Genomic DNA, 57,671 nt, shown 5'->3' on the forward strand with positions numbered 1-57,671 from the left:
GGCCGCGTACGACACCGTCCAGCGGGAACTGGTGAAGAACCCCGGCTACACCTTCCTCACCCATATCGACCACCTCTATGTGGTGAACGACCGCTGGGACGGGCTCTCCACGCAGACCGAACCGCACGACCACGGTCTGGCGTCCGGCCCCTGGTGGAACATCGAGGACTGGACACCCAAGAAGTGAGCCGCCGCCTCCCCTGGGGGGCGATGGGCCGGATGGCGGGGCGGCGGCTGCTGTTCGCCGCCCCGGTCCTCCTCGTGGTGACCTTCGGTGTGTTCGCCGTCGCCGCCGCCTCCCCCTTCGACCCCGTGAAGGCGTACGCGGGCACCGCGGGCCTCACCGCCTCGCAGGAGAACCTCGACCAGCTCCGGGTCAACCTCGGAGTGGATCAGCCACTGGTCCACCGCTGGTGGAACTGGCTGACCCACGCGCTCGGCGGCGACCTCGGGGACTCCTCCGTCCTGCGCGCGCCCGTCTCCGCCGTGATCGGCGAGCGGATCGGCTGGTCCGCGCTGCTCGCCGTCACGGCCTTCGCCGTCGCCATCCTGCTCGGCACCTCCCTCGGCGTGCTCGCCGCGCGCAGGCCCGGCGGTCCGCTCGACCGCTGCGCCGGCTCGGCCGCGTACGTCCTGGAAGCCGCTCCCGCCTTCTGGCTCGGGCTTCTCGCGATCTGGTTCTTCGCGGTCACGCTCGGCGTGCTCCCGGCGGGCGGGCTCACCGACGCGGCGAGCGACACCGTCACCTTCGGGCAGGTCGCCTCGCATCTGGTGCTGCCCGCCGCCGTGCTGGGCATCTCCCAACTGCCGTGGTTCTTCCTCTATGTACGCCAGGGGGTCACCGACGCGCTGGCCGAGGATCCCGTACGCGGCGCCCGCGCCCGCGGCCTGAGCGAACGCACCGTACTGCTCGGTCACGCCCTGCGCTCCGGCATGCTGCCGATGCTCACGCTCATCGGCTCGCGGGTGCCCGAACTCATCACCGGCGCACTGCTCGTCGAGACGGTCTTCAGCTGGCCCGGAATCGCCGCCGCCACCGTGCAGGCGGCCACCTCCGTGGACTTCGCGCTGCTCGCCGCCCTCACAGTGCTCGCCACCGCCGCCGTGCTGATCGGGAACCTGCTCTCCGATCTGCTCTACGGACTCGCCGACCCGAGAGTGGGCTTCGATGGCTGACACGACCACCGGACCGGCCCCCACCACCGCGCCGGTCGCGACAGAACCGGCCACCACCGAGCCGGTCTGGCGCTCGCACGGGCGCACGCGCCGCTCGACCCGTACGGTCCGGGTCCGTACCTCCGCCGCCATCGTGGCGGTCGTGGCCCTCGCCGTACTCGTCGTACCGCTGCTCGTCCCCCTCGACCAGCAGGCCGTCGATCTGGCCAGGAAACTCCAGCCGCCCTCCCTGTCGCATCCGTTCGGCACGGACGACGTCGGCCGCGATCTGCTGCTGCGCTGCGTCTACGGACTGCGCGTCTCGCTGCTTGTCGGACTCGTCGCGGCGCTCGTCGCCACCGTGATCGGTACGGCGGTCGGCGCGGCGGCCGCGGCCTTCGGCGGCTGGACGGACCGGCTCGTCATGCGGCTCGTGGACACGTTCTCGTCCGTACCGCATCTGCTGCTGGGCATCTTCATCGTCGCCATGTTCCGGCCCGGCGTCTGGCCGGTGATCGTGTCCGTGGCGCTCACCCACTGGCTCTCCACCGCCCGGATCGTCCGCTCGGAGGTGCTCTCGCTGCGCGCGCGTCCGTATATCGACGCGGCCATCTCGGGCGGCGCGTCACGCCGCCGTGTCATCGGCCGCCATCTGCTGCCGGGCGTCATGCCGCAGGCCGGACTCGCCGCCGTCCTCATGGTGCCGCACGCGATGTGGCACGAGTCCGCCCTCTCGTTCCTCGGACTCGGCCTGCCCAGCCACCAGGCGAGCCTCGGCAATCTCGTGCAGACGGCGCGTGGTTCGCTGCTGGCCGGGGACTGGTGGCCGACGCTCTTCCCGGGGCTGTTCCTGATCGTTCCGACCCTCGCCCTCGCGGGACTCGCGGGCGCCTGGCGGGAACGGATCAATCCGCGCCGTCGATCGGAGCTGATGCTGTGACCACGCCCGCCCCGGCGGTCCCGCCGACCGGTTCCGTCGATCCTGTTCCTGCCGGTCCTGTTCCCGCCGGTCCTGTTCCTGTCGTCTCCGCGGGTCCCGCCGAGTCCGCTGCTTCCGCCGAGTCCGCGGGGCCCGCCGAGTCCGCGCCGCCCGTGCTCTCCGTACGGGGGCTCGGCGTCCGCTTCCGGATGCGCGGCGGGCGGCACATCGCCGCCGTCACGGACGCCGGCTTCGATCTCGCGGCGGGGGAGTGCCTCGCCCTCGTCGGGGAGAGCGGCTGCGGAAAATCCGTCCTCGCCTCCGCCCTGCTCGGACTCCTCCCCGGCAACGCGCGGACCACCGGCTCCGCCGTCCTCGACGGTATCGATCTGCTCGCCGCCGACGAGCGCACGCTCGCGCGGACGGTACGGGGACGGCGCGTCGGCCTCGTACCGCAGAGCCCGGCCGCCCATCTCACTCCGGTACGTACGGTACGGGCGCAACTGGAGGAAACCGTAAGGGAACTGACCGGCACCCGCGGCCGGGAACTCCACCGGGCCGCCGAGGCCGCCGCCGACCGCGCGGCCTTCCCCGCCGGCCATCTCGACCGCTATCCGCACGAACTCTCCGGCGGTCTCGCCCAGCGCGCCGCGACCGCGCTCGCCCTGATCGGTGACGCCCGGCTGCTGCTGGCCGACGAGCCGACCACCGGACTCGACCGGGATCTCGTGGACCGTACGGCCGACGAACTGCGACGCCACACCGACGAGGGCCGCGCCCTGCTGCTGATCACCCATGATCTGGCCGCGGCCGAGCGGATCGCCGACCGCGTCGCCGTGATGTACGCGGGACGGATCGTCGAACTCACCGACGCGCGAGGGTTCTTCGGGGAGCCGGGGCCGCGCCACCCTTATGCGCGCGGACTGCTCAACGCCCTGCCGGAGCGCGCGTTCACCCCCATCCCCGGGTTGCCCCCGGAACTCGGCGAGCTGCCCGAAGGCTGTGCCTTCGCGCCCCGCTGCGACCGGGCCACCGAACTCTGCGCCACCACACCGCCCTTCACGGACAACCTCGCCTGCCACCACCCCCGGAAGAGCACCGCCGAGAGCGCCGAGGAGACCGTCCGTGCTTGAACTCCGTTCCATCACCGCCGGATACGAGCGGCGCGCCCCCGTCGTACGGGACGCGTCCCTCACCCTCGCGCCCGGTGCCTCGCTCGGGCTGCTCGGCCCCAGCGGCTGCGGCAAGTCCACGCTCGCCAGGGTCGCGGCGCTGCTGCACCGCCCCGACGCGGGGACCGTCACGGTCGACGGCCGCCGGGTGACCGGCTGGCGCCACCGGGCCCCGCGGGCACAGCGGACCGCGATCGGCGTGGTCTTCCAGCAGCCACGGCTGTCGGCGGATCCCCGGCTGCGGATCGGCGAGTTGATCGCCGAACCGCTGCGCGCGACCGGCCGCCGGGCGGACCTCACGGCGCGTGTCGGTGAACTGGCCCGCACGGTCGGACTCACCGGCGAACTGCTGGGCCGCCGCCCGCACGAGGTCAGTGACGGGCAGCTGCAACGCGCCTGTCTGGCCCGCGCGTTGGTACTGCGCCCGCGCTGGCTGGTCTGCGACGAGATGACCGCGATGCTGGACGCCTCCACCACGGCCGCGCTGGTCGCCGTCGTCGAGGAGTACCGCCGTGAGCACGGCGCGGGCCTGCTGGCCGTCGGCCATGACCGTGTCCTGCTGGAGCGCTGGTGCGACCGTACAGTCCGCTGGACGGAGATCACCGGGACCGGCTGAAGCGCGGATGGCGGGTGGGCGAACTCTGTGCCGGACGATATCGGCCGGGCCATGACAGGGCGGATACTCACCAGGGCCGAGGGCCTGTCCGGCGGATCTTCGCGGGCCCGCGACGCCTGGCACCGCACCTCGCCGCGTTGTCGGAGTCGCCCAAGTACGTCCAGTACATGGGCGATCCTCCGCCTTGCGATGCACGGCACCAGACGCCGCGGCCTGATCCACGAAGATCCGCCGGACAGGCCCTAGCCCACCCACGTCCCCTGGAGGCACCATGGCCCTCACCACCCGCCGCCGAGCTGTCGGTACGCTCGCCGCCGCGCTCGCGGGAGCGATCGCGGCACCCGCGTACGCACAGGCGGCCTCGCGGACAGAGCGCGGCGACGACGGCCCCCGGCCGCTGCGCCAGGCACACGCCCACAACGACTATCTCCACGCCCGCCCCCTGCACGACGCCCTGTCGCACGGCTTCACCAGCGTGGAGGCCGATGTCTTCCTGGTCGACGGCGAGCTGCTGGTCGCCCATGAGGCCACCGAACTCGACCCGGCCAGAACCCTCCGCGGGCTCTACCTCGATCCGCTGCTGGCGCGGGTACGGGCCAACCACGGTTCCGTATACCGGGGTTACCACCGGCCGGTGCAGCTGCTCATCGACATCAAGGCGGACGGCGCCGCCGCCTACGCCGAGCTGCACCGCCAACTGACCGGCTACCGCTCGATGCTGAGCCGTTACGCCGACGGCTCGGTGCGCGCGGGAGCGGTCACCCCCGTCATCTCCGGCGACCGCGCGGCCCGTGTCCCGATGGAGGCGCAGCGCGTGCGGTACGCCTTCTACGACGGGCGGCTCGATGACCTGGGGACGCCGGCCCCCGCCTCCTTCGTCCCGCTCATCAGCGGGAATTGGACCCAGAGCTTCGGCTGGCAGGGCGTGGGCGCGTTCCCCGCCGCCGAACGCGCCGAGCTGCTGCGCATCGTCGACGCCGCCCACTCCCACGGTCAGCGCGTGCGCTTCTGGAGCACGCCCGATCTGCCGGGGCCCGCGCGGGACGCGGTCTGGACCGAGTTGCTGGCCGCCGGCGTGGACCATCTCAATACGGATGACCTTGCGGGCCTCGAACGTTTCCTCCGGCAGCACCGTCCGTAGCCCGTAACGGGGAACCCGGGGTCAACCACCCGTACGGCGGACACGCCAGTCGGCCGACCCGGCCTCCTCCTCCGCCACACTGGCGGCCGAATGCCGCGATCCGGTGCGGCGGAGGAGGTTCTCGATGGCTGTTTCGATCTCTGTACTTCTGCTTCTGATGATTCTCGCGGTGGTCTTCCTGCGCAATGGAGGACTGAAGTTCTGGCATGCGACAGTCTGCGTCCTGCTGGGCTTCTTCCTCGCGGGCACGAGCATGGCGCCGACCATCGCGAACGGGATCTCCACCACGGCGGGCGTGGTCAGCGGCCTGCATCCCTGACCGGCCCGCCCGGGTCCCCGGGGCTATGTCCCCACCAGCCGCGACCTGATGAGGAAACGCACCCCCTCGGGGGCCTCCAGGGAGAAGCCGCTGCCGCGTCCCTTCACCACATCGACGATGAGCCGGGTGTGCCGCCACGCCTCGTACTGGCTCACCGACATCCAGAAGGGCACCGGCTCGGCGACCCCCTCGACCGCCAGGGACTGGAGCAGTACGTCGGAGGCGCCCGTACGGAACTCACCGTCCGGATAGCACATGGGCGCGCTGCCGTCGCAGCAGCCGCCCGACTGATGGAACATCAGCGGCCCGTGCTCCGCCCGCAGCCGCCGGATCAGTTCGGCGGCGGCGGGGGTCACCTCGACACGCGGCTCCCGTGGCTCCGATGGGGTCAGTTGTTCCCGTGGGGAAGTCTGCTCGTCCATGATCCCTCCGCCGCCGTCGGTCATCGGTCCGCACCGTGAGGGACCCAGTCAACACCCCATGACGTTGCGAGACGGTTGCACGCGCACCGGACCCCGCTCCCGCCGCCACATCAGCGCCCGTTGTGCCGAGGTGGTGGTGAACATACGGATACGGGACAATCGGGGTGATCGACAGGGGGGTGGGCACGGTGCCACGGGGAGAAATGCCGCTCGCGGCGGGGGACGGGCCGCTTCTGCGGTTCGCCGCGGATCTTCGCCGGTTGCGTGACGAGGCCGGGAAGCCGGCGTACCGGATCCTGTCGGCCCGCGCGCACTACTCCATCGCCACCCTCTCCGGCGCCGCGGCGGGCCGGCGGCTGCCGACTCTCGCGGTGACCCTCGCCTACGCGCGTGCCTGCGGTGGGGACGAGAAGCAGTGGGCGCGGCGCTGGCACGACGTCGCCGCCGAACTCGCCGCCGAGAGCGCGGCGGACGAGGACGAAGCCGGGACGGGTGAGCGCGCGGAGGCGCCCTACGTGGGCCTTGCCGCCTTCAGGCCCGACGATTCCCAGTGGTTCTTCGGCCGTGAGGCCCTGGTCGGTGAGGTGATGACGCGGCTGGCCGCCCAGCGGTTCCTGGCCGTCTTCGGCGCCTCGGGATCGGGGAAGTCCTCCCTGCTGGGCGCGGGCCTGCTGGCGCGATTACGGGCCGAGGACGACCGCTGCCAGGTGATCACGCTGACTCCGGGGCCGCATCCCCTGGAGGAGACGGCCATCCGGCTCGCCTTTCCCGCGCGGTCCACGGCAGCCCGGCTCTACGCGGAATTCACCGCGGACCCGGGGAATCTGCATCGGACGGTGCGTCAGATCGCCCTTCAGCGCGGCGACGACGGTGAAGTCGTGCTGGTGGTGGACCAGTTCGAAGAGGTCTTCACCGTCTGCCGCGGCCAGGAGGAGCGGAGCGGCTTCATCGCGGCGCTCATCGCGGCGGCACGGGCACCCAGCAGCCGCTGCCGGGTGGTGATCGCGGTACGTACCGACTTCTACCCGCACTGCGCGGAGTACGCGGAACTGGCGGCGGCGCTGCGCGACGCGCAGATCACCGTCGGGCCCATGAGCGCCGACGAGTTGCACCGTGCCATCGTGCGGCCCGCCGGTCAGGCGGGATGCCGGGTGGAGGGAACGCTGCTCACCGCCCTGACGGCGCAGGCCCAGGGCCAGGTGGCCGTCCTGCCCCTGCTGTCACACGCCCTGCTGGAGACCTGGCGCCGCAGGCGGGGCAATGTGCTGACCCTGACCGGGTTCCAGGCGGCCGGTGGTATCGAAGGATCGCTCGCGCAGACGGCGGAGGCGTTCTACGCGGCCCTCGATCCCGGCCGGCAGGCCATCGCCCGCCACCTCTTCCTGCGCCTGACCGCCCTCGGTGAGGGCACCGAGGACACCAAGCGCCGGATCACGCGCGCCGAGCTGGACCCCGACGAGGACACCGCGGCCGTGCTGGAACGGGCCGTGGCCATACGGCTGATCACCCTCGACAGCGGGCGTCTGGAAGTCACGCACGAGGCGCTGATCCGCGGCTGGCCCCGGCTGCGCCGCTGGCTGGCGCGGGACCGGGAACGCCTGCGCGCGCACCGCCAGCTCACCGAGGCCGCCGGGGCGTGGGAATCGCTCAACCGCGATCCCGGCGCGCTCTATCGCGGCACGCGTCTCGCCATGGCACGGCAGGTGGCCCGCGGCGATGACAGCGGACTCACCGTACGGGAGCGCGCGTTCGTGAACGCCAGCCTGGCCGCAGAGGACGCCGAGACCACCACCGCCCTGCGCCGGGCCCGGCGGATGCGGCTGCTGGTCACCCTGCTCGCGGTGCTGCTGACCCTGACGACCGCGATCACCGTCTACGCGGTCCGCGCGAACGAGGAGGTCATCCGGCAGCGCAACAGCGCCGTCGCCTCGAACGCGGCGGAGGGAGCCACCGACATCCTGTACAAGGAACCGGCCCTGGCCGTGCAGATCGGCCTGGCCGCGCACCGGCTGGCCCCCACCGGGCACACGCGCGACAGTCTGGTCAGCACGCTCATGCCGTCATGGGTGGGCCACCACGGCGAGCTGGTCTCGCTGGCGATCGGCCCGGACGCGGCCTTTCTGGCCACGGCCGGTGGTGACCGTACGGTACGGCTCTGGGACATCGGCGATCCCCGGCGGCCCGTCCGGCTGTCCACCCTCGGCGGCCACGGCACCTTCGTCCGCCATGTCGCGCTGCGACAGGACGGCAGGATCCTGGCCACCGCCGGGGACGACCGGAAGGTACGGCTGTGGAACGTGGCCGACCGGAGGCACCCGGCGCTGCTCGCCACCCTCGACGGCCACACCGGTGCGGTACTCTCCCTCGCCTTCAGCCCCGACGGCCGCACCCTCGCGAGCTCGGGCGGCGACCGGACGGTACGGCTGTGGAACACCGGCGATCCGGAACGCCCCACGAGCCGGGCGACGTTGGGCGGACACACGGACACGATCCGCTCCGTCGCCTTCAGCCCCGACGGCCGCACGCTCGCCACGGCCGACGAGGACGAGACCGTCCAGCTGTGGGACACGAGCGACCTCGCGCGGCCCAGGGCGCTGTCACGATGGCGCGCGCACCGCATCGCCGCCATCGGGGTGGCGTTCAGCCCGCGCGGCGGCGTCCTGGCCACCGCCGGAGGCGGGGAGTCCGCGGTACGGCTGTGGGACATCACGGACCGCGGGCGTCCCCGGGAGCTGTCCGCGCTCACCGGCCACAGCGATGTCGTGGGCGAGGTCGCGTTCAGCCCGGACGGCCGCGCGCTCGCCACCGGGAGCGACGACCGGACCGTCCGGCTCTGGGACGTCGGCGATCCGCGGCGGCCCGCCGCCCGCGCCACCCTCACCGGATACACCACCGCCGTCGGCTCGCTGCGGTTCGATCCGTACGGCCGGACCGTGGTGTCCGGAGCGTACGACGGGGTGATCCGCGTCCTGCCCGTCGACTTCGGCCCGCTCATCGCGCGTGCCTGCGCCGCCGCGCACCCCACCATCACCCGGGCCGCCTGGGACCGGTACCTGCCGGGCGTCTCCTACCGGCCACCGTGCCCCTGAGCGGGGGTCCGTCAGGCGTCACACGTGCTTGCGCAGATGCGCGGTGACCTCCGCGCCGGTCTCCGGGGAGAGCCGCCCCTCCGGCACGTCGAAGCCCAACTCCCGTGCGAGCGTGGCGGCACGGAGGTCATAGGCGGCCTCGGTGAGATGGGCCAGGGTGTCCACGGCGCCGCGCGTCCGCCGCAGGCCGAGGGCGAAGACACCCGCGGCGAGGAGCAGCGACGGCCACCACCAGAGCGCCGGCAGTACGGTCAGCACGCCCCAGCCCGCCAGCGTCACGGCGGCGTCGAGCTCGGCGCGCGCGACGCGCAGCGCGTTCTGCTCGGCCTCGTTCAGGACCAGCCACAGCCGTGGCCAGGAGAACACGACATCGAGGCGGTACCAGCTCCAGACGCGGGTGTGGACCGCGTCCAGCCGGTCGCCGGTCCAGGTGGGATGGGCCGGAGGGCCCAGGGCGACGGCGTTGCGACGGGCCGCGAGCAGGTCGATCCGGGCGCCGGTGGCGGCCGGCGGCCGTGCGCCCGCGCCCGCCAGCTCGGCGCGGTACGCCCTGTCCGCCGCCTCCCATCGCTGGGCGCGTACCGCGGTCCGCCGTCGGGCGAGGCGCCGCAGTCCATACGGCCAGGGCTCGAACCACAGCCGGCCGAGGGCCGCGGCGGCGCCCCGTGCGGCCAGTCCTGCGGCTGCCGAGAGCACCGGCAGCACGGCGATCACGAAGACCCAGACGGACGACGGGCGGCGGCCGTCGAGGGGGCCGCCGGGCTCCAGCAGGCCGGTCAGACGGCCGAGGTCCGCCCAGTGCGTGTGCCCCAGCCGGTACGCGACCGCCGCGCCCGCCACATAGAGCAGCCCCGGGAGGACGAGCAGGGCCACCCAGCGCTCCATGTATCTGCGGCCCAGCTCGGCCAGCACCGCGTTCATCCCGTCCCCGCCCCTCCCGCTCCCGGTCGTACGAGGTCAGCGGAACCGGAGCGGCCGGCCGTGCAGGGCGCAGACCGGGAGATCGTCGCCGGGCCTCGGCTGCTCAGCACGGCGGCAGACGCCGGCCGGACACCGGTAGCCGCCGAGCGCCACACGCCCGCCGCGGTCGCCGCCGGGCAGGGCGACCAGACCGGACGGTTCGCCTTCCGGCGGGACACCGCGCGTCGTCCCCCAGGACTCCAGGAGCCTCAACAGTCCCAGCGCCCGCAGCCGTTCGGTGACGGGCTCCCCGCGCCGCGCCGCCGCCAGGGCCTCCTCCAGCCGGTTTCCGTCGCCGGTCTCCTCGGCGACGGCCCGCAGTTCGGGAAGTTCCCGGCACAGCACGCTCAGCAGCTCCGCCGACTCCACGATTCTGCCCCCTCAAGGAGAGTTGATGGACCATCATGTCATGTCCACGGATGATATGGGCTGTTGGTGCGGCCCGGGACAGACGGGAACAGGCAGGGACAGGCGGGGACGGACGCGAACGGACGGGGGCGGACGCATGCGGGACGACATCGGCTGGGCGGAGGTGGAGCGGCTGGCCGGCCGGCTCGTCGACCGGCTGGACTCCTTCTGGAACGGCGGAAGCCAGGGCGCGGTGATGGACCCCGCCGCCCTGACCGAGGCGGACAGGCTGCGCGCGACCGTACTCCGGGTCCACGGGGGGACGGCCGGCCAGGAGGGGACAGCCGGCCCGGAGAGGAGCGCAGGCCCGGAGAGGAGCGCCGGCCCGGGGCAGCCGCTGTACATCCTCGACCTGTCCATCCTGCAGGGGATCGCCCTCCTGCACTACGCACGCTGTCTGGTCCTGGGGCCGGAGAGCGAGGAGGCCGTGCCCGACGCGCGCATGGCGCTCGGACTGTTCGCCCTGGTCGGCCGGTTCGCGCCGGAAGAGGTACCCGAGCAACTGCGGGAGACCGTGGCCGCCCTGGACATACCCGTCGCGCACGACCTGCAGACCGTGGCCCAGAACGCGCTGGATCTGTACGGGCGTTGGCAGATCACGGGAGACGCCGGCTCCCTGGAGGCCGCGATCTCGCTGTGGCGGGACGCCCGGAGCGTCCTGCCCGCGTCCCACCCCGGACATCCGATGCTGCTGTCGAATCTGTGCGGCGCGCTGCGGGCCCGCTACACCGTGCACGGCGTCGAACCGGACCTGGAGGAGGCGGTCGACGCGGGCCGGCACGCGGTCCGCAGGGCGCACGCCGAGGATCCGGACCGGGGGATGTATCTGGCCAACCTCTCGGGAGCACTGAGCCTGCGGTTCGCGGTCCACCACACGCGCGCGGACCTGGACGACGCCGTCGACACCGGTGTGGAATCCGTACGCGTCGCGCGGGAACCCCACGCGCTCTTCCACTCCAACGCGGGTCTGGCACTGCTGGCCCGGTACGAACGGGACGCCGCGCCCGGGGACCTGGAGGCCGCGGCCGACGCCCTGCGGCTCGCCGTACGCCGCGCGACCCCGGACGATCCGCAGCGGGCCATGTATCTGTCGAACCTGGGGCTCGCGCTGGACCAGCGGTTCATCCGGCTCGGCGACCCGGCGGACCTCGACGACGCGGTGGACGGGGCGACGAGAGCGGTGGCGGAGTGTCCGCCCGGCACCCCGGGACGCCATGGCTTCCTGGCCAACCTCAGCGGCGTGCTCCGGTCGCGGGCCAGGCGGTCGGGGACGGCGGCCGATCTGAACGCGGCGGTGGACGCAGCCCGGCAGGCCCTGGCGACCGCCCCCGCGATGGGCCCGTCCCGTACCGCGCTCCTCGGAGTCCTGGGCCTCGCTCTGCGGCTCAGATTCCGGAGCCTGGACGATCCCCGGGACATCGATGAGTCCGTCGACCTCCTGCGGCGGGCCGCACGGGACGGCGGCGACGGCGCCGGCTCCCCGAGGGGCAAGCATCTCCATGACCTCGGCCGGGCTCTGCTGACCCGGTTCAAGCACACCTCGGACCCCGCCGACGCCGACGGAGCGATCGAGGCCGCCAGACGCAGCGCCGAAGCCGCGGACCGCGGCTCCGACCAGGGGCTACCGCTCAGTCTGCTGGGCGAGGCGCTGGGCGCACGGTCCCAGCGGACGGGCTCCGCAGCCGACACCGAGGAGGCGGTCGCGGCTCTGAAGAAGGCCCGCACACTGCTCGCGGACTTCCATCCGGGCGCCCTCGGCAAGTGCCTGTCAGAACTGGGGCTCGCCCTCGCCCGGCGCTTCGACCGCACCTCCGCGCTCGCCGACCTGGACGAGGCGATCGACGCCTTCCGGGAGGCGATCGAGGTGGACCCCGACGACCGGGACCGGACCGTCGACGAGTCGCACATCGGTGCCGTACTGATGCAGCGGTTCTCCCTCACCGCCGACCCGGACGATCTCGCCGAAGCGATCCGCTGGAACCGCCGCGCGGCCGAGCGGAGCTCCGCCGACGGCAGGCACACCTCACAGGTGCTGTTCAACCTGGGCCGTACGCTCCAGGCGGCCTACGAACGGTCCGGAGACCTCACGCTGCTGGACGAGGCCGTACGGCATTTCGAGGACGCCGAGCGGGCCGCCCGCGCCTCCGACCCGCAGCGCGCGAAGCACCTGTCCAACCTCGGAGCCGTGCTGCGCGTGCGCGCCGAGCGGCTCGGTTCCGGCGCCGATCTGGACAGGTCGGTCGAGCTGAGCCGGCAGGCGGTGGCGGTTCTGCCCGAGGACCACCCGGAGCGCGCGATCTACCTCTCCAATCTCAGCGTCATCCTCGGCACCCGCTACGTCCGGTCGGGGACACAGCGGGATCTGGAGGACTCGGTGCGGGCGGCCCGGGAATCGGTCGACGCCACCTCCCCGGCGGACGCGTCCGCCCATGTGGTCCATCTGATCAATCTGGGCGTCGCCCTGCGCCGGCGGTACGAATGGTCGGGCGCGCTCGCCGACCTGGACGAGGCGATCGAGACGTCCCGTGCCGCGGTCCGCGCGCTGCCCACCGGGCATGTGGACGGCGCCCTGCACCGGAACAACCTCTCCGTGGCCCTCACTTCACGGCATGAGCGGACGGGCGTTCTCGCCGACCTGGACGAGGCGATCGAGGCGTCCCGCGCGGCGGTCCTGGCCCTGCCCGACGACCATCCGCAGAGCGCCATGCAGCTGTCCAACCTGGCACTCGCGCTGCGCCGAAGGTACGAGAGCACCGACCGGCGGTCCGACGGCGACGAGGCGGTCAGCTGCCTGCGCCAGGCCGCACGCCGCTGCCCGGAGGATCATCCCCAGCGCCCCCTCTATCTGGCCAATCTCGCCATGTCACTCCTCATCCGCTACGCGAAGGAGGACTCGCCCGACGAGGCCGCCGATGTGGACGAGGCGGCCCAAGCCGCCCGTACGGCGGTCGGGTTGCTGCCCGACGACCATCCGCAGCGCGCCATGTGCCTGTCCAATCTGGGCTCGGCGCTCATCTTCCGCTGCTCGCTGAGCGGGAACCCGCGCGATCTCGCCGCCGGATTCGACGCCCTGCGCCGGGCCACCGGCATCGACACCGCTCCGGCGGCCGTGCGGTTCCGCGCGGCGCGCGGCTGGGCCACCGCGTCCGCCGACGTCGGTGACTGGGCGGAGGCGCTGGACGCCCACCGGGCCGCCCTCTCCCAACTGCCGCTGCTGGCCTGGCACGGCCTGGACCGTACCGACCGGCTCGACGCGCTCGGCCGCGCGGCGGGCCTGGCCGGCGACGCAGCCGCCGTCGCCCTGAACGCGGGCCGCCCGCGTGACGCGCTGCGACTGCTGGAACAGGGCCGCGGCGTGCTCCTGGCACAAGCCCTCGACGCCCGCGACGACATGACCGTGTTACGGGAGCAGGCACCCGAACTCGCCCACCGGATACGGGAAGTACGGGCCTTTCTGGACACCGCCGACTCCGGCGACTCCGCTCCGGACTCCGCGGCGAGCGCGGCCGACCCCGCGCGACTCGTACATGACCAGCGGATGATGGCGGAGCGGCGCCGTGAACTGGCCCGCGAGATGGACGATCTGGTGCGCCGCGCGCGCGAACTGCCGGGCCTGGCGGACTTCCTGCGGCTGCCCTCGCTCGAACGGCTGCGAGCCGCCGCCGGGAACGGGCCGGTGGTGGTCGTCAACACCAGCGCACTGCGCTGTGACGCGCTCGTCGTCACCCGCGACGCGCTGCGCACCGTCACACTGCCCGATCTCGCGCTGGAGGGGCCGGACGGTCTGGCCGAACGGGCCGGGACCCTGCTCGACGCGCTGGCCTCGGTGGGCCGTTCACCGGCCGACGCCTGGCGGGCCCAGCGGATCCTGCTCCGTACCCTGGGCTGGCTGTGGGACGTCGTGGCCGGGCCCGTACTGGCCGCGCTGGGAGCGGCGGACAGCGCCCCGGGCCCGGAGCGGCGGCCGGACCGGCTCTGGTGGTGCCCCACCGGCCTGCTCTCCCTGCTGCCCCTGCACGCCGCCGGGCACTACGGGCCCGAGGCCGCCGGCGCGGACGGTGCCCCGCGCTCGCTGCCGGACCGGTACGTGTGCTCGTACACCACGACGCTGCGTGCCCTCGCCGCGCAGACCGTCCCGCGTGACCGGACGGACGCGCGGGACGGCGGCGGCGACGACACGGGCCCGGACGGCGGGAACGGCCGGATGCTCGCCGTCGACCAGTCCGACACTCCCGGTCTGCCCCCACTGCCGCAGGCGCGCGCCGAAGTGCGGCTGCTGGCGGACCGGGTGCCGCGGACCACGGTCCTGTCGGGACCACAGGCGTCGCGCGCGGCGGTCCTGGAGACACTGCGGTCCCACTCCTTCCTGCACTTCTCCGGCCACGGCAGCCAGGACCCCACCGACTCGGCCGGCGGCGCGCTGTACTGCCACGACCACACGCGGGCCGGTCCCGTGACGGTCGCGGACATCTCGCGACTGCGCCTGGACCGCGCGCGGTTGGCGTTCCTGTCGGCGTGCGAGACCGCGCGGGGCGCCGCCGGACTGCCCGACGAGGCGGTCCATCTGGCCGGAGCCCTGCAACTGGCCGGATTCACCCATGTGGTGGCCGCGCAGTGGGTGGTGGACGACGCGTGCGCGCTGCGTGCGGCGGACTTCTTCTACACCGGCCTGATGCGGCCCGCGCATCCGAACGCCCCCGCCGCCCTCGATCCACACCGCGCCGCGACCGCCCTGCACGCCGCCGTACAGCGACTGCGCGAGCAGGACGACGACCCGCTGTCCTGGGCCGCCTATATCCACGCGGGGCCCTGAACCGGCGGGACGGAGGCGCGGGCGGGGGCGGGACCCGCGGCCGATAGCCTGACGAGGTGAATCGGATACAGCGGTCCGGCGGGCGCGTGCTACGGCCGCCCCAACTGACCGACCTCGCCCACCGGCTCGCGGCCTGACTCCTGTTCGTTTCCTCAACCCGGCCTCTGCCGGGGCGGATCGGTCTGGTGCGATCATGGGACCGGATGCCGGACCGACACGTACCCATGAGGAACCATTCACCATGCCTGTGCCCGCCGACGCGACAGTCGTCCATCCGATGCCCGATCAGCCGCGGGTGGTGCTGCTCAGACCGCTGGTGAAGTCGCCGCTGATCGAGGTCGGGGAGTACTCCTACTACGACGACCCGGACGACCCGACGGCGTTCGAGACACGCAATGTGCTCTACCACTACGGCCCGGAGAAGCTGGTCATCGGCAAATTCTGCGCGCTGGGCACGGGCGTCCGGTTCATCATGAACGGTGCCAACCACCGCATGGACGGCCCGTCGACGTTCCCCTTCCCCACCATGGGCGGCTCCTGGGCCGGGCATTTCGACCTGCTCACGGGCCTGCCGGGGCGCGGTGACACCGTCGTCGGCAACGATGTCTGGTTCGGCTACCACACGATGGTGATGCCCGGCGTACGGATCGGCCACGGCGCGATCATCGGCTCCGGCGCCGTGGTCACCACGGACGTGCCCGACTACGGAATCGTCGGCGGGAACCCGGCCCGGCTCATCCGTACCCGCTACAGCGACGAGGACGTGGCCCGGCTGCTGGCGGTGGCCTGGTGGGACTGGCCTGCGGAGCACATCACCGAGCACGTACGCACGATCATGTCGGGCAGCGTCGCCGACCTCGAAGCCGCCGCCCCCCGGACACCCCTCGCTGGAGGTAGCCATGAGTGAACGCCATGTCCACACGGTCGAAGTGCCCCTGGGCGACGGCAGTGACGAGACGATTCGCGTGCAGATCCGTGAAGTGGACGAAAGCCTCATCAGAGTGGGCCGCGGCAGCCGCTCCGTCGCGCGGGCCGAGCGGTCGCTCGCTCAGATGCTGGACACCGTACGGCCCGTGGCGGAGAACTTTGTGGGCCGCTTGCGGGGGATGGCGAATTCACCGGACGAGATCACGCTGGAGTTCGGGGTGTCGCTCTCGGCCGAGGCCGATGTCGTCATCGCCAGTACCGCGACAGCCGCGAACTTCTCCGTGAGTCTGACGTGGAACCGCACCGACGCGACGGCATCAACGCCGAATGACCCGCAGGGGAGTTGAGCGGCGGCGCCGCACCGGCCACGCCCACGGCCGCCCGCGGCGGCCGTGACCGTACACCCGCCGGTCGGCCGCATGGTGTCGGCCGGCGGCCGAGGTCTCATCCGCGCTCGCGGAGATACGCCTCCAACTCGGCGGCCCCGGCCAGCATCGCGCGCCCACGGGCGGAGAGCCGGCCGCGCCAGTCGCGCAGGGCGGCCTCCAGCGGCTCCAGCCCGCCGGCCGCCCGCACCTGGGCGATCAGCGGGGCGATCTGATCCAACAGGTAGCCGCCACGCCTGAGTTGGTGGGCCAGCCGGGCATCCCGTACGTCGGCCTCGTCGTAGACGCGGTACCCGGTCCGTGGATCGCGGCGCGGGCGCACCAGCCCGGCGCGCTCCCATGCGCGCAGCGTGGCGGACCGGATTCCGAGCTTCCCCGCCAGCGGCCCGATGAACGTGCCACCGGGCCCGGACACCGCCGCGTCGGGTTCGGACGCCTGAGCAGGCTCCAGGTCGCGGAGGGCGCTCTCCACGGCGTGCAGGGTCCGCCGGTCCTCAAGGAGCTGGGCGTGGCTCTCATCGATGAGACGGAGCGCCTCATCGACCACGCCCTCGTTCACCGCCCGCATGATCGACGCCGCCGTCCGGTGGCCGTGGCCGGGCACCAGGGCGAGGAACGCGCCCAGAGCCCGTGCGTGCAGCGGGGTATAGGTGCGGTAGCCGTGGGGTGTGCGTCCGGCGGCCGGCAGGATGCCGGCCTCCTCGTAGTTCCTGATGGCCTGCGTGGACAGACCGTGCCCGCGCGCCAGATCAATCGGTCTGAGCCGCTCGCTGTTTTGAAGGTTTTGCCCCATGAGCCTGCCGATATCGCGAGAAAGTTTCAACCGAAGGTTCAACGATACCGTTGAAGGCATGGCTACTGACATCAAGGACACCACCCATGCCGTCGAGGCCGGCGCCGTCATGAGGCTGCTTCCGGCCCGGCCGCGGCTGCTCGCCCTGGGCGAGCCCACCCACGGCGAGGACACTCTGCTCGATCTGCGCGACGAGCTCTTCCGGCAACTCGTCGAGCAGGAGGGGTACCGGACGATCGCGATCGAGAGCGACTGCGTGAGGGGCCTGCTGGTGGACGAGTACGTCACCACGGGCACGGGCACCCTCGACGAGGTCATGGAGGGCGGATTCAGCCACGGGTGGGGCGCGTCCGCGGCCAACCGTGAACTCGTGCGCTGGATACGGGCGTACAACGAGGGCCGGCCCGTGTCCGAGCGGCTCCGCTTCGCCGGTTTCGACGGCCCGCTGGAGATCACCGGCGCCGCGAGCCCCCGGCAGGCCCTCACCGCACTCCACGGCTTCCTCGCGGCCCGGGTGGACGCGAACCTGCTGCCCTGCACCGAGGAAACGCTCGACCGCCTGCTCGGCGCCGACGACCGGTGGACCGATCCCGCCGCGATGATGGACCCGGCCCAGTCCGTGGGACAGTCGGCCGAGGCCGGCCGGCTGCGGCTGCACGCCGACGACCTGGTGGCGCTGCTCCACACGCAGACGCCCCACCTGATCGCGGTGACCTCGCGGGACGCCTGGGACCGGGCGCGCTTGTACGGGCGTACCGCCACCGGCCTGCTGCGCTACCACTTCTGGATGGCCGACACATCACCCGGCCGCATGACGCGGCTGGTGGGCCTGCGGGACCAGATGATGGCCGGCAATCTCCTCGCGCTCGCCGAACGGGGCCCGGCACTGGTCCACGCCCACAACGCCCATCTCCAGCGGGACAAGAGCACGATGCGCCTGTGGGACCAGCCGCCGGTGGAGTGGTGGAGCGCCGGTGCGATCGTGAGCGCCCACCTCGGTGAGGAGTACGCCTTCCTGGCCACGGCCCTCGGCACGATCCGGCACCAGGGCGTGGACACCCCGCCTCCGGACACCGTCGAGGGACTCCTGTACGCGCTCCCGGAAGACCGCTACGTCGTCGATACCTCCCGGCTGATCACCGCCCTCGGCGCCCGGCGCCCGGGGCCGCGCGAATCCCCCTGGTTCGGCTACGCCTCGCTCGACCCGGCCCACCTGGCCGGCATCGACGGGATCGTGTTCGTCAAGGACGTCCCGGAGAGCCGGACGAGGAGGTGAGCCGGGCCGGGCCGGGTGCGTGATTCAGTGTGACGGGTGGGCGGCGCGGGCCTCGGCGGTGGCCTTCAGGTCGCCCAGCCATCCTTTGAGGCCCTCGTGGAGGATCCTGGTCGCGGTGGGAACGTCCGCTTCGACCTGGTCTCCGGTGTGGGTCTCTTCGGTGCGTACGAGGACGCCGCCCTTCACCTTGGTGAAGTTCCACACGTGGACGCCGTCGATACGCAGTCCCTCACCGATCGCGGGGCCGGTCCAGCGGATGCAGGAGCCGCGCTTGAGCTGCTCGACGGTCGAGGTGATGTCCAGGCTGGTGGCGGGAGTCGCGGGATTGGGGGATACCGGGGTCGTCCACCGGAACGCCGACCCCTGCCGGAAGGGGCCGTGGTCGAGGCGTTCCATGGTCTGGACCGGCGCCTGCCAGGACGGCCAGCGCTCCACGTCGGTCTGCAGCTTCCAGATGGTGCTCAGCGGCGCGTGGATCACGGTCTCGATCCTGGCGCGTACCTGGGCCTTGGGGTCGACACCCGCCCCGCGGCAGGTGAGGGACTTGTCGGGGTGAGGGGTGGCTCCGGCGGGCGCGACGGCGGTGCCGAGGACTCCGGCGACGGCGAGCGGGACGGTGAACAGGGCGGCGCGGACGCTGGTGCCGCGGATTCCGGACATGGCGTTCTTCCTTGTCGGTTTCTGTTGTCGATGCTGGGCTAGAAGCCCCTGCGTTCGTTAGAAGCTATAACGCAGCGAACTGATAGGTCAACAGGTTCGCGATAGCCTCTAACGAAATCTTGGGGCTGTAGCCAGGAGAGGGGGAGGTGGCAGACCGGTCGACGGTGTTCAAGGGGGCGCATGATGGATGCGGCGGCGCGCATCCGGAGCAGGCCCCGGTCGGGTCGGGCAGATGAGTTTGGCCCGGCGGTCGGCGGGGTCTGGGCGGGGCTCGGACGCAAGCAGGACGCAAGGAGCGGAAAGATGAACGAGCTCAGCAAGTTCCTGGATCCGATCACCCGGGAGAACGCGACCGTGGTGCTGGTCGACCACCAGGTCGGCCTCCTGTCGGGAGTGCGCGACATTCCCGTCGGCGAGCTGAAGCACAACGTGGCGGCCCTCGCACGGGCGGCGACCGCGCTGGACATCCCGCTGGTCGTCACCACCACGGCGGCCGACAGCATGTGGGGGCCGACCGCACCCGAACTGGTCGAGGCGCTGCCCGCCGGACAGAAGATCATCGACAGGAGCACGGTCAACGCCTGGCACGACGACCGGGTCCGTGAAGCCATCGTGACGACCGGCCGTCAGAAGCTGATCTTCGCGGGAGTGTCGCTGGAGGTCTGCGCGGCCCTGCCCGCCATCGCGGCCACGGCCGCCGGGTACGACGCGTATGTGGCCGTGGACGCGTCGGGCACCTTCAGCCAGGCCAAGCGGGAGGCGGGCCTGCTGCGCATGCAGCAGTCGGGAGTCATCGCCGGCGACTACGCCACGCTCATGGTGGAAGCCCTCGCCGACAACGCGGACCCCGCGGCCGGTGCGGTCTACGCCGCCCTGGACATGCCGTTCGCCGTTCTGGTCGGCCAGATCTCGGCCGCCCACCAGCAGCGCGCCTAGTTCCGTGGCCCGGACCATGGCGCCCCGCGGGGACCCCGCCGGAGTAGCCGGGTGAGCGCCTGATCCCGCCCGCGCTTACAAAGGGACAGGGAATGTTCGGGAAGGAAGGGTGCCGCTGTGACTACCGCGTCGATGACAGGGAAAGTCGCGCTGGTGACCGGGGCGACCAGCGGCATCGGGGAGGCCGCCGCGGAAACGCTCGCCGAGTGCGGCGCGCGCGTACTGGTGGCGGGCCGGGACGAAGGGCGCGGCCGGGCCGTCGTCGAGGCCATCCGGCGAAGCGGCGGTACGGCGGACTTCCTGGCCGCCGATCTGCTGGACGCCGACTCGGTGCGGCAGTTGGCCCGGCAAGCCGTCGAACTGGGCGGCGGCCGGGTTGACATCCTGGTCAACAGCGCGGGTGTCTACCCCTTCGGGCCCACCGAGCAGACGCCGCCGAGCGAGTTTGACGCCGTCTACGCGCTGAATGTGAAGGCCCCCTTCTTCCTGGTGGCGGAACTCGCGCCGGCGATGGCCGAGCGGGGCGGCGGGGCGATCGTCAACGTCAGCACCATGGTGGCCGCGTTCGGTGTCCCGGGAATGGCGCTGTACGGCTCAAGCAAGGCGGCCGTGAACCTGCTGACCAAAGCCTGGGCCGCCGAGTACGGCCCGCGCGGGGTACGGGTCAACGCCGTGCAGCCCGGTCCGACGCGGACCGAGGGCACGGCAGGCATGGGCGAGGACCTCGACACCCTCGCATCCCAGGCGCCCGCCGGACGGCCGGCCACTCCGAGGGAGATCGCCGAGGCGATCGCGTACCTGGCCGGTGACACCGCGAGTTTCGTGCACGGTGTGGTGCTGCCCGTCGACGGCGGACGCACAGCCGTCTGACCCGTACGGGCGTTCACCACCGCGCTCGCCGAGATCATGAGCAGGGCCCGGACGGCGGGTCGCGGGTCCGGGCCCTGTCCTGGACGGGAGTGTGTGTCGGTCAGTCGCCGGTGTTGGTGGCCCAGACGGGCCGGTTGGCGTTGTTGTAGACGACGACGTTGCCGTCGTCCTGGACGGCGAGGTAGTGGCCCTTGCGCCACGTTCCGGCGGCCCAGATGGCCTGGCCGGCCCTGTTGTAGATGACGAGGTTGCCGTCTTCCTGCATCACGAGGCGGTCCGCGTTGGGGTAGACGTTCGGGGCCTGCCAGGCGGCGCGGTTGTCCTTGTAGAGAACGACGTTGCCGTCGCTCTGGACGCGCAGGATCGCACGGCCGTTGCCGGAGGTCCATGCCTGGTTCTTGCGGAGGGTGGCGGGCGGGTAGAAACGGGAATCGGCCCGCAGGGCCTCGTGGGCCTGCGTGCTCTGGACGGTGCGGCCGCTGTTCGCGGCGTCGGCGGCGGGAACGGCGGCCAGGATGGGCAGGGCCGCGAGGGCGAGCGCGGGAAGGCCGCGCCGCAGGAGGTTCTTGATCACAACCCCGGATTTAGGCAGCCCGCACCCGTCTGCGACAGCCCCACGGCCCGGAACTCACCCGTACGGTCCAGCGATTTCATCGCCGAAACGACACTGCGCACGCGGCCCGCGCGATGCCGCCCAGTGGGTCAGTGCCCGCGCGGGGCGTACATGATGACCGCCATCCCGGCGAGACAGACCAGGGCGCCGACGACGTCGAAGCGGTCGGGGCGGTAGCCGTCGGCGACCACGCCCCAGGCGATCGACCCGGCGACGAAGATCCCACCGTAGGCAGCGAGGATCCGTCCGAAGTTGTCGTCGCTCTGGAAGGTCGCCACCACCCCGTACAGGCCCAGGGCGATCACGCCGGCACCGACCCAGATCCAGCCCTTGTGCTCGCGGATGCCCTGCCAGACCAGCCAGGCGCCTCCGATCTCGAACAGGGCGGCGACGGCGAACAGGGCGATGGAACGGGCGATGAGCACGGGAAAGGTCTCTCTGGATGGGGACGGTCGGGGAAAGGGCGGGTCAGGCGGTCGGGCCGAAGAGGTCCGCGAGCAGCGCCGCGGCGTCGGCGGGTGCTCGTACCTCCAGGTGCAGGAACGAGCCGTCCAGGTGGAGGCGGAAGTCGAAGAACGGGCAGCACTGCTGCTCGGCGGCGGCCAGTTCGGCCACCTGCGCGGTCCGTGCGACGGGCAGGGTCAGCCGAAGGCCCTCGGGCACCGGGGCTCGCGTCGCGCCGTCGAGCGCCTCGCGCCACTGGACGGTTCGTTCGTGCGGGCCCACACCGGTCAGCGAGCAGGCCACCGATGCCGTGCGCCACCGTTCCGCACCTTCTTCGGCCGGCCGGCGGCCGGGCGCGAGCACCACGTCCACCGGCTGCCCGCCGTCGGCGGCCGGCGCCGGGGAGAGGAAGCCGCACTCGGGATCGCAGCGGCTGGTGCGGTCGGGCAGTGCGTCCAGGTGTGCCAGAGCGCCATGGAGCGAGGCGGTGAACGCGGCCAGCTCGGCGGCGCGGGCCTCGGCCTCGGCCAGGCGGGCGGCGATCCGGGGGCGCAGGTCCGCCTTCACCTCCTTACAGGCCCCGGCCTGCCACACCTGAAGAAGCCCGCCGATCTCCTCCAGCGGCAGCCCCAGATGCTTGGCCGCGCCGATGAACGCCAGCCGGTCGACCGCGTCCTCGCCGTACAGCCGGTAGCCGGCGGGGGTCCGGCCGGCGGGCAGCAGCCCCGCACTCTCGTAGAAGCGCAGGGTGGTGGCCGGTACTCCGCTGCGCTCGGCGAGCTGAGAGATCCGCATCGAGGTCATGCGATCGACGGTAAACCCTCCAGCTGACTCGAAGGTCAAGCCCACCGTTCACCAGGGCCGCCGCTTCGCGCTTCCACCGGGTCCCGACGCCCGCGCGGCGATGCGCCCTCGAACCGGCGCGGACGGCGCACGGCGGGGTGAACACGCCATTGCCACGACCCGTTCGGACTCCGCGCGCCCTACCGGTGGCCACGGGCCGCGGCAATGATGAGCGTACGGCAAGTGATCCAGACGCCTCCGCACACCGGCCCCGTGGCAGGTGGACATGCGGTGGAAGGAGCCCACGTTGTTGCTTCTCATCTCCCCGGACAGTGTCGACGAGGCCCTCGATTGCGTGAAGGCGGCGGAGTACTTCGACATCGTCGATGTCAAGAAGCCCGACGAGGGCTCGCTCGGCGCGAACTACCCGTGGGTCATCAGAGAGATCCGCGAAGCCGTCCCGGCGGACAAGCCGGTGTCCGCCACCGTGGGCGACGTACCGTACAAGCCCGGCACGGTGGCCCAGGCGGCGCTGGGTGCGGCCGTCTCGGGAGCCACGTACATCAAGGTCGGGCTCTATGGATGCACGACGCCCGAACAGGCCATCGACGTGATGCGAGGGGTCGTCCGGGCGGTGAAGGACTATCGGCCGGACGCTTTCGTCGTCGCCTCGGGCTACGCGGACGCCCACCGGATCGGCAGCGTCAACCCGCTCGCACTGCCCGACATCGCCTTCCGCTCCGGCTCCGACGCGGCCATGCTCGACACGGCGGTCAAGGACGGGACACGGCTGTTCGACCATGTGCCGCCCGACGCCTGCGGGGAGTTCGTCCGGCTGTCCCACGAGGCCGGTCTGCTCGCCGCCCTCGCGGGCAGCGTCAAGGGGGGAGACCTCGGCGAGCTGACCCGCATCGGCACGGACATCGTGGGGGTGCGCGGGGCGGTCTGCGAGGGGGGCGACCGCAAAGCAGGAAGGGTTCAGCCGCGGCGGGTGGCCGCCTTCCGGGCAGAGATGGACCGGCATGCCCGGGAGTACGCGGCTGCCGTCGCCGCGAGCTGACCGCCGCCATGCCGACACGTCAGCCCCGTCGCGCGCCCGGGATCGGCGGCAGGTGCTTCACCGTCCTCGATCCGGCGACGGGCGAGGCCGTCGACGAGGCTCCCGACCAGCGGCCGGACGAGCTGGACGCCGTCGTCGACCGGGCCCACGAGGCCTGGCGCGGCTGGCGGGCCGACCGCGTCGCCCGCGCCACCGCGTTGCGCGCGGCGGCCGACGCCGTGGAGGCGGCCGGGGCCGAGCTCGCGCCGCTGCTCACCCGTGAACAGGGCAAACCCCTGGCCGAGTCGTACGCGGAGATCGCCCGCACGGCGGCCCGCCTGCGCTACTTCGCGGAGCCGGCCGCCGCGCCCCGGCCGATCACGGACGGACGGCCGGTACGAAGCGAGATCCGCTGGCGATCGCTCGGGCCCGTCGCCGCGATCGTCCCGTGGAACTTTCCCCTCCAGCTCGCGTCGGCGAAGTTCGCGCCCGCGCTCGCCGCGGGCAACACGATGGTGCTCAAGCCGTCCCCGTTCACCCCCCTCGCCACACGATTGCTGGGGTCTGTCCTCTCCACCGCCCTTCCCGAGGGCGTACTGACGATCGTCACCGGTCGCGAACCTCTCGGCGCCCGCCTCGCGTCCCATCCGGGGATACGTCATGTGACCTTCACGGGTTCGATTCCCACCGGACGGGCCGTCGCGGCGGGTGCGGCGGCCTCGCTCTCCCGGGTCACCCTGGAGCTGGGCGGCAACGACGCCGCCGTCCTGCTGGAGGACGTCGACGTGGAGCGGATCGCGGACCGGCTGTTCTGGGCGGCCTTCCGCAACTGCGGGCAGGTCTGCATGGCGGTCAAGCGCGTCTACGCCCCGGTCCGGCTCTACTCCCAGGTGGTCGAGGCCCTCGCGGAGCGTGCGAAGCGCGCCGTCGTCGGAGCCGGGCTCGACCCCGGCACCCAACTGGGGCCGGTCAACAACGCCCCCCAACTCGCCCGGGTCGAGCGTTATACGGCGCAGGCCCTGGCGGATGGCGCCCGAGCGGTGACCGGTGGCCACCGGCTGGACCGGCCGGGCCACTTCTTCGCCCCGACGATCCTGGCCGATGTCCCACCCCACAGCCCCGTGGTGACGGAGGAGCAATTCGGTCCGGTCCTGCCCGTACTGCCGTACGGGAGCCTCGACGAGGCGATCGAAGCGGCCAACGACACCGGCTTCGGGCTGGGCGGCTCCGTATGGGGGACCGACCTCGACCGTGCCGAGGCGGTGGCCGACCGGCTGGAGTGCGGGACGGCATGGATCAACCACCACGCCGAACTGTCCCTTGCCCAGCCCTTCGCGGGCACCAAGGAGAGCGGTGTCGGCGTCGCGGGCGGACCGTGGGGGCTCTACGGGAACCTCAGGCCGTTCGTCGTGCACCGTCCGGAGGAGACGCGGCCATGAGGTTCGGTGCGGCGGTGCTGCGCTCGTACGAGACCCCGTTCGCCGTCGAGGAGGTGATCCTGGCCGAGGGGCCGGCCGACGGCGAGATCCTGGTCAGGATCGCGGGCTGCGGGATGTGCCGGACCGATCTCGCGGTCCGGTGTTCGGCGGGCCGCTCACCGCTGCCGGCGGTGCTCGGCCACGAGGGGGCCGGGGTCGTGGTGGAGACCGGCGGTCCGGACACCGGCCTGAGCGCCGGTGACCATGTCGTGCTGAGCTTCGACTCCTGCGGACACTGCCGGAACTGCATGGGCGCGGCTCCCGCCTACTGTGACTCCTTCGCCTCGCTCAACCTCTTCGGAGGGCGCGGGGAGGACGCGGCGCGGTTCACCGACGCGGCCGGGGGTGAACTGGCACCCCGGTGGTTCGGCCAGTCCTCGTTCGCCGAGTACGCGATCGTCCTGGCCCGCAACGCCGTCCGGGTCGATCCCGCACTGCCCATCGAACTGCTCGGACCGCTCGGCTGCGGCTTTCTCACCGGAGCCGGGGCGGTTCTGAACTCCTTCGGCGTCGGCCCCGGCGACACCATCGCCGTGTTCGGCGCGGGAGCGGTGGGCCTGGCCGCGGTGCTGGCCGCCACCGCCGCCGGGGCGGTGGCGGTGGCCGTCGACCGGCACCCCGAACGACTGGCCCTCGCCGAGCGGTTCCGCGCGATACCGGTGCATGCCGCCTCGGCCGGCCTGCCCGACCGGATCCGGCGACTGACCGACGGCGGCGCGCGGTACGCGCTGGACACCACGGGCTCCGCCCAGTTGGTCAACGACGCCCTGCGGGCCCTGCGCCCGACCGGCCACCTCGGCCTGGTGGCACGGCTCCACACCGCGCTGCCGCTCGAACCGGGAACCTTGGACCGGGGGCGGCGGATCTCCCACATCTGCGAGGGGGACGCGGTGCCGGGACTGCTGATTCCGCGACTGACCGGACTGTGGCAGGCGGGGCTGTTTCCCTTCGACCAGCTGATCCGCACGTACCCGCTCGCGGACATCAACGAGGCCGAACGCGACTGCGACGCGGGCCGCGTGGTCAAACCCGTCCTGCTCCCGCCGGCCCCTTGAAGACAGGCCCTAGGGCCGGGGCTTGTCCGCGAACACCCAGCGGTTGCCCGCCAGCGCGTCGTTCTGCTCGGGCAGCGGGCCGCGTCCGTGCCGACGGGTGAACTCGAAGGGGGTGTGGACCGAGGTGGACCACCCCTTGCCCGCCAGATCACCCGCGGAGTCGGGCCGCGGCTCTCTGTCGAACAGGTTGAGCAGGTCGATACCGATCTGGTGTTTCGTCGAGGTGTAGAGCGGGCTGTCGCGGTACTCCAGCAAGTCCTTCTCCAGCTTGACCTCGAAGGCCAGAGCGCTTCCCTCCGCGCTCAACCGGTCCACCGAGTCGATGAGATGGGTCTCGGCGGCGTGGGGCAGGTAGAACAGCAGCCCCTCGGCCAGCCACACGCTCGGTGCGGCCGTGTCGAAACCGGCGTCGGTCAGCGCGCCGACCCAGTCGGCGCGCAGATCGACCGGGATCGGTACGCGTGCTGCCCTCGGCGTGGCCGACAGCCCGTCGAGCACCTCGTGCTTGAACGCCAATACGCCTTCCCTGTCGATCTCGAAGATCACGCAGCCGGGCGGCCAGTCGAGCCGGAACGCCCGCGAGTCCAACCCCGCCCCGAGAAGGACCACTTGGCGGGTGCCCGCGCGCACGGACCGGAGGAGGAAGTCGTCGAGGACTCTCGTCCGCAGACCGAAATAGCGCGCGAACCTCCCCCACAGCGGGTTCGCGTCCCCGTCCGGAGCCTGGTGCACACGGACCGGCCAGCCCGCGGACGCCGGTGCGGCGAGCACGAAGTGCTCTGCGTAGATGTCCCGTGCCAGGCTGTCGTGGCGGTGGGTCTCGATCGCCCGCGCCGCGGCGACCATGAGAGCGGTGAGACCGACACCCCCTTCGACACCTTCCACACCGGTGTTCGGATGAGTTGTGCCGACCATGTGTCCTCCCGTGGGGCGAGTTGAGACCACGAACAGCTTTTGGCCATGACATGCCGAATGGCGCACAAGGAATTCACGAATTGATCGGCAACCACGTTCCCGACCCGAAGACCTGAAAACCTGTAAGTCCTGAAGCCGAACGCGGACTTCGCGCGGCGTCCTCACTATCCAGCCGGACATCGTCCACCGCGCGTGGATCGGGCACCGTTCACCTGTACAGGTGAATATCCTGGCGTTGGCCTCCGTACGAGGCTCGGCCGGCCATGAGGATCGGTTTGCGGCCGGGATCGCCCGCGTCGGGCCGTACCCACACGTAGTGGCCGCCACGAGCCTGGGCCCCGGCGTCCACGATCGAGGCCAAACGCCCAGGTTCCCTGAGCAGTTGGAGGCTCCCGGGGGCGTCCCCGTGGGGGCGGTTCGCGCGTGGCGTATCGTTTCGCGAGGGCGGCGCTTTCACTTCTGGCCACTCACACGTGGACAAACGTCCGGTGCGTGGTTTCAGGCTATTGACGTGGCCCCGTCGGGATCGTTTTACTCCCTGGCACTCCGTCAAGGACGGGCGGCCTGAGCGTCGCGGAACTCCGAGCCGTGAGACGCAATCGTGTTCGTACTCCCATCGCCTGGGGCCCGCGCCCTGCTCTTTTCGGATCCCGACGTCCCCCTGGAACGCTCCCACTGAAAGGAGAGGGCATTTCGGATCCGCCGGGGACACACCGCCTCATGAATTCTCTCTCGAAGGAGTTTCCGTTGAGACGCCTGTTTCGCTACGCGCTCGGCGCGGCCCTACTCGCACTACTCATCCCTCTGGGTGTGATGGCCAGCCCGGTCAGCGCCAGCACGCCAATCACCCAGTCCACCTCCATCGTGTTCGATCCCGGCCCCAAGAACCGTTGTTTCGGTGTCGTGGAGGAATTTCCGGACCTGCCCGCCGGGCCGCAGAGCACGTACTACGACACTTCCGGCTGTCGCGCCGTGGACAATGAGCTGCGTGCCGACGACGGCTGTTTCGGGCGCTTTCCCTACACCGATTCGAACAACAGGAAAGCCTGTCCCGCGTGGGACTTCGTGACGGTGAACTGGAAGAGTGACCAGCGCACGAAGTACCCCGGCTACGACGGTCAGGTCTCGGGGAACTCCGGATCCCCGCTGAAGCTGGGTCTTGAGAACAACGCGCAGCAGGTGGGCGATTGCAAACTCCGTGAGGTGGCATTCTCCTACCACTATCCATCGAGTTCGCTGCGCCGCCCGGCCGCGGGCCAGCACTACAACTTCGCGGACGGACGGCTCAAGGTCTCCTACGACGCCTTGGCCAAGCAGAGCGGCTCTTACGCCTGCGGGGAGAAGCGTGCCATCCTCACGACCGATCTGATCTACAACGACGGCGCCAGGAAGAACGTCATCTCCGTCGTCCACTTCAACCCCGGCAAATTCATTCAGCCGAGCGCGGACGGCGTCTTCTGGAACAACGGCTGCCAGGACAACACGTGCCGCGTCACGGTGCAGGGGCAGGAGATCGCGGCCGGAACCACCAGCCGGGTCTCGGTCGACTTCACCGCACTCGCCACGAAGTACCGTTCGTACCTGGGCGGCGCCGCCGTTCCGGCGGACTCCAAGGTGATAGCCATCCAGATGGTCAACAGCACCATAGGAGCGGACCTGCGGACCGAGGTGTCCAACGCGTCGGTCACGCTCGAACCTCCCGCGTGATGATCCTGCGGCGGATCCGGCTGATCCGCCGCGGCCAGGCCCCCACCCGGCGCCACGCCGGGTGGGGGCCTCTGGCGTTCCCCGGAACGGGACGTGGCGACGGGGCCCGCGTCAATTGCACTTCTCTCCCGATGAGTTGGACAAACGAGGTGCGGCGCTGGGATCGCTTGTTATCCGGCGGAGGGTTCCCCTACGGTTTTTCCCGTGGGATTGCTCCCACGGAGCTTTTCGCACCTTTCATTTCTTGACGAAAAGTCAAGCTTTCCGGTCCGTATCACTCCTGGCTCAAGGAAGGTTACTGTGATCGCGTTACGGTATCTGAAGAGGAAGAAGCTCAAGGCCCCTGTGCTGGGGCTGCTCGCCACGCTGATGCTGGGCTCGGTGGCTGCTTTGGGAGTCATCACCCCGGATTCGGCAGCCGCGTCGCAGACGTATTCAGGCGTCGGCACCTGGTTCGAGAAGGTGGGCGACCGGGGCGGTGCCTGCGGTATTCCGCCGGTCCAGATCGAGAGCAAGAACTTCGTGGCTCTCAATGTGTGGGACATGCCGAACGACTTCGCCGCGAACCCCTCGCCACGCCCCATTCCGGCGGACAAGTCCCAGATCAAGGGCATGTACGACAATGGCCTCAACTGCGGGCGCTGGGTGGAGATCAAGCTCAGCGACTTCTGCAGCGTGCCCAACGGAGGCGCGCCAGGAGCGGGTATCTGCAGGGGCGGCACCTGGAAGCCCGACCAGTACAACGGAGCCACCCTCAAGGCCGTCGTCACGGACAGCTGTGGTGACGGCAACGAATGGTGCCGGTCCGACAGGAACCATCTCGACATCTCACGGTACGGGGTCGGCCAGTTCACGATGCCCGACGGAAAACCGGCCGGTGATCTGATCGGCGCCGCGGCCTGGAACAACCGCAAGATCGACTGGTCGTTCATTCCGGCCCCCGACTACAGCGGTGACATCAAGCTCGCCTTCGCCGAAGGCGCCGAGAAGTACTACGCCCCCCTGCTCATCAGCAATCTCCCCAACGGGATCCACGGCGTCGAGTACTTCGACGGCTCCACATGGAAGCGTGTGGTGAGAACAACCGACAACGGCCAGCGCTTCGACATCGAGGCAAGTAATGCCGCGAAGACGTCGTACACGATCCGTGTCATCGACGCGGACGACAAACTCCTCAACGGTGGCCGGGAATACACATTCGGCCGTGCCGAATGCGCCCAGGGCAGCGGCAAGTGCGGCCAGAGCCAGATCTACAACCCGGTGACCTACACCACCAGGACCGGCAGCGGCGGTTAGGGAAAGCAGCGGGGTCCGGCAGCGGAATGAATAATCTGCCGCACACCCTCACCGTCAGCTGAAGCACCGCGAAAGACAAGAGCGGCGGGGTTTCCCGGAGGAATTTCCCGGCCGGGGAACCCCGTGCTCGTAGGGTCTCGCAGGGTCCAGCACTTCTCCCGACGTAAGTACAAGCGATCATGAACGTTTGTCCATGGTTCCGGCGTCGAAATCGCGCCACGGTATCCGGCAACACTTGCAGGAGAGGTAATCCCATGGGTAAGCGGTTCACGGGCGTGACAGCGGCGCTCCTCGGAATGGCCCTGATCAGCGGATGCGGCGGCGGCAGTGCGTCCGGTGGCGAGGGCAGTGGGGGCGCCGGCGGGAAGAAGACGCTCGAGTTCTGGGGCTGGGCGCCGGGATACGAGAAGTCGGCGGCGTTGTGGAACGCCACCCACCCGGACGTCCAGGTCACATTCAAAACGATCCCCACGGGGGGCAAGGGCGGCTACGAGAAGATGTTCTCCGCCGTCAAGGCGGGCAACGCGCCGTGTCTGGCGCAGGTGGGCTTCGAGTCCGTGCCGACGTTCCTGGCGGAGGGCGCGTTGGAGAATATCGCCCCCCATGTCGGCGACGCCGCCGGGAAGTTCTCCGACTTCGCCTGGAACCAGGTCTCCTTCGGCGACCAAGTGGTCGGTATCCCGGTCGATGTAGGCCCGCAGGCGCTGTTCTACCGCAAGGACGTGTTCGCGAAGTTCGGCATCTCCCTGCCCACCACCTGGGCGGAGTTCAAGGCGGCGGCCGAGAAGCTGCGCAAGGCCGATCCCTCGTACGCGCTCACGAACTTCTCCACGGAGAGCTACTGGTTCGGCGGGCTGGTGAGCCAGGCGGGCGGCCAGTGGTTCCGTACCGCCGGCGACTCCTGGAAGGTGGGAATCGACAGCGCCGAGAGCAAGAAGGTCGCCGACTACTGGCAGGACCTCGTCGACCGGAAGCTGGTGACCACCGAGACCCCGTGGAGCCCGGAGTGGCTGAAGGGCCTCTCCAGTGGGAAGACGGCCACCGCCGTCGGCGCGGTGTGGATGGCGGGTGTGCTGACCGAGAACGCCAAGGACAGCGCCGGGAAGTGGGCGGTCGCGCCCATGCCCCAGTGGGAGAAGGGCGGCCGGGCCGCGGGCAATGAGGGCGGCTCGACCACGGCCGTCGTCAAGGGCTGTGAGAACGCCAAGGAGGCGGCGGAGTTCGCCACATGGATGAGCACCGACCCCAAGAGCCTCGCCAACCTCATCACCGTCACCGGGATCTATCCGGCGGCGACAAGCGGGCGGGACCTCCCCGAGGCCAATAAGCCGGTGAAGTACTTCGGCGGCCAGAAGATCTACGACGTGTTCAACGAGGCCGCGGCGCTGACCGATCCCGACTGGAAGTGGGGACCCGGGATGACCCAGACCGCCACCACCTTCCAGGACGCCTTCGGCAAGGCCGTCGGCGCCGGTTCCTCGTTCTCCGGCACGCTCGACCTGGTCCAGGACAAGGTCGTCGCCGATTACCGGGCCAAGGGCCTGTCGATCGCCGACTGACACCGGCGGGCGCGGCGTTCCGCGCCCGCCATCCCACCTGTCCTGGAAGGAGTCTCATGGTGGTGGCCACAGAACACACGACGGCCGGCGAGCGGGCGAGGGGCCCGCGGCCGATCCCACGGGGGACGGGAACCGGTACGACTCCGGCGCCCGGGGCGAGATCGGGTGCCCGCCGGTCCCGTACCCGGGCGGGGGTGATCCTGCTCGTACCGTTCCTCGCGCTCTTCACCTGGGTGTACATCCTGCCCATCGGATTCGCGCTCCACCAGAGCCTGTTCCGCCAGGAACGCTCGGGGCTCGGCCTGGAGGCTCCGCGGCGCGTCTTCGCCGGCCTGGACAACTACAGCCGGGTCCTGACGGACGACGCGGTCATCTCGGGCGTCGGACGCGTGCTGCTGTTCGGCCTGGTGCAGGTACCGGTCATGCTCGGGCTGGCCCTGCTGCTCGCCCTGCTGCTGGACAGCGCGGTCGTCCGGTTCGGAGCCTTCTTCAAGCTGGCGTTCTTCCTGCCGTACGCGGTTCCCGGCGTCATCGCCGCGATCCTGTGGGCCTTTCTCTATCTGCCGTCCTTCAGCCCGCTGCGCGGCGCGCTGGACATCGACTTCCTGGCTCCGGGGACCGTGTTGTGGTCCACGGCCAACGTGGTCACCTGGTCATGGACGGGCTACAACATGATCATCATCTACACGGCGCTCCAGGCGGTGCCCAGGGAGCTGTACGAGGCCGCCCGCTTGGACGGCGCCTCCCCCCTGCGGATCAACATCAGCGTCAAGATCCCGCTGGTCAGGCCGGCCATCGTGCTGACCGGACTCTTCTCCCTCATCGGCTCGCTCCAGCTGTTCAACGAACCGTCGGTGATACGGAGCATCACCAACAATGTGACCAGTACCTACACGCCCGCGATGGCCGCCTACCAGGCCGCCTTCGGCGCCAATGACTACCACTACGCCGCGGCCATCGCCGTACTCCTGGCGCTGACCACCTGCGTGCTGTCCTTCCTCTTCTTCAAGCTCACGGAACGGAGGGCACGATGAAGCGCGCGTCGCTGCCCGGTCAGGTCATCGCCACCTTCGGGATGTTCGTCGTCGGCGTCTACTTCCTGCTGCCGGTCTGGTGGCTGGCGGTGTCGTCGACCAAGTCCAGCTCCGCGCTGTTCGACAGCAGGGCCTTCTGGTTCGCCGACCAGTTCTCCCTGCCCGAGAACATCCGACAGGTCTTCAGCTGGCAGGACGGTGTGTTCGCCCGGTGGCTGCTCAACAGCCTGCTCTACGCGGGCGGCGGCGCCCTGGCCGGAACACTCCTCGCCGCGGCGGCGGGCTTCGCCCTCGCCAAGCTTCCCTTCCGCGGCAGCGCCGGCCTCTTCACCGTCATCCTCGCCGCACTCCTCATCCCGGCACCGCTTCTCGCGCTGCCCCAGTACCTGCTGGCCTCCTCGGTCAGTCTCGACAACACCTTCTGGGCCGTGTTCATCCCGAGCATGGTCAGCCCCTTCGGTGTGTACCTGGCCAAGGTGTACGCGACGGACTCCGTCCCGGACGAACTGCTCGACGCGACGCGGGTGGACGGCTCCGGTGAGATCAGGGCGTTCTGGACGGTCGGACTGCGGCTCATGTCGCCCGCTCTGGTCACCATCTTCCTGTTCCAGTTCGTGGCCATCTGGAACAACTTCTTCCTGCCGCTGGTCATGCTCGCGGACAACAGCCTGTGGCCGGCCACGCTCGGGCTCTTCTTCTGGAACAGCGCGCAGAACCAGACCTTCTACCACCTGACCATCACGGGTTCGCTGATCTCCGTGCTCCCGCTGATCGTGGCCTTCCTCGGGCTCAACCGTTACTGGCGCTCGGGCCTCGCCGACGGAGCCATGAAGTCCTAGCGCCCCCTCTCGCACCACTGCCGAACCGTCCCTACAAACCTTGTGGAGCAAGCACGTGAGACGCATCCCAGTCATCCTCGCGATGGCGGTCGCGGCCGGCGTTCTGGGGGCCCCACCGGCCCCCGCCGCCGCACCGTCCGCACCGGCCGCGTCAGTGTCATCGGCCGTCACGATCAGCTCTCCGGAGCTGGCCGTCGAGGTGGACCCGGACTTCCCCCGGGTCATCGGCTACCAGACGCGCGACGGAGCACAACTCGGCGGCCAGCCCAAGGCCATCGACCGATTGCAGATCAACGGCGAGGAGTACCAGCCCGCGGTGAAGGCGACACCCGCCGCGGACCGGATCGACTACCGGTTGACGGTGGACGAGCTGGACCTGACGGTCGTCGCCCGGCTCTCCGTCGCCGACAGTGTGCTGACGTTCGAGGTCACCGATGTCGAGGAGCGCGGCAGCGCCAAGGTCACCACGCTGGCGATCCCGGACCAGTCCATCGTCTCCGGCGCGCCCGGCGACCAGCTGACCTCGGTACAGACGCGCAGCACCTATCAGGGCGCCGGAGACAAGTGGGACACGTATCAGCCGGTCTCCGAGGCCAGGACCGACGAGACGCCGCAGAAGACCAATGTGGCCATCGTCAACTCCTCGCGTGCCGCGGCGGCCGTCTGGTCCTCGTCCATCAGTTCCTTCGGACCGCTGCTGCGGCAGACCACCGGAACCGGGGCCGAGAAGCGCTCCGGTGTCTGGAGCAACACCTGGACCTACCGGGGCCCCGACGGAGAGAAGGTCGTTCCGCCCGAGCTGAAGGTCGTGGTGACCGGCGAAAGCAATGACGACGGCCGGGTCGACTGGCAGGACGGTGCGATCGGCTACCGGAAGATCGCCCCGAAGCCCAAGGGCGGCGAGGACGTCGCCAACACGCCCGTGAGCTATATCTCCATGAACTTCATGAGTGGCGCTCAGAACCCCTTCCTGCGCGCGCTCGACAATGTGAAGAAGGGATACCTCGCCACCGACGGTCTGGGCCAGTCGATCCAGCTCAAGGGGTACGGGGGCGAGGGCCACGACTCGGCCCACCCCGACTACGCCGGCCACTACAACAACCGCGCGGGCGGCCTCAAGGACCTCAACACGCTGGCGAACAGCGCCGAGAAGTACGGGGCCAAGATCGGCGTCCATCTCTCGCAGGAGGGCCAGCTGCTGGAGTCCAAGGCGTTCCGCTGGGACCGTCTCAACTCCACCAAGTCGTGCTATTTCTGGTCGGACGCACACTACTGTTTCGACAAGTCCAAGGATCTCTCCGGTCCGCACGCCGAGCGTGTGAAGCAGCTGAAGAAGGAGGTCCCCGGCCTCGACTTCGTCTACAACGACGCCTTCTTCGGCGAGGACTGGGACGCCTGGAAGCTCGCCAAGAACTACAACGACAACGGCCTCGCCCTGCACACCGAGTGGCCGTCCTACCTGTGGCCCTACGTCACCTGGTACCACCAGTCCGCCGACTATCCCAACAACGGTGTCAACAGCGACATCCTCCGCTTCGTCTACAACGGGTTCACGGACGCCTGGGTGCAGAAGGGCAACGAGCTGCTGGGAGGCGTCAACAGTGACGGCATAGGCGACTGGCACGGCGAACACGACGTCAACCGGTGGCTGGAGACCGTCTACTCGCGGAACCTGCCCACCAAGTATCTGCAGAACTTCGAGATCACCAACTGGTCCGACGACAAGATCGGCCTGTCCGGCGGCGTCACGACCGCCAAGGTCGACGGCAAGGTCCGCTACACGCAGGACGGGCGCACCATCCTGGACGGCGACGCGTATCTGCTGCCCTGGCCCGCGTCGACGTCCGGCAAGGGCGCCACGTCCGACAAGGCCGGCAAGGCTGAGAAGGCGTACCACTGGAACGCGGACGGCGGCACCACCAGCTGGAAGGTTCCCCCCACCTGGCGCCAGAACGGCAGCTACGACCTGTACGAGCTCGGCGACACCGGCCGCAAGAGCCTGGGCAAGGTCGAGGTCCGCGACGGCACGGTCACGCTCACGGCCGAGGCCAAGACCCCCTACCTGCTGGTTCCGCAGAAGCGGCCGGCCCCGAAGAAGGTGACCTTCGGCGAGGGCAGCTCCCTGGTCAATCCCTCCTTCACCAGCGGTGATCTGACGGGCTGGAAGGGCACCGACGCCAAGGTCGGGCGGGACGACCGTGGCTGGCCCGAACTGCGCCTCTCCGGCAGCGGCCAGGCCACCCAGCGCAGCGAGAAGCTGGCCGCCGGCACCTACACGGCCGCCGTGTGGACGACGACCGCCCCCGGCCGGCGCGCCACACTGACGGTCAACGGCAGAGAGACCTGGATCGACACCACACCCCCGCCGTTGAAGGACGCGGACAGTCATCTGTCGGGTATGCCGTACCAGAAGCTCAAGGTCGTCTTCACCGTCGGCAAGGACGGCCGCGCGGATCTGAAGCTGTCAGCGGGCCCCGGTGAGGGCTCCACCGCGTTCACCGACGTACGGATCGTCCGTACCGACGGGGCCTCGCCCACTCCGTTCTCCGAGAACTTCGAGGCCGTGGACCAGGGGTTCGGCCCCTTCATCCAAACGCAGGCCGGCGAGGCCGGGATCCATCTGGCCGAGGCGAACCCCGGCTACACCCGGGACGCGCTGCGGGACACGTTCTCGCTGAAGATCGCGGAGGCGAACACCGGAGTGAAGCTCCAGACCTGGCCGGGCAGCATGCGCTTCCAGCCGGGCCGCGCCTACCGCGTACGGTTCGACTACGCGGCGGACTCCGCCGACACCTTCGAGTTCCTCGTACGCTCCGGCGAGAAGCCTGTGCTCACCGAACCGCTCCGGGCGACCACCGACCGGTCGCTGGACAGCCCGCCCCCGGCCGGTGACCCCAAGCCGTCGGACTGGACGGACTCCCTCCCGCCCCAGGGCCCGGCTCCGGTCCGGAGCGCGGACCTGGCGTTCACCACCGGCGGCTGCGCCGATGTGAATCTGGCGCTGAGCCAGATCTCCAAGGGGAAGGGCGGCGACTTCCCGCCGTCGATGTCCTTCGACAATCTCGTGGTGGAAGACCTCGGCAAGGCCGCCGGCTCCGAGTGCGGCGCGCCCACGTCGGTCTCCTTCAAGCCCGACGAGGTGGCCCCCGAGGGAGCCACCGAGGCCACGGTCACCGTCGAGAACCGCAGTGGTGAGCCGATGACCGGTGTGAACGTCGATCTGGCGGTCCCCGAGGGCTGGCGTGCCACCGCCGGGACGCCCACCACGATCGACAGTGTTCCCGCGCACGGGAAGAGCACCGTCACCTACCAGGTCACGCCGGCCGGGAACGCCAAGCAGGGTGTCGTGCGCACGGTGGCCTCGTACACCTGGAACGGGGCGAAGCTGCGGACGAGCAGCGAAGCCGACGTCCCCGTCGTCTATCCGGGGCTGGCCGAGGCATTCGACAACGTCGGTACGACCGACACCGCCACCGCGGGCCGGGGCGGACTCGACGACAAGGGCCGCAGCTTCGACCGCTCCGCGCTGGAGGCGGCCGGTCTCACCCCCGGCGGCAAGAAGACAGTGGACAACATGGAGTTCACCTGGCCGGACACCCGGCCCGGCGAGAAGGACAATGTCTCGGCCAAGGGCCAGACGATCAGGACCACCGCCAAGGGCGTGCTCGGTGTGCTGGGTACGGCCACGGCCGGAGCGGCCGGAGACCTGGTCATCCGGTACACCGACGGGACGACGTCGACGGCCCAACTCGGCCTGCCCGCCTGGACGTCCACGGACCGAGGGCGCTATGGGGCCCGCACGGTCGCCACGACGAAGGTGCGGAACACACCCAACGGTCCGGAGAACGGCGACTCCACCGTCTTCTACAACAGTGTGCCGCTCGACCCGGGCAAGACGGTCAGGTCCCTCACCCTGCCGGCCGAGGCGAATCTCCATGTGTTCGCCCTCTCGTCCCGTGACTACGTCACCTCGCCCGAGGCCGATGTCTACGCGAGCGACCTCGCCTGGAAGAGCGCGTCCAGCGGCTGGGGACCCATCGAGCGCGACCACGCCATCGGGGAGGACAAGGCCAACGACGGCGACGCCATCCGGATCAACGGTGAGATCTACGAGAAGGGCCTGGGCGCGCACGCGCCCTCGGAGGCGGTCTACGACCTCGGCGGCGGCTGCTCCCGGTTCACCGCCAGAATCGGTCTGGACGACAAGTCCGGCTACGGCACCGTGGGGTTCTCCGTGATCGCCGACGGCAAGACGCTGTACACCAGCCCGCTGGTCCAGCGCACCACCAAGACCATCGACCTCGACCTCGACCTCGGCGGTGCCAAGGAGGTCAAGCTCGTCACGACGGACGGAGGAGACGGCAACTCCAGCGATCACAGTGCCTGGGGTGACGCGAAGTTCCGCTGCGGCTGACCCCTGAGACTTCGCCCCGCCGGTCCGTCGACCGGCGGGGCGAAGTGCTGTGACGGATTCGATGCGGGCGGGGAACGAAACCTTACGTTCGCCGAATATCCCGTGCGGGAGCGTTCGCATCGCTGCACGCCGGGAACAGGACGACACACCCCGGCCGCACCTGGAACGGGTAAAGGGGACTGCCGTGGCACTGCCGTACCTGCAATGGATGCACTACCTCACACCGGGCCCCACGCACCGCCGGCTCGGTCTGATGTGTCTCGGCGTGGGCCACCAGGACGGCCGGCTGCCGACGGTGGGACCCCGGACGCTTCCCCACCACGTCGCCGTGGTCGTCTCCCGGGGCTCCGGCTGGTTCCGTACGGCGGACGGGCCCACGATCGAGGTGGTGGCACCGGCGGTGCTCTGGCTCCGTCCCTATGTGGTGCACCACTACGGGGCCAACGACCCGGGATGGACGGAGTGGTTCATCGACTTCACCGGACAGGCGGCCGAGGCGTACGAAGAGCTCGGCTTCATCGAAACCGACACACCGGTAACGGCCCTGACGAACGCCGAGCCCGCGGTACGCGCCATCAGCCGGGTGGCCCAGGCATGCCGCAGGGGAAGCCCGTATCTGGAGACCGAGACGTCGGCCCTCGTCCATGAGGTCCTGCTCGCCCTTCGCCGGGAGCGGGCCGACGAGTCCTCGCGCCACGGAATGGTGCTCTCCGGCCTGACGCGGGACGCGTGTCTGGCCGTGTCGATCGCCGGGCACGCGAGGCGCCTGGGCGTGTCGGTCGCCGAACTGCGCGAGGTGGTACGGCGCCTGGCCGGCTCGACACCGAAGGACTTCGTGATGACGATCCGCCTCGGCAGGGCCAAGGAAATGCTGGCCACGACAGATCTGCCGGTCTCGACCATCGCGCGCCGGGTCGGCTACGACGATCCCGCCTACTTCTCCCGCGTCTTCAACCGGCGCGTGGGCCTTTCGCCCAGTGGCTTCCGCGAGCAGCACCACCGTGGGCTCCTCACACGGGACAGCGAGGAGGGCATGAGTCCACCGCACGGGCCGCCGGCCGCGGGTACGGCTCAGGACGCGCCGACGCCGAGCCGGGGGCGCTGAAGCGGGTGCGCCGAGCCGGGTGAGGGAAGTTCAGCAGAGGGGGTCGAGAATGACCGAGCGGGCGAGATGGGCGGGCCGGTCGGGATCCCGGCCGGTGTTCTCCGCGAGACGGACCGCGAGCCTCTGGGCGAGGACGAGTTCGGCCAGCGGGTCCAGCCGCGGGCGGCGTACGTACGCCCCGGTGGCCGCGACCCGGCGGACGAGTGAGTCCGGCACGGGGGAGAGGCTCCACACGGCCCGGCCCCGGCGGGCCACGGCCATGGGGCCGTGCCGGTACTCCATGGCGGAGTACGACTCCGTCCAGTGGGCCGCGGCGCCGCGCACCTTCAGCGCCGCCTCATGGGCGACGCCCATGCTCCAGTCGGCGCCGAGGAAGGTGATCTGGCCGGCCCGGGTCAGCCCGCCCGGCAGCGGCGCGGTGAGGGCCGTGATCACATCGGCGAGCGCGCGGGCCGTGGGCAGTCCGAGATGGGCACGCAGCAGCATCAGTTCGGTGGTGGGGAACCGGGTCTGCACCACGGACCGTTCGTCGGCGTAGTCCAGACAGATCACATCGTGGGCCAGGGCCGCCGCCGGGGAGTCGGCGACGGCCGTGATCGTGGTGATACGCGCCGCGGCTCCGGCGCCCTTGAGCGCCGACAGGACCTCGGTGGTGGTGCCGGACCGGCTCAGGGCGAGGATCCGGTCGTAGGGCCGGAGCAGCTTCGCCTCGGACGCCGGATAGATGTCGGTGGCGCCGTGACCGGCGCCCTCGCGCAGCCGTGCGTAGGACTGGGCCATGAACAGCGAGGTGCCGCAGCCGATGACCGCGACCCGCTCGCCCGGAACGGGCAACGCGGCGGCGTGGAGGGGCATTTCGCGCACCGCCCGCTCCCAGCACTCCGGCTGTGTGGCGATCTCGTCGCTGGTGTGGGACATGATTCTTCCCGGAGACTTCGGGCGAGCCGAAGGTGAGCGATGCGTCGTCGGCATGCCACGGAGTAAATCGGCCGCTTTTGGTCGGGTCAATATCCAAAAGCTACGCAATTGTTATTTGTCCAAGCGTGCGAGCTCGGAAGTGAAAGCCCTTCCGGCGGCCCGCCGCCCCCCCCCCCCCGCCGACGGGGCATCGATCGTCTACCGAGGGGTTGCGGTATGGGGTGTTTCGTCTGGTTCTTTCGATTTGTCGGGTGTGAAGTGTATGCGGATGGTGAGGCCGCCGCCCTGGGGGTTCGCTGTTGCTTCGGCGGTGGCGCCGTGGGCGCGGGCGATGGCGGCGACGATGGAGAGTCCGAGGCCGACGCCCTCGCCGGGGGCATGGCGGCGTTCTTCGATGCGGCGGAAGGGCTCGAAGAGGAGGGGGGCGGTGGGGGCGGGGATGACGGGTCCTGTGTTGCTCACTTCGAGGCGGCCGTCGCCGGTGCGGACGGTGATGGTGCCGCCGGGGTGGTTATGGCGGATGGCGTTGTGCACGAGGTTGTGTGTGAGTCGTTCGAGCAGGACAGGGTCGCCTGTGGTGCGCAGGGGCTGGAGTTCAAGGTGGGGTGTGATGTGGTGTTCGGTTGCTTCGGGGGTGGCGGTGAGGACTGCGGCGTGGGCGATGTGATGGAGGTCGACCGGTTCCTGGCGTCGCATGCCCTGTTCGGAGGCGGCGAGGAGGAGCAGGCCTTCGATGAGGTGTCCTTGGTGTTCGGATGTTTCGATGAGTTTGGTGCGGATGCGGGCTACTTGTTGGGGGTCGGGGTTGCCGGCGAGACCGATTTCGGCGGCGGCGCGCTGGAGGGTGAGGGGGGTACGGAGTTCGTGGGCGGCGTTGGCGGCGAATCTCTGCTGGGCGTTGACGAGTTGTTGTATGCGGTCGAGCATTTCGTCGAAGGTGTCGGCGAGCACTTTCAGTTCGCCGGGTGGTGCGCGCAGGGCGATGCGTTCGTGGAGGTTGGTGGCCGAGAGGTGTCGTGCGGTTTCGGTGACGTGGCGTACGGGGCGCAGGACGCGGCCGGCCATCCACCAGGCGACGGCGACCGCCGCGGCGGCGAACGCGGCGAGGGCGATCAGGGAGACGACGAGCAGCTCGTTGAGGGCGGCGTCCCGCACATCATCGATGAACTTGACGGATGCCGCGTCGGCGGGCACCGGGGCCTTGTCGATCTGTCCGGTGGCGGGGCCGAGGAGGCTCGCCTCCGGAGTCGGCCCGGGTGTCGACGGCGAATCCTGGCGTTGACGGCCTTCCGCTTCAGGCCCGTGCGTGCTCGCTATCCCGGTCGAGGGGAGCCTCATCACCGCTCCGCCGATGCTGGTGTACAACCCCTGCCCCAGCAACACGTAGATCAGTGCGATGAGGCCGCCTCCGGCCAGCAGGAGCATCAGGGTGCACAGCGCGGTGAGGCGGGCGCGTTCGCTGCCCAGCGCCGGCGACCGGAAGAGTCGCGCGCCCTGTCCGAGGCCGTGGGACGACGGGCCGGGGCCGGTCACCGGTCGTCCTCCGCCGCGATGCGGTATCCGGCACCGGGGACGGTTTCGATCACATCGGGCGGGCCGAGCTTCGTCCGGAGCCGGCTGAGGGTGACCCTTACCGTGTTCGTGCGGTAGCTGATCTCCTCTTCCCACACCTGCTCGACAAGATCGTCACTGCTGACGACGCTCCCCGATGCCCGTAGGAGTGTTTCCAGCACGGCGAACTCCTTCAGGGACAAGCGCAGCGGGCGGCCGTCCCGTCGTGCCTGGCGCGCGGAGGTGTCGAGCACGATTCCCGCACGTCGGATCACGGGGGGCAGCATGGGGTTGGAGCGGCGGCCCAGAGCCAGGACGCGGGCCACCAGCTCCTCGTACGCGAAGGGCTTCGACAGATAGTCGTCCGCCCCCAGGGCGAGGCCCTCCACCCGTTCGTGGACCGTTCCGGACGCGGTCAGCATCAGGATGCGCGTGAGGAGCCCGCGCTCGACGACCTGCCGGCACACCTCGTCGCCGGGCAGTCCGGGAAGATCGCGGTCCAGGACGATCACGTCGTACGCGCCGAAGGTCAGCCGTCGCATCGCCTCCAGGCCGTCATTTGCCACATCGACGGCGAAGGCGTTCTGACGCAGCCCTTCCGCGATCATCTCGGCGAGGAATTCCTCGTCCTCCACAACAAGCACGCGCATGGATACCTGTGTACCCGAAGAACACCTTTCACGGGTGTTACAGCTTCGGTGAAAGCGATGAAACACACACTGCTGCCAATGTCTCCTCACCGTGCTCAGAACGCTCGTGCCCGGGAGGCGGTGGCAGTGCCGGGGACACCATGAGCCAGGAGCGGAAGGCCAAGATGAGCCGGTGATCAAGGTGACGGTGGAGTTCGACGCGCCGGACAAGGTCGCGGGTGTCGACAAGGCGCCGGTCACGGTGCTGCTCCGCCCTCCACGCCTCGTAGAAGCGTTGACGGGCCCGCATATCGAGTTTCGGCCAGGTTGATGAGGTAACCGTTCCGGCGATTCGCTTCCCACTAGGGTCACTTCGGCTCCACAGCCAGGCGCCGCACGACCATCGTGCGGCGCTTCACGGATCCGTCGATGGGACTGGTGTGAAGTGAAGATCAAATCTCGCCAACTGCTCAAACACTCACTGGTGGTGGCGGTCCGGCGTCGGCTCGCCGCCGCGGTGGGGGTGGCCGCCATGCTGGTGGCCGTCCTCACCGGCACCGCCGTCGGCCCGGCCAGTGCGGCGCCCCGGACGGCGCCGGTGGCCGCCGCCGCTGAGGCGTCCCCCGGGTGGGTCTGTCCCGGTACGCCCATACCCGAGGGCTGGGTGGTCACCAGCCGCGGGGCGAACGGCTGCAACGGCGCCGGTGCCTGGTACATACAGCCCGTGCAGGACGGGATCTGGGTCTGCGCCACCTCGCCGATCCCCACCGGCTATGTGATCACCCTCCACACTGCCAATGGCTGCAACAGCAACATCGACACCTGGTTCCTGCAACTGGCCCGCGACGGTCAGTGGGTCTGTGCGGGCTCACCGATCCCCTCCGGTTACGTGCTCACCGGCCACGTGAGCACTGGCTGCGGCAACATCGGCGTGTGGTTCCAGCAACTGGCCCGCGTCGGCCAGTACATCTGTCCCGGCGTGCCCGTGCCGCCCGGCTTCCGCACCGACGCCTTCAACGCGAGCATGTGCGGCGGCCTCGGGGGCTGGCTCCTGCTCAGCGCCTGATCCGGGCCGGATCCGCCGGAAGGCACCGCGTGTCGCGCGGTGCCTTCCGGCGTGTCGGCCACCCGGCAGACTCTCAACGTGCCCTCTAGCCAACGCGCGTAGACATCAGCATCATGGGGTTGCTTCGAGCGCACGACCATGCACGACCGTCCTGAACTTGACATGGACTTGTCAAAAAGTCCGAACGGAGAGAGGCGGCACGATGGCTTGTGGATCGACCAGCCTGTGGGCTGGTGAAACGAGCTGGTTCTGTTGCGGATCCTCGTGGGGTCCGTGCGGCAGCGCCGGTGGCGGCGCCTGCGGCAACTGCCGTTCGAGCGCCAACCACGGCGCCTGGCCCAACGCGTCACAGGCATGCTGGGACATCACCCGGCCCGACCTGTGCGGCGAGAACATTCCCAGACGCGGCTGCGGCGCCGTGATGAACGTCAGACACCAGTGTTCCGGCGCGACGGTGTGCATCACGATCACCGACTGCGGACCGCGTACCAAGGAGTGGTGCGGCGAGGCCGCCTGCTGCAACGGTGCCTGCCGCACCAACCGCGTCCTGGATCTGACCCCGGCCGCCTTCTCGGCCATCGGCAACCTCAGCTCCGGCAAGCTGCCGGTCTACATCTACGAGTGAGAAGGGACGCGGACATGACCTCTCGTCAGGAGGACCACCGCGGCCTGGGCCGCCGTCGCTTCCTCACCACCGCCGCCCTCAGCGGCGCCACCATCATCGGCGCGACCGCGCTCGGCGGCATCGACGCCGACGCCGCCTTCGCCGCCGAGCCGTCACTCGATCCCGCCATCGCGAAGTCCTCCTTCGTGGAGGGCCGGATCACCGGCATCACCGGCAGCGTCCTGGAGGTCGCCGGCTCCTACGGTGACCACGCGCGCGTCCAGATGACCAACGCCACCAGTGTGTGGAAGGTCCGTGCCACCACCGCCGCGGCGATCGAGATCGGTGACGGGCTCTACGCCCGGGGTGTGCCGATGCCCGACGGCACCATAGCCGCCGACGCGGTGTGGGTGAACATCGTGAACCTCGACACCCAGATCCGCGGCATCGCGAAGAACCGGCTCCACTTCGCCCACGGTCAGCACGAGGTCGTCGGCAACGTCCTTCCGGACACCACCAACGCCTCGTACGCGGGCCGCGCGCTCACGTCCGACCTGTCCCAGTTGCGCATCGGGCAGAGTGCCCAGGTCCTCGGGGCCTGGCGGCCGTCCGACAACTCCGTGGATGTCGTCCGTATCTCGGTCGGGCACTGACAGCGGGACCGAGGAGGAAGACGGAGAGATGCTCTCACTGACAACGGGCCTCGTCCCGCTGGTCCTTGCCGGTCTGCTGGGGTGGACCGGCGCGGTCAAACTGTTCAGCCGCGGCACCGTGCTCGGGGCGCCGAAGACGGCGCTGGCCCGCATGCTGAGCAGCAGCGAGCGAGCGGCGCTGGTGCTGCGCGGCGTCGGCGCCGGAGAACTGCTCATCGCCGCGGGGCTGCTGGCCGTACCGGCGAACCCGGTGCCGGGGGCGGCCGCCGCCCTTCTCGGCGCGGGTTTTCTCGGCTATCTCGGCTACGGGCGGGCGCTCGCCCCGGAGTCCTCGTGCGGCTGCTCGGCGAACGAGGACACACCGATCACCTGGCGCGCGTTCGCACGCGCCGCGGTGGTGCTGGCGGGCGGTGTGACGGCGGCCGTGGCGCCCGGCAGCTGGTGGTCCACGGTCTCCGGGCGGCCCGCCGGCTCGCTCGGATTCCTGGCCGCCGCCGCGGTCGTACTGATCGCGCTCTCGGCCGATCTCGACCGGTGGTGGCTGCTGCCGCTGCGTCGGGCGAGGCTGCGTGTCTTCGGGCATCCGCTCTTCGGCACCGGGGCGGGAGACCGGGTGCCGGTCGCCGCGAGTGTCGAGCTGCTGGAGAACTCGCTTGCCTGGCAGGCCGCTTCACCCGTGGTCCGGTCGGCTCTGCTGGACCACTGGGAGGAGGACGGCTGGCGCATTCTCCTGTTCTCGGGTGTGTACGAGACAGCGGAGGGGGCCCGGCCGGTCTCCGTGGTGTTCGCACTCGACGCCACGTCCAGCCGTGACACCCCCGGTGACCCCGTCGTCCGGGTCAGCTTCCTCGACGCGGACAGTGGGGAGCCGGTGGGAGCGGAACTGCTGAGCACGGTGCCGTCGCGGAAGGCGCTGCCGCTGGCGGGCTGACGCTGCCGGCGCAGCGGCCGGGGAGCGGGGCCGGGGGCGTCACATACGCTCCCGGGCCCGCCCCCTGTCCGGCCGGGGTGGGTGTTCGCTCTACTTCCCGGCTCCCGGAACTATGGGCCGTCCACATGGTCCGACACACCGAGGGCGCTGACGATGTGCGCCATGGCACATGACGCACCCGCCCCGGGGCGAGCCCATCGGAGGAGATCCATGCGTGTGAGAACTGGTGTCACCGTGCTGGCCGCCATGCTGATGGCCGTCACGGCGACCGGCGCCGCCCCCGCCCCCGTACCGGCCTCGGAGGCCGGTGCGGCGCCGTCCCACTGCGGCGCCCGTGAGCGTGTCTCCGTGCCCGGCGCGGAATTCCAGACCACGGCCTGTCTGCCGGACCTGACCAGCGCCGCGCTCGCCGGCACTCAGTACACCGACTCCACCGACTGGTCCCCGCTCTTCGCCAAGGGCACCCAGAACCCCTCGGGTGTGCCCGGTGTCCAGATCGACGGCTACTTCCCCGACTCCTCGCGGCTGAACGCCACCCACGGCTGGAAACACGACGCCCAGTTCGTGATCCGGCTGCCCGACCGCTGGAACGGCGGCCTCGTGGTGACCGGCGCGCCCGGCACCCGCAAGCAGTACTCGCTGGACCCGCTGATCTCCGACTGGGTGCTGGCCCAGGGCTATGCGTTCGCCTCCACCGACAAGGGGAACAGCGGCCCCGACTTCTACACGGACGGCACCCGGCCCGGTGACGCGGTCGCCGAATGGAACAGCCGCACCACCGAGTTGACCCGCGCGGCGCGCAAGACCCTCCAGCGCGCGTACGGACACGCCCCGCGCCGCACGTACATGACCGGCACCTCCAACGGCGGCTATCTCACCCGCTGGCAGCTGGAGAACCATCCCGAGCTGTACGACGGCGGAGTGGACTGGGAGGGCGTGCTCTGGACGGAGGGCGGCCCCAATCTGCTCACCTATCTGCCGACCGCTGTCGCGTACGGGGCGGGCGGCGCGGGAGCCGAGGACATGTACGCGGCCGGGTTCGCCCGGGGCAGTGAGTTCCTCTGGCCCTATCACCAGAGCGCCTACTGGGGGCTGACCCAGAAGGTCTACCGGGCCGAGTTCGACCCCACGTACGACCCCAACTGCCCGGGTGCGTCGGCCGGTTCGACGACCGCGGAGATCCTCGCGCCCTGCGCCTCGGACGCTTCGTACGACTACGCGGCCCGGCCGCGCTCCGTCCACCGGGCCGTCGAGCGCGTGTCGCTGACCGGCAAGATCGGCAAACCCATGATCACGCTCCAGGGCTCGCTGGACACCCTGCTGCCGATCGCCACCGACTCGGACGTCTACACAGGCATGATCGACGACCAGCACCGGGCCCGGCTGCACCGCTATTACACGATCGAGGGCGGCACCCATGTCGACGGGCTCTACGACACCTACCCGGACCGGCTGCGTCCGATCCTGCCCTGCTACCGGAGCGCGTTCGAGGCACTGACACAGTGGGTCGAGCGCGGTACGGCCCCACCGGCGAGCCGTACCGTCCCGAAACCCGCCTCCGGCGACGTCGTGAACTCCTGCGCACTGCGGTGAACCCGCCGGACCGCCGTCAGGCGGGCAGCCCCCACCGGAGGGCCGGTTCGTTGGGTGTGACGGGGCGGATGGTGAGATCCGGGGAGTCACCGGCCATGGTGATGAGCGCCGCCTCACCCTTGCGGAGGGGGATGCGGATCTCGCCCTCGCCGGTTGGCTCGTACCTCATGGGCCGGCCCCGGCCGTCCCGGACCTCGATGGCTCCCGCCATGCCGTGGCGTACGACGCACGTGGCGCCGGCCTCGCTGGTGAGCCGTACCCAGCGGGTCGCGCCCTTCTCCCGTACCGCGCTGAGCAGGAAGGCACCCTGGGTACGGAAGTCGTGTACGGCCAGATCGCGCCAGGCGGCGGGCAGCGCCGGGAACACTCTGATCGTGCCGCCCCAGGACTGGCACACCATGTCGTGCAGCGACTGGGCGGCGGACAGCGGGGTCTCGATGACCGGGCCCGACTCCTTGTACATGGTGTTGGGCTGGATGAAGCGCGTCATCAGCTGACCGAGATAGCTGAGCGCGTCCTCGCCCTTGCCGAGGAGCGCCGACATGGAGGCCGCGCCGGTGAATGTGTAGCCCTGGAGGGCTCCTTCGAAGCCGACCCAGTGGGCGAGCGATGTCTCGATCAGCGCGCGCTCGTCCGCCGTCCGGCCCGTGACCTCGTACAGCGGATAGACGGCGAGCATGTGCGAGTAGTGGCGGTGTGACTTGGCGAACGGCACCCCGGCCCCGATCATGTAACCGTTGCCGTCGACCGGGTACGGGGTGAGCTTGGCCAGCACCTCGCGCCAGCGGCTCGCCAACGGGTCCCGCTCGCCCAGCAGTTCGGCCGAGTCGAGGAGGGTACGGCAACCCCAGCGCAGCAGCATCAGGTCGTAGTTGCAATCGGGCGAGTTGACCCCGTACTCGGGGGAGAAGGTCGCCGGGAGATGCAGCTTGCCGTCGGCGCCGGGGGTCAGGAAGTGCAGATAGTAGTTGACGGCCTTGCGCAGCAGCGGGAAGAGGACATCGCGCAGGATGGTCTCGTCCATGGTGTGCCGGTAGCTGAGCCAGACGTTGTGCAGTGCCCAGGTGAGGTTGCCGACCTCGGGGGTGGGCGGGTCCTGGCCGGGGATGCCGACGCCGTAGCCCAGATCTCCCGACGTGGCGCCACCGTTGACGAGCCGCGGGTCGGTGGTGCGCGGAATGCCGTACGAGTCGCCACGGTAGGGAGTGGCGACCTCCGCACCCAGCTGATCCCGGAACTCGCTCAACGCACGGGTGACGGCGTCGAGTTCGAGATGGTTCGAGCCGTGGATCAGCCAGTACTCAAGCTGCACGTTGAGGTTCCACCAGGTGTTGGGCCAGGGCGTCGGCTCCAGCCACGGCCCTGAGGTCGCCATCACCGGCGCGTCCTTGCGGGCGGCCGCCGCGACCTTGTAGAGCTGGATCCAGTAGAAGCGCTGCAACCGGGCGTCGGGCAGTGACAGGAAGCCCTTCCGGTAGTAGCGCTGCCACCACGCGCGGTGGGGGAGCGCGTGCACGTCGTACGGCACCGCCCGAGCCTTCCGCACGGAGCGCAGCGCACGGTCACGGGCGGTGGTCGCCGGGTGGGAGTGCGCGACCGTCGCATAGAGGGTGCGCCTGCCGTGGCGGGCCACTTCCTGCCAGGCGGTGACATGCTGGCCGCCCGCGAGCAGCGGCTGCACGGCGGCGGTCACGTCCCCGTGTCGCTCGATCGTGGCCGGTGGATTGGCCACGTATCCCTGAGGGATGGGCTTGGACGCGGCGCGCGGGCTGATCGCCACGGCCGGGTGGAAGACCCAGCGAAAGCCGCGCTCTCCCTCGCTGGGCGTGACCTCGACGGCGAGCAGGTCGGTCGAGGAGTGTACGAAGGCGTGCAGTGTCAGGGAGCCCGCGGTGGTGGTGAGGGTGCCGGTCAGCTCGGCGTCGCGCAGCCGCAGCCGCCAGTCGAGGCCGGTGATGGTACCGACGGGCTCCAGTGTGAAGTAACCGATCGGCAGCCGGGCAAGGCCGAAGAGCGAGCCGAACTCCGGCCGGTGATCCTGGACTTCGGAGTGCTGGACATTGAAGCGGACCGCGTTCGCGCCCGGTTCGGCGTAGATGCCGGAGCCGAGGAAGCCATTGCCGAGGAACGGGCCTTCGTACCAGGTCGTGGGCATCCGCTGCCATACGGGGTCGGCGTCGTCGAGGACGGTGCGCCAGGCGTCCGGGGATATGTGCGGTTCCACCGGCGCGTTCCGTGGTGCTCCGGATTCTCCGGCGGCGGAGACGGTCTGGGCCGACGCGGCCGTGCCGCCTCCCACGACCAGCGCGCCGCCCCACGCGGTACCTGTGGCGAGCAGGGTCCTTCTCGACGGATCTGGTGCAGTGGACATGATGCCTCCCGGCGGCTCATACGAAGAGGGGTACGCACACTTGCCGTGCTGTCACGGGGGCCCGGGTGCGTCCGGGCGCCGACGACGTCGCTAGGCCCTGTCCGGCCCTAGCGCGACACGCATCAGCGGTCGCAGCTGGTGCGGCCCTGATGCCAGCGGCACGCCACCGCGGCGAAGCCGCCGTCCGCTACCACCGGTACCGAGAGCCGCGCATCGCCGCGCAGCGTCCTGCCCTCGCGCACCAGGCCACCGGGGCCGTCGGTGACCGTCTCCACCAGCCACGTGCCGTGGCCGAAGCGCAGCGGGACCTCGGCGGTGCGGGCCGACCCGGCGAAGATGCCGCCGATGAACCAGCGTTCGGCGTCGCGCCGGGCCAGGACCGCGCCCTTGCCCGGGTCACCCGCCAGCAGCTTCGTCTCGTCCCAGGCCGCCGGGATCTGTTCCAGGAAGCGCCGGGCCTCGGGGCGTTCGTCGTACGACTCCGGTGTGCCCGCGAGGTTCTGGATGCCGGACTCGTAGAGCACGGACAGCCCCAACTCGCCCGCGTCCGAAGCGGCGTTGGGGCGCTCCGCGCGGTGGAAGGCGCCCGGCGTGTAGTCCATCCCGCCGATGACATTGCGGGTGAAGGGGAGCGTCGCCAGGTGCTCCGGGGTATTGGTCTTCTTCTCCTCGCCGTTGACGCCCTCCATCGTCATCACCTGCGGCCATGTGCGGTGGATGCCTTTGGGGATCGTCGAGCCGTGGAAGTTGACGAGGAGATGGTGTTCCGCGGTCCCGGCCAGGATCGTGTCGTACCACCGGAAGGTCTCCTGCGCCTCGGAGTCCATGAAGTCGATCTTCACGCCCTTGACGCCCCACCGCTCCAGCGTCGGCAGCCACCGCTCCCGCTCCTCGGGGGTGTCGAGGTCACGGTGGTGGATCCAGACCTGGATGCCGACGCCACGCTCACGGCCGTACCGCACGAGCTCCGGCATCCAGCTGTTCGTCTGCCAGCCGGGGTCGGTGACGTCCCACTGGTCCGGGTCGAAGTACCAGCCCGCGTCGACCACGGTGTACGGCCAGCCGCGCCGGGCCGCGTAGTCGACGTACGCCTTCTGCCGCTCCAGGCTCTGCCCAGCGGGCCTGCCTCCCGCGAGCCAGGTCCACAGCGCGGGCCCCGGCTTGATCCACGAGGTGTCACGGACCTTCGAGGCGGGGGCGAGGTCGTCGACGAACGTGGACTCGGTGACGGTCGCCAGATCGCCGGTGATCACAGCACGCCAGGGAGTGGTGAGTGCCCCGTCGACCCGCACCCGCTCGTCCCAGAGCCCGACACGGTAGGTGGCCGACCCCGCGTCGTGCACGAGGCGCGCGCCCGAGTAGGTCCCGGTGAGGTCGGACTCGGCGACCAGCGCGTAGCGGTCACCGGCCCTGAACAGCGCCTGCATCATGTACTCGCCGGCGGGGGCGCCGGCCGCGTCGTACTGGACGAACAGATTCTCGTTGTCCTTCCGGTACCTGCCGAGCCAGGCCGCCGAGCCCGCGGGCAGCGTGAACGCGGAGGTCTCACGGACCACATCGCCGGTGTCGGCGGGCAGCACATAGCGGTACGCGACACCGTCGCCGGAGACCCGCACGAGCAGATCGAGCCTGGCGCCGTCCGCGGTACCGAAGCGGAAGCGCGCCTCGGTCATCCGGGCGCGGCGGGCGCGGTCCTTGCCGACGGTGGTGCGGTACGACTCGGAGACCTGACGGTCGGTGCGTCCGAGCAGACGCAGCCCGGCCGAGAGGTCGGCTCTCTCCGTGACGATGCCGAGGGGAGAGGGCGCGATGACGGTCCGCCCGTCGTGGGTCACCTCCAGCGACGGGCTGCCGTCGGCGGGATCGAGTCCCAGTACGGCACCAGGGCCGTGCCCGGCGTGCGCGGACGGGGCGGATACCTTCCAGACGGCAGGCTCGGCGCCGGCCGGCAGTGCTGCCAACAGCACTGCCGCGAGCGCGAGACACAGCGTCAACACAGTGGTGCGGATACGGACATGGACCGCCATCGCGGAGCCACCCTCCTCCAGTCATCGGATGAATCGGAGCGTGGCGGAGATCTGAGGGCGTGTCAATGTACCTGACAAGCAATTCATCGGGTGGCTGCGATGCGGCCGCGTCTTCGGGGCGGCGTGGCCTCACCCCAGCAGCAGAGACCTGGGCTGGGCGGAGAGGGCCTGATCGAGGACCAGGGACGCCGCTCCCACCGCGGCCACGTTCTCGCCCAGCGTGGTGGAGACGACCGTCGTCGGATGGGTCGCCCTGACGAACGGGGAGCGTGCGACCATCGGCTCGATGGTCGCGAGAAGACGGGGGGCGAGCACGAGCCATGTCGGTCCGCCGAAGACGATGGCCTCGACGTCCAGGAGCGTCGCCGCCGCGCAGACCCCCCGGCCGACGCGGATGGCAAGGCGCTCGATGATGCCGTCCGCCTGTGCGTTCCCCTCGGCGGCGAGCCGCGCCAGCCGCACCAGACCGTGCTGGGCGTCGGCCGGATCCAGCACCGTGTACTCGGCACCGAGAACACCCAGCGCGATGGCCTCGTCGACGAGCGTCCGTGTCGAGCAGGCCGCGCCGAGCCCACCGACCTCGCCCGCGTTCCCTGAGACGCCGCGCAGCACGGTGTCGTCCACCACCAGCCCCATCCCGGAGCCGGTGCCAAGATAGAAGAAGAGCAGGTTGCGGCTCTCGGTGGCCGCCCCGGCCCAGCGCTCCGCGACGACCGCGGCCGTGACGTCCTTGTCGAGGAGCGCCGGGAATCCGGTCGCCTCGCTGAGCCGGTCACGCAGCGGGTAGCGGCCCCAGCCGGACAACTCCGGAGGATCGACCACCCAGCCGGCGGACGCGTCTATGGGCCCCGGCGCGGCGATGCCCAGGCCCAGCACCCGCGCCTCGTCGATCCCCGACTCCGCCACGAGCGAGCGCACCGAGGCGGCCATGTTCGCGACAGTCCCGTCCGTGTCACCGCCGCTCGGGGTCCGCCGGCTGCGATGGCCGACGATCGTGCCGAGCAGATCCACCAGGACACAGGTGATCACGGCGGGGTCGAGATGGACTCCTACCGCGTAGCGAGAGGTCGGGACGATTTCGAGGAGGGTGCGGGGTTTCCCGTTGCCGGTGTTCTGCTTCCCCGATTCACGGGCCACGCCCTGGTCGAGCAGCCGGCGGGTGATATTCGAAACGGTCTGCGCGGACAGGCCGGTGGCCCGCGCGAGTTCGACCCGGCTCAGGCCCGCCGGGTGTCTGCGGATCGCGTCCAGGATCACGGACTCGTTGAAGTCCCCCATGCGCGGCAGATTGGTGCCGCGCCGGATCGTGCCCTTCTCGGGTTTCCTCGCGTTGGTGGTCAAAGTACCTCTCCCGGCCTCGGGGAGCGGCGGCTGTGCCGCACAGCCGCCGCTCCCCGGGCAACAGATCGATGGAACGGGGAACGGGGTACGGCGCGGGGGCCGTACGCGGGACGCGCCGTGCTCAGCCGCCCGTCGGATCGAGCGACCGCGCCCGCTCCATGGCGGGACGCAGACGCAGGGTACGGATCTGGAAGGGCCGGAACCTGAGATCCACGGCCCCTTCGGCGGACCCGCGTGTCAACTCCTGATCCGGCTGCTCCAACAGGTCGCAGTCGAAGGCGGCGGTGAGGGGGAAACCCGCGGACAGACGTGCCGAGACCGCTCCGCCGCACGCTTCGTACAGCCGGACCACGAGGTCGCCGCTGCGGTCGTCCGCGAGCTTCACCGACTCCACCACGACGTCGGTGGTGTCGACTTCGACCAGGGACCGGGCGTCGGCCGGGGCGGGACGCAAGGGCAGGTTCAGCGCGTAACCCCCGGCGATCGCCTCCTCGATCCCCACCCCGGCCAGCAGCGCGTAGCTGAAGCTGTGCTCGCCGCGGTCGGCCTGCGGATCGGGGCTGTGCGGGGACCGGAGCAGGGAGAGCCGCACCGTCGTGGTGGTTCCGCCGCCGTCCCGGGTGTCGCGGCGGACGTCGTGCCCGTAGGTGGAGTCGTTGAGCAGGGCGGCGCCCCAGTGCCGCTCGCCGACGTGCACCCAGCGGTGCGCCCACAGCTCGAAGCGTGCCGCGTCCCAGCTCGTGTTCTCGTGTGTGGGCCGCTGCACATGACCGAACTGGATCTCGGCGCTCTCCCGTTCCGCGTGCACGTCGAGCGGCCAGGCCGCCTTCAGCACGGTGTCGCGCTCCTGCCAGTCGATGTCGTTGCGGACGGTCACCCGCCGGCTCTCCGCGGCGATCTCGATGTGCTGGACGAACCGGGAGGCTCCGTGGGCGCGCTCGACCCGCACCGACGCCAGCAGCGGTCCTTCGTCCACGAGGGTCACCGACTCGGCCTCGTCCAGATCGCGCACGGTGTCGCGGTAGTACGAGTCGATGTTCCACGCCGACCACAGATTGGGGTCGTCGGGGTGGAGCTGGAGGAGGTTGCCCGCGGCGCCGGGAGCGATCGCCTCCCGCGCCGCGGAGTGGTCGTAGACCGAGGTCAGCAGGCCGCGCCGGTCCACGACGACGGTCAGTACCCCGTTGTCGAGGACGAAACCACCGTCCCGGGCCGTGGCCGTGACGGCGCCCCGGGGCGCGCCCGCGGTGCCGCCGGAGGCCAGCGGAGCGACCTCGGCCAGGATCGCCGTGCGCCCGTCCGACAGGCGCTGCCCACCGGCGAACCCGCCGTCGGCGACGACGGCGACCTCACGGCGTGCGTACGGTCCGGCGTTGAGGAGCGCGGAACCTCCGGGCAGGTGGCCGACCGCGCCGGCGATCAGCGATTCGAGTTCGGCGTGGATCTCCGCGTACTCGCCCTCGGCCTGCCGGTGCACCCAGGCGATGGACGAGCCGGGCAGGATGTCATGGAACTGGTTGAGCAGGGCTCGCCGCCACAGCGACTCCAGACGCTCGTACGGGTAGGGCGCGCCGGCCAGGACGGCGGCGGTGGCGGCCCAGAGTTCGGCCTCACGCAGCAGTGCCTCGGCACGCCGGTTGCCGCGCTTGGTGCGGGCCTGACTGGTGTAGGTGCCGCGATGGTTCTCCAGATACAGTTCGCCGCGCCATACGGGGAGTTGGTCGCGTTCGGCGCGGGCCGTCGCGAAGAACGTGTCAGGTGCCTCGACCACGACCCTGGGCGAGCCTTCGAGGTCGCGCAGACGGCGGGCCTTCTCCAGCATCGAGCGGGTGGGCCCGCCGCCGCCGTCGCCGTAGCCGAAGGGGACCAGCGAGCGGGTGGCCACCCCCTTGTCCGCGAAGTTGCTCTCCGCGTGGGCGAGTTCACGACCCGTGAGCGACGCGTTGTAGCTGTCGACGGGCGGGAAGTGGGTGAAGATACGCGTTCCGTCGATGCCCTCCCAGTCGAAGGTGTGGTGCGGGAGCTTGTTCGTCTCGTTCCACGAGAGCTTCTGGGTGAGGAACCACCGGGCGCCGGCCAGCTTGGCGAGCTGGGGATAGGCGGCGGTGTATCCGAACGAGTCGGGCAGCCACACGCCGTGCTGCTCGACGCCGAACTCCTCCGCGAAGAAGCGCCGCCCGTAGACGAGCTGGCGGGCCAGTGCCTCGCCGCCGGGGAGGTTGCCGTCGGCCTCGACCCACATGCCGCCCACCGGTACCCAGTTCCCGTCGGCCGCCGCCTTCTTCATACGGGCGAAGATCTCCGGGCGCTGTTCCTTCATCCACGCGTACTGCTGCGCCGAGGAGCAGGCGAAGACCAGCTCGGGGTACTCGCCCGCCAGCGTGGTCATGTTGGTGAACGTACGCGCGCACTTGCGGACGGTCTCCCGGACCGGCCACAGCCAGGCCGAGTCGATATGGGCGTGGCCGACCGCGGAGAGGGTGTGCGCCGAGGCGTGCGCGGGCCGGGACAGCACCTCGGCGAGCCGGCGCCGGGCCTCGGCCGCGGTGTTCGCCACATCGCCCGGGACGATGGCATCGGCGGCGCGGCGCAGCGCGTAGAGGATCTCGTGGCGACGGGCCGAACCGACAGGCAGCTCGTGCATCAGCTCGTCGAGCACCTCGATGTCGTGGATGAGGTGCCATACGTCGTCCTCGCGCACCGCGATCTCGGCCTGTTCGAGCCGGTAGATGTGCGCCGTGCCCGCGGTGTCGAGTGAACCGTGGTGGATGTGCAGCCCGGCGCTGGCGACGATGGGCGGGTTGGCGGCCAGCTCGATCAGCAGGTCGACCCGGTCGCCGGCGGTGGCGGATTCGGCGAGGAGCACGGTGCGGCTGTACGGATGCAGGCCCTGGAGCGGAGCGCCCTGGGCGTCGTGGACCAGGCCCTCCGCCTGACCGCCCGGCCCCTTGGTCAGGTCGAACCCCAGGTCGAAGACGGCCTCGACCCGGCGCCCGGACCACTCCTCGGGAATCTCCGCGCTCGCCCGCATCCAGGTCGTCGCCCAGGGGCCGCCCCAGGTGGCGCCGAGCGTGAAGGGCTCGTAGTCGGCGTGCAGGGCGTCGGCCACGGGGACGGGTTCGCCGTCGACGTGCCAGGCGCTCAGGGTGAGGGGACGCGCGGCGCTGTAGAGGGCGGGACGGATCACCCGGTCGAGGAGCTTGCGGATCCGGGTCTCGATGATCCGGCGGTCGTCATGCACGGTGCTGGTCCTTCCAAAGGCCGTACGCGGTGGGGGACTCGGGGTCGGGAGCGGGCAGCCGGACGGTGTCCCGGGCGCCGTCCGGCCAGGTCACGTCCACGAGCAGGGTGGTGTCCTGGGCGCGGGTGGTGACCTCGGGCAGGGCGCCGGGGCCGGTGCCGCCGAGGTGGACGAGCGCGATGTGGACGGTGCCGTGGGCGACGGGTCCCCCGGTCTCCACGACGGGGGTGGCGGACACGGCGCCGAGGGCGTTGCTGTCGGTGCCGGCCACCAGGGAGGAACGGGGCAGCCGGTGGGCGCCGACGATGACGGAGACCAGACCGCCGGCGCCCTCGACCCGGGCGGTCTCACCGTCGACCGGGCCGGAAGGGGGTGCGGACGACGGATCGACCGCGAGCGCCCAGCCGCCGATACGCAGTACGTGTCCGGTCCCGGGATCGCCGTCGACGCGTACGGCCCGTACCTCGACCGAGCCGCGCAACGCCGAACCGACGGTGATCCAAGGGCCCAGCGTGTAGCGGGTGTCGGGGCCACCGAACGGGTCCCATGTCCCGTCCTCGGGCCAGTGCGCGCGGGACCGCGAGACGGCCGTGGCACCGTCCACGGAGATCCTGGTCGCCGGACGCCGGTGCGAGGCGCGCCCCGCCGCGTCCAGCAGGACGACCGCGTTGTCGAGCGGGTCGGCCTCCCCGCAGGCGCCAGGGCCCGCGGTGGGGTCGCCGGGGGTCTCGGGCGCCGTGTGTGTCGAGTAGGCGAACCGCGCGTAGCAGGGGTCGTCCGCGTGCGGTCGGGCCGGGTCGGCGTGGTCGCCGCCGTGGTTGACGACGCGCACGACACCGTCGGACGCGGTGCCGGAGACGAGCCAGCCGGGGGCGGCCAGCGCACGGGTGAAATCGGCCTCCTCGACGGCGAGCGAGGTCAACTCCTCGGTCCAGACCGGATGCCGCGGCGGCAGGGCGAGGCCGATGAAGCCCTTGCTCGCCCAGTACGGCGACCCGGGCCCCGAGTAGACCTGGAGGACGCCGCGGAAGGGCCGGTGCCAGCCGAGGGTGAGCAGGCCCCGGGCGTCGGTGGCGCCGTGGGCGGTGAAGTGGCCGAGCATGCGGTTCGCGATCGCCCGGGTTTCCCCTGCCGCCAGAGGCGTGGCATCGAACAGGGCGCCTGTCCACAGTGACGCGAGTGCGGCGTGCCGGTAGGTGAGGGAGCGCCCCTGGACGAGTGGCGAGCCGTTGGCCCCGACCAGGAGCCGCTGGTCCGCCAGGAAGCGGCGGAGCCGGGTCCGGTAGCGGTCGAGGAGCCCGACGGGTGCGGCGTCGCCGAGGATGCGGCAGAACCACAACGGGTACAGGTGCATGGCCCAGCCGTTGTAGTGGTCGAAGTTGCGGTGTTCCCCGCCGGTGAGCCCGTCGGAGTACCAGCCGTCGCCCGCGTACCAGCCGTCGGTCAGCGCGATGACCCGGTCGAGGTCCTGTTGGCGCCACTGCCCGCCGACGGTGCGGGCGAAGGCCTCGGTGACGCCCTGGAACCAGACCCAGTTGTTGCCGGGCATCGGGTCGCCGGCCATCGGGGCGAGCCAGTCGAGGACCTGGCTCCTGACCCGGTC

General features: G+C 70.8%; 47 protein-coding genes (2 of these 47 cut by a window edge). 30 read left to right on the plus strand and 17 right to left on the minus strand.

The features are described 5' to 3' along the window. The 7 genes from ACFRKB_RS05870 to ACFRKB_RS05900 all read left to right on the plus strand — a co-directional run. A protein-coding gene (locus ACFRKB_RS05870; RefSeq protein WP_383103627.1) for an ABC transporter substrate-binding protein crosses the window boundary here: on the plus strand, window positions 1–187 show its final stretch. It extends 1,409 nt beyond the left edge of the window; the window shows 187 of its 1,596 coding nt (coding positions 1,410–1,596); the start codon falls outside the window, past its left edge; its stop codon occupies window positions 185–187. A gap of 23 nt (window positions 188–210) precedes the next feature. Beyond that, window positions 211–1,176 carry an ABC transporter permease gene (locus ACFRKB_RS05875; RefSeq protein WP_383103897.1) on the plus strand — a complete coding sequence of 322 codons (966 nt, stop codon included), beginning with the start codon at window positions 211–213 and terminating at the stop codon, window positions 1,174–1,176. Beyond that, on the plus strand, window positions 1,169–2,095 hold the full coding sequence (locus tag ACFRKB_RS05880; RefSeq protein WP_383103628.1) for an ABC transporter permease: 927 nt from the start codon (window positions 1,169–1,171) through the stop codon (window positions 2,093–2,095). The genes ACFRKB_RS05875 and ACFRKB_RS05880 overlap by 8 nt, the downstream gene beginning before the upstream one ends. A gap of 188 nt (window positions 2,096–2,283) precedes the next feature. Continuing rightward, a complete protein-coding gene (locus ACFRKB_RS05885) occupies window positions 2,284–3,207 on the plus strand; it encodes an ABC transporter ATP-binding protein (protein WP_383103899.1) in 924 nt (307 codons plus the stop codon). Beyond that, entirely contained in the window at window positions 3,200–3,862 is a 663-nt protein-coding gene (locus ACFRKB_RS05890) for an ABC transporter ATP-binding protein (protein ID WP_383103629.1), read from the plus strand. Before ACFRKB_RS05885 ends, ACFRKB_RS05890 begins: the two co-directional genes overlap by 8 nt. Window positions 3,863–4,133: 271 nt before the next feature. Continuing rightward, a complete protein-coding gene (locus ACFRKB_RS05895; RefSeq protein WP_383103631.1) occupies window positions 4,134–5,003 on the plus strand; it encodes a phosphatidylinositol-specific phospholipase C/glycerophosphodiester phosphodiesterase family protein in 870 nt (289 codons plus the stop codon). Between the two features lie 124 nt (window positions 5,004–5,127). After that, window positions 5,128–5,322, plus strand: a complete 195-nt coding sequence (locus tag ACFRKB_RS05900) for a hypothetical protein (protein ID WP_365971484.1) — start codon at window positions 5,128–5,130, stop codon at window positions 5,320–5,322. Between the two features lie 23 nt (window positions 5,323–5,345). On the opposite strand, the gene ACFRKB_RS05905 is transcribed toward ACFRKB_RS05900, so the two are convergent. Then, window positions 5,346–5,744 (minus strand): DUF779 domain-containing protein, encoded by a 399-nt coding sequence (locus tag ACFRKB_RS05905; protein ID WP_383103632.1) that lies wholly within the window; start codon window positions 5,742–5,744, stop codon window positions 5,346–5,348. 188 nt (window positions 5,745–5,932) lie between these two features. Here ACFRKB_RS05905 and ACFRKB_RS05910 point away from each other — a divergent pair, with 188 nt between their 5' ends. Next, window positions 5,933–8,833 (plus strand): WD40 repeat domain-containing protein, encoded by a 2,901-nt coding sequence (locus ACFRKB_RS05910; RefSeq protein ID WP_383103634.1) that lies wholly within the window; start codon window positions 5,933–5,935, stop codon window positions 8,831–8,833. An 18-nt stretch (window positions 8,834–8,851) separates the two neighbouring features. Here ACFRKB_RS05910 and ACFRKB_RS05915 read toward each other — a convergent pair whose 3' ends face one another. Both ACFRKB_RS05915 and ACFRKB_RS05920 read right to left on the minus strand, forming a co-directional pair. Beyond that, the gene (locus ACFRKB_RS05915; RefSeq protein ID WP_383103636.1) at window positions 8,852–9,754 is read right to left on the minus strand and encodes a hypothetical protein; all 903 of its coding nucleotides are present in this window, start codon (window positions 9,752–9,754) and stop codon (window positions 8,852–8,854) included. A gap of 36 nt (window positions 9,755–9,790) precedes the next feature. Next, the gene (locus ACFRKB_RS05920) at window positions 9,791–10,162 is read right to left on the minus strand and encodes a hypothetical protein (protein WP_383103638.1); all 372 of its coding nucleotides are present in this window, start codon (window positions 10,160–10,162) and stop codon (window positions 9,791–9,793) included. Window positions 10,163–10,298: 136 nt separating this feature from the next. Here ACFRKB_RS05920 and ACFRKB_RS05925 point away from each other — a divergent pair, with 136 nt between their 5' ends. From ACFRKB_RS05925 to ACFRKB_RS05935, 3 genes are all read left to right on the plus strand, one after another. Then, a complete protein-coding gene (locus tag ACFRKB_RS05925; RefSeq protein WP_383103640.1) occupies window positions 10,299–15,014 on the plus strand; it encodes a CHAT domain-containing protein in 4,716 nt (1,571 codons plus the stop codon). Window positions 15,015–15,255: 241 nt separating this feature from the next. Next, a complete protein-coding gene (locus ACFRKB_RS05930) occupies window positions 15,256–15,921 on the plus strand; it encodes a CatB-related O-acetyltransferase (protein ID WP_383103641.1) in 666 nt (221 codons plus the stop codon). Continuing rightward, window positions 15,914–16,288, plus strand: a complete 375-nt coding sequence (locus tag ACFRKB_RS05935; RefSeq protein WP_383103643.1) for a CU044_2847 family protein — start codon at window positions 15,914–15,916, stop codon at window positions 16,286–16,288. The genes ACFRKB_RS05930 and ACFRKB_RS05935 overlap by 8 nt, the downstream gene beginning before the upstream one ends. A gap of 97 nt (window positions 16,289–16,385) precedes the next feature. Here the strand turns inward: ACFRKB_RS05935 and ACFRKB_RS05940 are convergent, their stop codons facing one another. Continuing rightward, a complete protein-coding gene (locus tag ACFRKB_RS05940; protein ID WP_383103645.1) occupies window positions 16,386–17,120 on the minus strand; it encodes a TioE family transcriptional regulator in 735 nt (244 codons plus the stop codon). 58 nt (window positions 17,121–17,178) lie between these two features. Here ACFRKB_RS05940 and ACFRKB_RS05945 point away from each other — a divergent pair, with 58 nt between their 5' ends. Further along, window positions 17,179–18,396 carry an erythromycin esterase family protein gene (locus tag ACFRKB_RS05945; protein WP_383103647.1) on the plus strand — a complete coding sequence of 406 codons (1,218 nt, stop codon included), beginning with the start codon at window positions 17,179–17,181 and terminating at the stop codon, window positions 18,394–18,396. 24 nt (window positions 18,397–18,420) lie between these two features. On the opposite strand, the gene ACFRKB_RS05950 is transcribed toward ACFRKB_RS05945, so the two are convergent. After that, window positions 18,421–19,056, minus strand: a complete 636-nt coding sequence (locus ACFRKB_RS05950) for an SRPBCC family protein (protein WP_383103648.1) — start codon at window positions 19,054–19,056, stop codon at window positions 18,421–18,423. A gap of 303 nt (window positions 19,057–19,359) precedes the next feature. Here ACFRKB_RS05950 and ACFRKB_RS05955 point away from each other — a divergent pair, with 303 nt between their 5' ends. Continuing rightward, entirely contained in the window at window positions 19,360–19,992 is a 633-nt protein-coding gene (locus ACFRKB_RS05955) for an isochorismatase family protein (protein WP_383103650.1), read from the plus strand. 132 nt (window positions 19,993–20,124) lie between these two features. Beyond that, window positions 20,125–20,862, plus strand: coding sequence for an SDR family NAD(P)-dependent oxidoreductase (locus tag ACFRKB_RS05960; protein WP_383103901.1), 738 nt, complete (start codon window positions 20,125–20,127; stop codon window positions 20,860–20,862). A 100-nt stretch (window positions 20,863–20,962) separates the two neighbouring features. On the opposite strand, the gene ACFRKB_RS05965 is transcribed toward ACFRKB_RS05960, so the two are convergent. The 3 genes from ACFRKB_RS05965 to ACFRKB_RS05975 all read right to left on the minus strand — a co-directional run bounded on the left by ACFRKB_RS05965 (window position 20,963) and on the right by ACFRKB_RS05975 (window position 22,723). Next, entirely contained in the window at window positions 20,963–21,436 is a 474-nt protein-coding gene (locus ACFRKB_RS05965; RefSeq protein ID WP_383103652.1) for a hypothetical protein, read from the minus strand. Between the two features lie 128 nt (window positions 21,437–21,564). Next, complete coding sequence (locus tag ACFRKB_RS05970) at window positions 21,565–21,900, minus strand: YnfA family protein (protein WP_383103654.1); 336 nt, start codon at window positions 21,898–21,900, stop codon at window positions 21,565–21,567. Between the two features lie 43 nt (window positions 21,901–21,943). Further along, window positions 21,944–22,723 carry a MerR family transcriptional regulator gene (locus tag ACFRKB_RS05975; RefSeq protein ID WP_383103655.1) on the minus strand — a complete coding sequence of 260 codons (780 nt, stop codon included), beginning with the start codon at window positions 22,721–22,723 and terminating at the stop codon, window positions 21,944–21,946. A 265-nt stretch (window positions 22,724–22,988) separates the two neighbouring features. Between ACFRKB_RS05975 and ACFRKB_RS05980 the strand changes: the two genes are divergently transcribed. The 3 genes from ACFRKB_RS05980 to ACFRKB_RS05990 are packed head-to-tail and all read left to right on the plus strand — an operon-like array spanning window position 22,989 to window position 26,274. Further along, window positions 22,989–23,762 carry a (5-formylfuran-3-yl)methyl phosphate synthase gene (locus ACFRKB_RS05980; RefSeq protein ID WP_383103657.1) on the plus strand — a complete coding sequence of 258 codons (774 nt, stop codon included), beginning with the start codon at window positions 22,989–22,991 and terminating at the stop codon, window positions 23,760–23,762. An 8-nt stretch (window positions 23,763–23,770) separates the two neighbouring features. Then, entirely contained in the window at window positions 23,771–25,180 is a 1,410-nt protein-coding gene (locus tag ACFRKB_RS05985; protein ID WP_383103659.1) for an aldehyde dehydrogenase family protein, read from the plus strand. Then, window positions 25,177–26,274, plus strand: a complete 1,098-nt coding sequence (locus tag ACFRKB_RS05990; RefSeq protein ID WP_383103661.1) for an NAD(P)-dependent alcohol dehydrogenase — start codon at window positions 25,177–25,179, stop codon at window positions 26,272–26,274. Before ACFRKB_RS05985 ends, ACFRKB_RS05990 begins: the two co-directional genes overlap by 4 nt. A gap of 9 nt (window positions 26,275–26,283) precedes the next feature. Here the strand turns inward: ACFRKB_RS05990 and ACFRKB_RS05995 are convergent, their stop codons facing one another. Further along, a complete protein-coding gene (locus tag ACFRKB_RS05995) occupies window positions 26,284–27,189 on the minus strand; it encodes a class I SAM-dependent methyltransferase (protein ID WP_383103662.1) in 906 nt (301 codons plus the stop codon). A gap of 747 nt (window positions 27,190–27,936) precedes the next feature. Between ACFRKB_RS05995 and ACFRKB_RS06000 the strand changes: the two genes are divergently transcribed. From ACFRKB_RS06000 to ACFRKB_RS06030, 7 genes are all read left to right on the plus strand, one after another. Further along, window positions 27,937–28,896, plus strand: coding sequence for a hypothetical protein (locus tag ACFRKB_RS06000; RefSeq protein ID WP_383103664.1), 960 nt, complete (start codon window positions 27,937–27,939; stop codon window positions 28,894–28,896). Between the two features lie 300 nt (window positions 28,897–29,196). Further along, window positions 29,197–30,192, plus strand: a complete 996-nt coding sequence (locus ACFRKB_RS06005) for an RlpA-like double-psi beta-barrel domain-containing protein (RefSeq protein WP_383103665.1) — start codon at window positions 29,197–29,199, stop codon at window positions 30,190–30,192. Between the two features lie 254 nt (window positions 30,193–30,446). After that, entirely contained in the window at window positions 30,447–31,751 is a 1,305-nt protein-coding gene (locus ACFRKB_RS06010; protein WP_383103667.1) for an ABC transporter substrate-binding protein, read from the plus strand. Between the two features lie 194 nt (window positions 31,752–31,945). After that, a complete protein-coding gene (locus tag ACFRKB_RS06015) occupies window positions 31,946–32,785 on the plus strand; it encodes a carbohydrate ABC transporter permease (protein WP_383103669.1) in 840 nt (279 codons plus the stop codon). Further along, window positions 32,782–33,624 carry a carbohydrate ABC transporter permease gene (locus ACFRKB_RS06020; RefSeq protein ID WP_383103670.1) on the plus strand — a complete coding sequence of 281 codons (843 nt, stop codon included), beginning with the start codon at window positions 32,782–32,784 and terminating at the stop codon, window positions 33,622–33,624. Before ACFRKB_RS06015 ends, ACFRKB_RS06020 begins: the two co-directional genes overlap by 4 nt. 55 nt (window positions 33,625–33,679) lie before the next feature. Further along, entirely contained in the window at window positions 33,680–38,038 is a 4,359-nt protein-coding gene (locus ACFRKB_RS06025; RefSeq protein WP_383103671.1) for an endo-alpha-N-acetylgalactosaminidase family protein, read from the plus strand. A 208-nt stretch (window positions 38,039–38,246) separates the two neighbouring features. Further along, window positions 38,247–39,143, plus strand: a complete 897-nt coding sequence (locus tag ACFRKB_RS06030; protein WP_383103902.1) for a helix-turn-helix domain-containing protein — start codon at window positions 38,247–38,249, stop codon at window positions 39,141–39,143. 30 nt (window positions 39,144–39,173) lie between these two features. On the opposite strand, the gene ACFRKB_RS06035 is transcribed toward ACFRKB_RS06030, so the two are convergent. The 3 genes from ACFRKB_RS06035 to ACFRKB_RS06045 form a co-directional block, all read right to left on the minus strand. Further along, window positions 39,174–40,061, minus strand: a complete 888-nt coding sequence (locus ACFRKB_RS06035) for an SIS domain-containing protein (RefSeq protein WP_383103672.1) — start codon at window positions 40,059–40,061, stop codon at window positions 39,174–39,176. 198 nt (window positions 40,062–40,259) lie between these two features. Then, a complete protein-coding gene (locus tag ACFRKB_RS06040; protein WP_383103673.1) occupies window positions 40,260–41,594 on the minus strand; it encodes a sensor histidine kinase in 1,335 nt (444 codons plus the stop codon). Continuing rightward, window positions 41,591–42,262, minus strand: a complete 672-nt coding sequence (locus tag ACFRKB_RS06045) for a response regulator transcription factor (protein ID WP_383103674.1) — start codon at window positions 42,260–42,262, stop codon at window positions 41,591–41,593. The genes ACFRKB_RS06040 and ACFRKB_RS06045 overlap by 4 nt, the downstream gene beginning before the upstream one ends. Before the next feature lie 172 nt (window positions 42,263–42,434). Between ACFRKB_RS06045 and ACFRKB_RS06050 the strand changes: the two genes are divergently transcribed. From ACFRKB_RS06050 to ACFRKB_RS06075, 6 genes are all read left to right on the plus strand, one after another. After that, the gene (locus tag ACFRKB_RS06050) at window positions 42,435–42,572 is read left to right on the plus strand and encodes a hypothetical protein (protein ID WP_383103676.1); all 138 of its coding nucleotides are present in this window, start codon (window positions 42,435–42,437) and stop codon (window positions 42,570–42,572) included. Window positions 42,573–42,686: 114 nt separating this feature from the next. Continuing rightward, a complete protein-coding gene (locus ACFRKB_RS06055) occupies window positions 42,687–43,307 on the plus strand; it encodes a hypothetical protein (RefSeq protein ID WP_383103677.1) in 621 nt (206 codons plus the stop codon). A 421-nt stretch (window positions 43,308–43,728) separates the two neighbouring features. Further along, window positions 43,729–43,932: an RlpA-like double-psi beta-barrel domain-containing protein gene (locus tag ACFRKB_RS06060; protein WP_326613926.1), complete on the plus strand. Its 204-nt coding sequence runs from the start codon at window positions 43,729–43,731 to the stop codon at window positions 43,930–43,932. Window positions 43,933–43,946: 14 nt separating this feature from the next. After that, window positions 43,947–44,564: a cell wall protein gene (locus ACFRKB_RS06065; protein ID WP_365975078.1), complete on the plus strand. Its 618-nt coding sequence runs from the start codon at window positions 43,947–43,949 to the stop codon at window positions 44,562–44,564. Window positions 44,565–44,592: 28 nt separating this feature from the next. Further along, window positions 44,593–45,495 (plus strand): MauE/DoxX family redox-associated membrane protein, encoded by a 903-nt coding sequence (locus ACFRKB_RS06070; protein ID WP_383103679.1) that lies wholly within the window; start codon window positions 44,593–44,595, stop codon window positions 45,493–45,495. A gap of 210 nt (window positions 45,496–45,705) precedes the next feature. After that, entirely contained in the window at window positions 45,706–47,088 is a 1,383-nt protein-coding gene (locus tag ACFRKB_RS06075) for a tannase/feruloyl esterase family alpha/beta hydrolase (RefSeq protein WP_383103680.1), read from the plus strand. A gap of 16 nt (window positions 47,089–47,104) precedes the next feature. Here the strand turns inward: ACFRKB_RS06075 and ACFRKB_RS06080 are convergent, their stop codons facing one another. The 5 genes from ACFRKB_RS06080 to ACFRKB_RS06100 all read right to left on the minus strand — a co-directional run. Then, window positions 47,105–49,459: a glycosyl hydrolase family 95 catalytic domain-containing protein gene (locus ACFRKB_RS06080; protein ID WP_383103682.1), complete on the minus strand. Its 2,355-nt coding sequence runs from the start codon at window positions 49,457–49,459 to the stop codon at window positions 47,105–47,107. 122 nt (window positions 49,460–49,581) lie between these two features. Further along, window positions 49,582–51,486, minus strand: coding sequence for a glycoside hydrolase family 97 protein (locus ACFRKB_RS06085; protein WP_383103683.1), 1,905 nt, complete (start codon window positions 51,484–51,486; stop codon window positions 49,582–49,584). 129 nt (window positions 51,487–51,615) lie between these two features. Next, on the minus strand, window positions 51,616–52,764 hold the full coding sequence (locus ACFRKB_RS06090) for an ROK family transcriptional regulator (RefSeq protein WP_383103904.1): 1,149 nt from the start codon (window positions 52,762–52,764) through the stop codon (window positions 51,616–51,618). Window positions 52,765–52,948: 184 nt separating this feature from the next. Beyond that, a complete protein-coding gene (locus ACFRKB_RS06095) occupies window positions 52,949–56,068 on the minus strand; it encodes an alpha-mannosidase (protein ID WP_383103684.1) in 3,120 nt (1,039 codons plus the stop codon). Continuing rightward, on the minus strand, window positions 56,061–57,671 hold the 3' portion of the coding sequence (locus ACFRKB_RS06100; protein WP_383103686.1) for a DUF2264 domain-containing protein. The gene runs 381 nt beyond the window's last position; the window shows 1,611 of its 1,992 coding nt (coding positions 382–1,992); its start codon lies off the right edge, out of view; the stop codon is at window positions 56,061–56,063. Before ACFRKB_RS06100 ends, ACFRKB_RS06095 begins: the two co-directional genes overlap by 8 nt.

This window comes from Streptomyces scopuliridis (assembly GCF_042790125.1).
GTDB lineage: Bacteria > Actinomycetota > Actinomycetes > Streptomycetales > Streptomycetaceae > Streptomyces > Streptomyces scopuliridis_A.

Bases quoted from the DNA above. Each gene is read 5' to 3' on its own strand.
- ACFRKB_RS05875 (WP_383103897.1), top strand. From the start codon at position 211: ATGGGCCGGATGGCGGGGCGGCGGCTGCTGTTCGCCGCCCCGGTCCTC.
- ACFRKB_RS05880 (WP_383103628.1), top strand. From the start codon at position 1,169: ATGGCTGACACGACCACCGGACCGGCCCCCACCACCGCGCCGGTCGCG.
- ACFRKB_RS05885 (WP_383103899.1), top strand. From the start codon at position 2,284: ATGCGCGGCGGGCGGCACATCGCCGCCGTCACGGACGCCGGCTTCGAT.
- ACFRKB_RS05895 (WP_383103631.1), top strand. From the start codon at position 4,134: ATGGCCCTCACCACCCGCCGCCGAGCTGTCGGTACGCTCGCCGCCGCG.
- ACFRKB_RS05900 (WP_365971484.1), top strand. From the start codon at position 5,128: ATGGCTGTTTCGATCTCTGTACTTCTGCTTCTGATGATTCTCGCGGTG.
- ACFRKB_RS05905 (WP_383103632.1), bottom strand. From the start codon at position 5,744: ATGGACGAGCAGACTTCCCCACGGGAACAACTGACCCCATCGGAGCCA.
- ACFRKB_RS05915 (WP_383103636.1), bottom strand. From the start codon at position 9,754: ATGAACGCGGTGCTGGCCGAGCTGGGCCGCAGATACATGGAGCGCTGG.
- ACFRKB_RS05925 (WP_383103640.1), top strand. From the start codon at position 10,299: ATGCGGGACGACATCGGCTGGGCGGAGGTGGAGCGGCTGGCCGGCCGG.
- ACFRKB_RS05930 (WP_383103641.1), top strand. From the start codon at position 15,256: ATGCCTGTGCCCGCCGACGCGACAGTCGTCCATCCGATGCCCGATCAG.
- ACFRKB_RS05935 (WP_383103643.1), top strand. From the start codon at position 15,914: ATGAGTGAACGCCATGTCCACACGGTCGAAGTGCCCCTGGGCGACGGC.
- ACFRKB_RS05940 (WP_383103645.1), bottom strand. From the start codon at position 17,120: ATGGGGCAAAACCTTCAAAACAGCGAGCGGCTCAGACCGATTGATCTG.
- ACFRKB_RS05945 (WP_383103647.1), top strand. From the start codon at position 17,179: ATGGCTACTGACATCAAGGACACCACCCATGCCGTCGAGGCCGGCGCC.
- ACFRKB_RS05950 (WP_383103648.1), bottom strand. From the start codon at position 19,056: ATGTCCGGAATCCGCGGCACCAGCGTCCGCGCCGCCCTGTTCACCGTC.
- ACFRKB_RS05955 (WP_383103650.1), top strand. From the start codon at position 19,360: ATGAACGAGCTCAGCAAGTTCCTGGATCCGATCACCCGGGAGAACGCG.
- ACFRKB_RS05960 (WP_383103901.1), top strand. From the start codon at position 20,125: ATGACAGGGAAAGTCGCGCTGGTGACCGGGGCGACCAGCGGCATCGGG.
- ACFRKB_RS05975 (WP_383103655.1), bottom strand. From the start codon at position 22,723: ATGACCTCGATGCGGATCTCTCAGCTCGCCGAGCGCAGCGGAGTACCG.
- ACFRKB_RS05980 (WP_383103657.1), top strand. From the start codon at position 22,989: ATGCGGTGGAAGGAGCCCACGTTGTTGCTTCTCATCTCCCCGGACAGT.
- ACFRKB_RS05985 (WP_383103659.1), top strand. From the start codon at position 23,771: ATGCCGACACGTCAGCCCCGTCGCGCGCCCGGGATCGGCGGCAGGTGC.
- ACFRKB_RS05990 (WP_383103661.1), top strand. From the start codon at position 25,177: ATGAGGTTCGGTGCGGCGGTGCTGCGCTCGTACGAGACCCCGTTCGCC.
- ACFRKB_RS05995 (WP_383103662.1), bottom strand. From the start codon at position 27,189: ATGGTCGGCACAACTCATCCGAACACCGGTGTGGAAGGTGTCGAAGGG.
- ACFRKB_RS06010 (WP_383103667.1), top strand. From the start codon at position 30,447: ATGGGTAAGCGGTTCACGGGCGTGACAGCGGCGCTCCTCGGAATGGCC.
- ACFRKB_RS06020 (WP_383103670.1), top strand. From the start codon at position 32,782: ATGAAGCGCGCGTCGCTGCCCGGTCAGGTCATCGCCACCTTCGGGATG.
- ACFRKB_RS06030 (WP_383103902.1), top strand. From the start codon at position 38,247: ATGCACTACCTCACACCGGGCCCCACGCACCGCCGGCTCGGTCTGATG.
- ACFRKB_RS06035 (WP_383103672.1), bottom strand. From the start codon at position 40,061: ATGTCCCACACCAGCGACGAGATCGCCACACAGCCGGAGTGCTGGGAG.
- ACFRKB_RS06045 (WP_383103674.1), bottom strand. From the start codon at position 42,262: ATGCGCGTGCTTGTTGTGGAGGACGAGGAATTCCTCGCCGAGATGATC.
- ACFRKB_RS06060 (WP_326613926.1), top strand. From the start codon at position 43,729: ATGAACGTCAGACACCAGTGTTCCGGCGCGACGGTGTGCATCACGATC.
- ACFRKB_RS06065 (WP_365975078.1), top strand. From the start codon at position 43,947: ATGACCTCTCGTCAGGAGGACCACCGCGGCCTGGGCCGCCGTCGCTTC.
- ACFRKB_RS06070 (WP_383103679.1), top strand. From the start codon at position 44,593: ATGCTCTCACTGACAACGGGCCTCGTCCCGCTGGTCCTTGCCGGTCTG.
- ACFRKB_RS06075 (WP_383103680.1), top strand. From the start codon at position 45,706: ATGCGTGTGAGAACTGGTGTCACCGTGCTGGCCGCCATGCTGATGGCC.
- ACFRKB_RS06080 (WP_383103682.1), bottom strand. From the start codon at position 49,459: ATGTCCACTGCACCAGATCCGTCGAGAAGGACCCTGCTCGCCACAGGT.
- ACFRKB_RS06085 (WP_383103683.1), bottom strand. From the start codon at position 51,486: ATGGCGGTCCATGTCCGTATCCGCACCACTGTGTTGACGCTGTGTCTC.
- ACFRKB_RS06090 (WP_383103904.1), bottom strand. From the start codon at position 52,764: ATGGGGGACTTCAACGAGTCCGTGATCCTGGACGCGATCCGCAGACAC.